50 protein-coding genes and 1 pseudogene are annotated in these 56,090 nt (G+C 69.8%); 9 read left to right on the forward strand and 42 right to left on the reverse strand.

Going from position 1 to position 56,090, the window contains the following annotated elements; genetic code table 11:
• Positions 1–121 precede the first annotated feature (121 nt).
• Positions 122–1,018 (forward strand): carbon-nitrogen hydrolase family protein, encoded by an 897-nt coding sequence (locus ABCS02_RS31705; protein ID WP_345839707.1) that lies wholly within the window; start codon positions 122–124, stop codon positions 1,016–1,018.
• Positions 1,015–2,385 (forward strand): APC family permease, encoded by a 1,371-nt coding sequence (locus ABCS02_RS31710; protein WP_345839708.1) that lies wholly within the window; start codon positions 1,015–1,017, stop codon positions 2,383–2,385. The genes ABCS02_RS31705 and ABCS02_RS31710 overlap by 4 nt, the downstream gene beginning before the upstream one ends.
• Before the next feature lie 53 nt (positions 2,386–2,438).
• Here ABCS02_RS31710 and ABCS02_RS31715 read toward each other — a convergent pair whose 3' ends face one another.
• The 6 genes from ABCS02_RS31715 to ABCS02_RS31740 are packed head-to-tail and all read right to left on the reverse strand — an operon-like array spanning position 2,439 to position 8,970.
• Positions 2,439–3,824: an aldehyde dehydrogenase family protein gene (locus ABCS02_RS31715; RefSeq protein WP_345839709.1), complete on the reverse strand. Its 1,386-nt coding sequence runs from the start codon at positions 3,822–3,824 to the stop codon at positions 2,439–2,441.
• Positions 3,821–4,669 (reverse strand): fumarylacetoacetate hydrolase family protein, encoded by an 849-nt coding sequence (locus ABCS02_RS31720; protein ID WP_345839710.1) that lies wholly within the window; start codon positions 4,667–4,669, stop codon positions 3,821–3,823. Before ABCS02_RS31720 ends, ABCS02_RS31715 begins: the two co-directional genes overlap by 4 nt.
• Before the next feature lie 9 nt (positions 4,670–4,678).
• Entirely contained in the window at positions 4,679–5,866 is a 1,188-nt protein-coding gene (locus tag ABCS02_RS31725; RefSeq protein ID WP_345839711.1) for a mandelate racemase/muconate lactonizing enzyme family protein, read from the reverse strand.
• 10 nt (positions 5,867–5,876) lie between these two features.
• Entirely contained in the window at positions 5,877–6,710 is an 834-nt protein-coding gene (locus ABCS02_RS31730) for a carbohydrate ABC transporter permease (RefSeq protein WP_345839712.1), read from the reverse strand.
• The gene (locus tag ABCS02_RS31735; RefSeq protein WP_345839713.1) at positions 6,710–7,702 is read right to left on the reverse strand and encodes a sugar ABC transporter permease; all 993 of its coding nucleotides are present in this window, start codon (positions 7,700–7,702) and stop codon (positions 6,710–6,712) included. Before ABCS02_RS31735 ends, ABCS02_RS31730 begins: the two co-directional genes overlap by 1 nt.
• A complete protein-coding gene (locus ABCS02_RS31740; RefSeq protein WP_345839714.1) occupies positions 7,699–8,970 on the reverse strand; it encodes a sugar ABC transporter substrate-binding protein in 1,272 nt (423 codons plus the stop codon). Before ABCS02_RS31740 ends, ABCS02_RS31735 begins: the two co-directional genes overlap by 4 nt.
• Positions 8,971–9,097: 127 nt before the next feature.
• On the opposite strand from ABCS02_RS31740, the gene ABCS02_RS31745 reads away from it, so the two are divergent.
• On the forward strand, positions 9,098–9,826 hold the full coding sequence (locus tag ABCS02_RS31745; protein ID WP_345839715.1) for an FCD domain-containing protein: 729 nt from the start codon (positions 9,098–9,100) through the stop codon (positions 9,824–9,826).
• A gap of 16 nt (positions 9,827–9,842) precedes the next feature.
• Here ABCS02_RS31745 and ABCS02_RS31750 read toward each other — a convergent pair whose 3' ends face one another.
• Genes ABCS02_RS31750 through ABCS02_RS31780 form a run of 7 tightly spaced genes read right to left on the reverse strand, consistent with a single transcriptional unit; the run spans position 9,843 to position 17,098 of the window.
• Positions 9,843–10,955, reverse strand: coding sequence for a 5-methyltetrahydropteroyltriglutamate--homocysteine S-methyltransferase (locus ABCS02_RS31750; protein ID WP_345839716.1), 1,113 nt, complete (start codon positions 10,953–10,955; stop codon positions 9,843–9,845).
• 9 nt (positions 10,956–10,964) lie between these two features.
• Complete coding sequence (locus tag ABCS02_RS31755) at positions 10,965–12,110, reverse strand: alpha/beta fold hydrolase (RefSeq protein WP_345839757.1); 1,146 nt, start codon at positions 12,108–12,110, stop codon at positions 10,965–10,967.
• Positions 12,111–12,129: 19 nt separating this feature from the next.
• Positions 12,130–12,918, reverse strand: coding sequence for an SDR family NAD(P)-dependent oxidoreductase (locus ABCS02_RS31760; RefSeq protein ID WP_345839717.1), 789 nt, complete (start codon positions 12,916–12,918; stop codon positions 12,130–12,132).
• On the reverse strand, positions 12,915–13,898 hold the full coding sequence (locus tag ABCS02_RS31765) for a fumarylacetoacetate hydrolase family protein (protein ID WP_345839718.1): 984 nt from the start codon (positions 13,896–13,898) through the stop codon (positions 12,915–12,917). Before ABCS02_RS31765 ends, ABCS02_RS31760 begins: the two co-directional genes overlap by 4 nt.
• Positions 13,895–15,028, reverse strand: coding sequence for an FAD-dependent monooxygenase (locus tag ABCS02_RS31770; RefSeq protein WP_345839719.1), 1,134 nt, complete (start codon positions 15,026–15,028; stop codon positions 13,895–13,897). Before ABCS02_RS31770 ends, ABCS02_RS31765 begins: the two co-directional genes overlap by 4 nt.
• A gap of 49 nt (positions 15,029–15,077) precedes the next feature.
• Positions 15,078–16,076, reverse strand: coding sequence for a cyclase family protein (locus ABCS02_RS31775; RefSeq protein WP_345839720.1), 999 nt, complete (start codon positions 16,074–16,076; stop codon positions 15,078–15,080).
• 2 nt (positions 16,077–16,078) lie between these two features.
• Positions 16,079–17,098, reverse strand: coding sequence for a VOC family protein (locus ABCS02_RS31780; RefSeq protein WP_345839721.1), 1,020 nt, complete (start codon positions 17,096–17,098; stop codon positions 16,079–16,081).
• 226 nt (positions 17,099–17,324) lie between these two features.
• Here ABCS02_RS31780 and ABCS02_RS31785 point away from each other — a divergent pair, with 226 nt between their 5' ends.
• Together ABCS02_RS31785 and ABCS02_RS31790 are read left to right on the forward strand one after the other, a co-directional pair.
• Positions 17,325–18,593, forward strand: coding sequence for an ROK family protein (locus ABCS02_RS31785; RefSeq protein ID WP_345839722.1), 1,269 nt, complete (start codon positions 17,325–17,327; stop codon positions 18,591–18,593).
• A 137-nt stretch (positions 18,594–18,730) separates the two neighbouring features.
• The gene (locus ABCS02_RS31790) at positions 18,731–19,078 is read left to right on the forward strand and encodes an Abi family protein (protein ID WP_345839723.1); all 348 of its coding nucleotides are present in this window, start codon (positions 18,731–18,733) and stop codon (positions 19,076–19,078) included.
• An 81-nt stretch (positions 19,079–19,159) separates the two neighbouring features.
• Here ABCS02_RS31790 and ABCS02_RS31795 read toward each other — a convergent pair whose 3' ends face one another.
• The 9 genes from ABCS02_RS31795 to ABCS02_RS31835 are packed head-to-tail and all read right to left on the reverse strand — an operon-like array spanning position 19,160 to position 27,819.
• Positions 19,160–20,029: a ThuA domain-containing protein gene (locus ABCS02_RS31795; protein WP_345839724.1), complete on the reverse strand. Its 870-nt coding sequence runs from the start codon at positions 20,027–20,029 to the stop codon at positions 19,160–19,162.
• Complete coding sequence (locus ABCS02_RS31800) at positions 20,029–21,036, reverse strand: sugar phosphate isomerase/epimerase family protein (protein ID WP_345839725.1); 1,008 nt, start codon at positions 21,034–21,036, stop codon at positions 20,029–20,031. Before ABCS02_RS31800 ends, ABCS02_RS31795 begins: the two co-directional genes overlap by 1 nt.
• A gap of 12 nt (positions 21,037–21,048) precedes the next feature.
• Positions 21,049–22,230 (reverse strand): Gfo/Idh/MocA family oxidoreductase, encoded by a 1,182-nt coding sequence (locus ABCS02_RS31805; protein ID WP_345839726.1) that lies wholly within the window; start codon positions 22,228–22,230, stop codon positions 21,049–21,051.
• On the reverse strand, positions 22,227–22,643 hold the full coding sequence (locus ABCS02_RS31810; protein ID WP_345839727.1) for a DUF6379 domain-containing protein: 417 nt from the start codon (positions 22,641–22,643) through the stop codon (positions 22,227–22,229). The genes ABCS02_RS31805 and ABCS02_RS31810 overlap by 4 nt, the downstream gene beginning before the upstream one ends.
• A gap of 10 nt (positions 22,644–22,653) precedes the next feature.
• Positions 22,654–23,436: a nuclear transport factor 2 family protein gene (locus ABCS02_RS31815; RefSeq protein WP_345839728.1), complete on the reverse strand. Its 783-nt coding sequence runs from the start codon at positions 23,434–23,436 to the stop codon at positions 22,654–22,656.
• Complete coding sequence (locus ABCS02_RS31820) at positions 23,429–24,475, reverse strand: TIM barrel protein (protein ID WP_345839729.1); 1,047 nt, start codon at positions 24,473–24,475, stop codon at positions 23,429–23,431. Before ABCS02_RS31820 ends, ABCS02_RS31815 begins: the two co-directional genes overlap by 8 nt.
• 52 nt (positions 24,476–24,527) lie before the next feature.
• The gene (locus ABCS02_RS31825; protein WP_345839730.1) at positions 24,528–25,820 is read right to left on the reverse strand and encodes an extracellular solute-binding protein; all 1,293 of its coding nucleotides are present in this window, start codon (positions 25,818–25,820) and stop codon (positions 24,528–24,530) included.
• 2 nt (positions 25,821–25,822) lie between these two features.
• A complete protein-coding gene (locus ABCS02_RS31830) occupies positions 25,823–26,833 on the reverse strand; it encodes a sugar phosphate isomerase/epimerase (protein ID WP_345839731.1) in 1,011 nt (336 codons plus the stop codon).
• A complete protein-coding gene (locus tag ABCS02_RS31835; protein ID WP_345839732.1) occupies positions 26,830–27,819 on the reverse strand; it encodes a TIM barrel protein in 990 nt (329 codons plus the stop codon). The genes ABCS02_RS31830 and ABCS02_RS31835 overlap by 4 nt, the downstream gene beginning before the upstream one ends.
• Before the next feature lie 113 nt (positions 27,820–27,932).
• Here ABCS02_RS31835 and ABCS02_RS31840 point away from each other — a divergent pair, with 113 nt between their 5' ends.
• Positions 27,933–28,520 carry a TetR/AcrR family transcriptional regulator gene (locus ABCS02_RS31840; protein WP_345839733.1) on the forward strand — a complete coding sequence of 196 codons (588 nt, stop codon included), beginning with the start codon at positions 27,933–27,935 and terminating at the stop codon, positions 28,518–28,520.
• On the opposite strand, the gene ABCS02_RS31845 is transcribed toward ABCS02_RS31840, so the two are convergent.
• The 10 genes from ABCS02_RS31845 to ABCS02_RS31890 form a co-directional block, all read right to left on the reverse strand.
• On the reverse strand, positions 28,513–29,622 hold the full coding sequence (locus ABCS02_RS31845; RefSeq protein ID WP_345839734.1) for a sugar phosphate isomerase/epimerase: 1,110 nt from the start codon (positions 29,620–29,622) through the stop codon (positions 28,513–28,515). The two genes, ABCS02_RS31840 and ABCS02_RS31845, sit on opposite strands and share 8 nt — an antisense overlap.
• Entirely contained in the window at positions 29,619–30,017 is a 399-nt protein-coding gene (locus tag ABCS02_RS31850; RefSeq protein WP_345839735.1) for a DUF6379 domain-containing protein, read from the reverse strand. The genes ABCS02_RS31845 and ABCS02_RS31850 overlap by 4 nt, the downstream gene beginning before the upstream one ends.
• A 30-nt stretch (positions 30,018–30,047) precedes the next feature.
• On the reverse strand, positions 30,048–31,637 hold the full coding sequence (locus ABCS02_RS31855) for a GMC oxidoreductase (protein ID WP_345839736.1): 1,590 nt from the start codon (positions 31,635–31,637) through the stop codon (positions 30,048–30,050).
• Positions 31,634–32,428 carry a TIM barrel protein gene (locus ABCS02_RS31860; RefSeq protein WP_345839737.1) on the reverse strand — a complete coding sequence of 265 codons (795 nt, stop codon included), beginning with the start codon at positions 32,426–32,428 and terminating at the stop codon, positions 31,634–31,636. The genes ABCS02_RS31855 and ABCS02_RS31860 overlap by 4 nt, the downstream gene beginning before the upstream one ends.
• Before the next feature lie 12 nt (positions 32,429–32,440).
• A complete protein-coding gene (locus tag ABCS02_RS31865) occupies positions 32,441–32,812 on the reverse strand; it encodes a nuclear transport factor 2 family protein (RefSeq protein ID WP_345839738.1) in 372 nt (123 codons plus the stop codon).
• Positions 32,809–35,436 (reverse strand): hypothetical protein, encoded by a 2,628-nt coding sequence (locus ABCS02_RS31870; RefSeq protein ID WP_345839739.1) that lies wholly within the window; start codon positions 35,434–35,436, stop codon positions 32,809–32,811. The genes ABCS02_RS31865 and ABCS02_RS31870 overlap by 4 nt, the downstream gene beginning before the upstream one ends.
• Complete coding sequence (locus tag ABCS02_RS31875) at positions 35,433–36,947, reverse strand: family 43 glycosylhydrolase (protein ID WP_345839740.1); 1,515 nt, start codon at positions 36,945–36,947, stop codon at positions 35,433–35,435. Before ABCS02_RS31875 ends, ABCS02_RS31870 begins: the two co-directional genes overlap by 4 nt.
• A 4-nt stretch (positions 36,948–36,951) precedes the next feature.
• Positions 36,952–37,794 carry a carbohydrate ABC transporter permease gene (locus ABCS02_RS31880; RefSeq protein WP_345839741.1) on the reverse strand — a complete coding sequence of 281 codons (843 nt, stop codon included), beginning with the start codon at positions 37,792–37,794 and terminating at the stop codon, positions 36,952–36,954.
• Between the two features lie 3 nt (positions 37,795–37,797).
• Positions 37,798–38,754 carry a sugar ABC transporter permease gene (locus ABCS02_RS31885; protein WP_345839742.1) on the reverse strand — a complete coding sequence of 319 codons (957 nt, stop codon included), beginning with the start codon at positions 38,752–38,754 and terminating at the stop codon, positions 37,798–37,800.
• Positions 38,755–38,820: 66 nt separating this feature from the next.
• Positions 38,821–40,113 (reverse strand): extracellular solute-binding protein, encoded by a 1,293-nt coding sequence (locus ABCS02_RS31890; protein ID WP_345839743.1) that lies wholly within the window; start codon positions 40,111–40,113, stop codon positions 38,821–38,823.
• 229 nt (positions 40,114–40,342) lie between these two features.
• Here ABCS02_RS31890 and ABCS02_RS31895 point away from each other — a divergent pair, with 229 nt between their 5' ends.
• Complete coding sequence (locus ABCS02_RS31895) at positions 40,343–41,278, forward strand: LysR family transcriptional regulator (RefSeq protein WP_345839744.1); 936 nt, start codon at positions 40,343–40,345, stop codon at positions 41,276–41,278.
• 46 nt (positions 41,279–41,324) lie between these two features.
• Here the strand turns inward: ABCS02_RS31895 and ABCS02_RS31900 are convergent, their stop codons facing one another.
• From ABCS02_RS31900 to chvE, 10 genes are all read right to left on the reverse strand, one after another.
• The gene (locus ABCS02_RS31900) at positions 41,325–42,254 is read right to left on the reverse strand and encodes an alpha/beta hydrolase fold domain-containing protein (protein WP_345839745.1); all 930 of its coding nucleotides are present in this window, start codon (positions 42,252–42,254) and stop codon (positions 41,325–41,327) included.
• An 11-nt stretch (positions 42,255–42,265) separates the two neighbouring features.
• Positions 42,266–43,747, reverse strand: a complete 1,482-nt coding sequence (locus tag ABCS02_RS31905) for a DUF6379 domain-containing protein (protein ID WP_345839746.1) — start codon at positions 43,745–43,747, stop codon at positions 42,266–42,268.
• 3 nt (positions 43,748–43,750) lie between these two features.
• Positions 43,751–44,701, reverse strand: a complete 951-nt coding sequence (locus ABCS02_RS31910; RefSeq protein ID WP_345839747.1) for a TIM barrel protein — start codon at positions 44,699–44,701, stop codon at positions 43,751–43,753.
• Complete coding sequence (locus ABCS02_RS31915; protein WP_345839748.1) at positions 44,698–45,099, reverse strand: DUF6379 domain-containing protein; 402 nt, start codon at positions 45,097–45,099, stop codon at positions 44,698–44,700. The genes ABCS02_RS31910 and ABCS02_RS31915 overlap by 4 nt, the downstream gene beginning before the upstream one ends.
• Before the next feature lie 24 nt (positions 45,100–45,123).
• Complete coding sequence (locus tag ABCS02_RS31920) at positions 45,124–46,716, reverse strand: GMC oxidoreductase (protein WP_345839749.1); 1,593 nt, start codon at positions 46,714–46,716, stop codon at positions 45,124–45,126.
• Positions 46,717–46,752: 36 nt separating this feature from the next.
• Positions 46,753–48,249 (reverse strand): MDR family MFS transporter, encoded by a 1,497-nt coding sequence (locus tag ABCS02_RS31925; protein ID WP_345839750.1) that lies wholly within the window; start codon positions 48,247–48,249, stop codon positions 46,753–46,755.
• A 185-nt stretch (positions 48,250–48,434) separates the two neighbouring features.
• Positions 48,435–49,136 carry a hypothetical protein gene (locus ABCS02_RS31930; protein WP_345839751.1) on the reverse strand — a complete coding sequence of 234 codons (702 nt, stop codon included), beginning with the start codon at positions 49,134–49,136 and terminating at the stop codon, positions 48,435–48,437.
• 350 nt (positions 49,137–49,486) lie between these two features.
• A complete protein-coding gene (mmsB, locus tag ABCS02_RS31935; protein ID WP_345839752.1) occupies positions 49,487–50,662 on the reverse strand; it encodes a multiple monosaccharide ABC transporter permease in 1,176 nt (391 codons plus the stop codon).
• The gene (gene mmsA / locus ABCS02_RS31940; RefSeq protein ID WP_345839753.1) at positions 50,659–52,203 is read right to left on the reverse strand and encodes a multiple monosaccharide ABC transporter ATP-binding protein; all 1,545 of its coding nucleotides are present in this window, start codon (positions 52,201–52,203) and stop codon (positions 50,659–50,661) included. The genes mmsB and mmsA overlap by 4 nt, the downstream gene beginning before the upstream one ends.
• 77 nt (positions 52,204–52,280) lie before the next feature.
• Entirely contained in the window at positions 52,281–53,357 is a 1,077-nt protein-coding gene (gene chvE, locus ABCS02_RS31945; RefSeq protein WP_345839758.1) for a multiple monosaccharide ABC transporter substrate-binding protein, read from the reverse strand.
• 368 nt (positions 53,358–53,725) lie between these two features.
• Between chvE and ABCS02_RS31950 the strand changes: the two genes are divergently transcribed.
• Positions 53,726–54,751 (forward strand): LacI family DNA-binding transcriptional regulator, encoded by a 1,026-nt coding sequence (locus ABCS02_RS31950; RefSeq protein WP_345839754.1) that lies wholly within the window; start codon positions 53,726–53,728, stop codon positions 54,749–54,751.
• Positions 54,752–54,855: 104 nt separating this feature from the next.
• Positions 54,856–56,042 (forward strand): annotated as a pseudogene (locus ABCS02_RS31955) (IS481 family transposase).
• The last annotated feature ends 48 nt before the right edge of the window (positions 56,043–56,090 follow it).

A 56,090-nucleotide genomic window follows, 5' to 3' on the forward strand; every position in this document is an offset into this window, starting at 1 on the left:
TAGTGGCACACCGGCCCGAAAGCGGAGTCCGCGCGAGACCTTGACAGTCGCGAGTTAATTACATAAATTTCGTTTAATTTATTCGTCGCCCCCTCCGAGGGGCCTTCGCGGAATCCGGTTGATGATGACCCGACCCCTGTCCCTGGCCCTGGTGCAAGCACCAGCGGCCCCGCACCACGACGTCGGCGCGTTCGCCGAGGGGCTCGGGCGCCTCACGCGCTCCCTCCCCGGCACGCACCTCTTCGCCTACCCCGAGCTGCACCTCGCCGACGCCGGGGCCGAGGACACGTCCGACGCGGCCGAGCGCATCGAGGCGCTCGCGCAGCCGCTCGACGGCCCCCTCGACCGGCAGCTCGCCGAGGTCGCCGGCGACCTCGGCGTCTGGCTGATCCCCGGCAGCTTCTACGAGCGCGGGCAGGACGGACGGGTGTACAACACCGCGACCGCCTACTCCCCCGAGGGCCGCCGCGTCGCGTCGTACCGTAAGGTGTTCCCCTGGCGCCCGTACGAGACGGTCGCCGCCGGATCCGACTTCGTCGTGTTCGAGATGACCGGCCACGGCCGTGTCGGGCTGTCCATCTGCTACGACGCGTGGTTCCCCGAGAGCAGCCGCCAGCTCGCCTGGATGGGGGCGGAGCTCATCGTCAACGTCGTCCGGACCCCCACCGCCGACCGCGCCCAGGAGGTGACCATCGCCAAGGCGAACGCCATCGTGAACCAGGTCTTCGTGGCCAGCGTCAACGCGGCCTCCCCGGACGGGCTCGGCCGCAGCCTCCTGGTCGACCCGCAGGGCCGTGCACGGGTGGAGTCGTCGAGCTCCGAGTCCGTAGTGCTCACCGACACGATCGACCTGGACGAGGTCGGACTGGTCCGTCAGTACGGCACGGCGGGGGTCACCCGGCCGTGGCGGCAGTTCGACGGGGACGACGCCACCATCGAGCTCCCCCTCTACGACGGCCGCATGTCGGCGTCGCGCTGGGCCCCGCGCTCCGCGATGCTCGAGGAGGTCGGCGCATGAGCGCGACACCGCTCCTGAAGCCCAAGCTCTCGCTGTCCTCCATCGTCCTGTTCGGGGTGGCCTACATGTCGCCCGCGATCGTGATGCTGACGTTCGGCGTCATCGCCGGCGCCAGCAACGGCACCTCGCCGACGTCGTACATCATCGCCGCCGCCGCGATGTCGCTCACCGCTCTGAGCTACGGGAGGATGGCGCGGCTGTACCCGGCGTCGGGCTCCGCGTACACCTACGCGCGCAGGACCATCGGAGCGAACGTGGGCTTCCTGGTCGGCTGGGCGATCCTGCTCGACTACTTCTTCCTGCCGATGGTGGCGTGGCTGATCCAGTCGGTGTACCTCAACGCGCAGTTCCCCGGCGTGCCGGTGTGGGTCTGGCTGATCATCAACATCGTGGTCACGACGATCGTCAACGGCCTCGGCATCGTGCTGGCCGACCGCGTCAACAAGACGCTGATGACGCTGACCGGCCTCGGCATCGCGGCCTTCATCGTGCTCTGCGTCGGCCACCTGACCACGACCCACGTCGCGTCGGTCACCGCGCCGCTGTGGAACTCCACCAGCACGGTCGCGGCGGTCTCGGCGGGCGCGGCCATCGCGGCGTACTCGTTCCTCGGGTTCGACGCGATCAGCACGCTGAGCGAGGAGACGGTGAACCCGGAGCGCAACATCCCGCGCGGCATCTTCCTCGCCGTGGTGATCGGCGGCCTGATCTTCGTCGTCGTCTCGTACGTCATGCAGCTCGTGCACCCGGGCGGCACATTCAAGGACCCGTCGACGGCCTCCTACGCGATGTCCGTCCTCGTCGGCGGCAAGGTCTTCGCCGACATCGTGAACCTGGTCATCATCGTGGGCGGTTTCGCGTCCGCCATGGCGATCCAGGCCAGCACGAGCCGGCTGATGTACGTGATGGGCCGCGACGGCGTGCTGCCCCGGCGGTTCTTCGGGCGCCTCGACGTCCGGTTCAACACACCGCTGCTGAACCTGATCCTGATCGGCGTCGTGGCGATGTTCGGACTCGGGCTCTCCCTCGACACGGCGACGTCGTTCATCAACTTCGGCGCGTTCCTGACCTTCACGATGGTCAACGTCTGCGTGATCGTCCACTTCGTCCGGCAGCGCCGGAAGCGCGAACGCCCGTCGATCACGACGTTCCTCGTCCTGCCGGCCCTGGGCGCCGTGGTCGACCTCTATCTGCTCACGCAGCTCGGACCGATCGCCCTGTATCTCGGGATCGGCTGGCTGGTCATCGGCGTGGTCTACCTCGCGGTGCTCACCCGCGGCTTCCGTCGCCGTCCGCCGGAGATGCGCGCGGACGACGCGGACGACACCGACGTCGCCGACCGGCGGGAGCCTGTGCCGGAGAGCTGAGCGGGCCGCTCCGCTCCGTGCGCCTCTGAGCGGCGCACGGAGCGGAGGGTGCGTCACGCGGGGCCGGCGCTGGGCGGGACCATTTCCGGCGGGAAGCCCTGGAAGGTGACGGGCCGGCGGAAGCGGTCGATCGCGGCGGCGCCGACGGAGGTCGTCCCGGCCGCCGTGCTGGCAGGGTACGGGCCGCCGTGCGTCATCGCGGGAGAGACGGCGACGCCGGTGGGCCAGCCGTTCCAGACCAGCCGGCCGCTCTGCCGGGTCGCGGCGGCGATGAGCGCATCCAGGCCTTCGTCCGCGCTGGACTCTGCGTGCACGGACGAGGTGAGGGTTCCGCCGATCGCCCGCGCGACGCCGGGGAGGCGACGCACGTCGTCGTAACCGACGACGAGCGCGCTCGGACCGAAGCGCTCCTCGCCGAGCGAGTCCACGTCGCGCTCGAAGGTCTCCAGGTCGGTGCCATACAGGCTTGGGGTCACACCGGCGGACCGGGCGGTCCCCGCCAGCACCGTCCTGACCCCGGGATGCTGATCGAAGCGTGCGGCCAGCCCCTGGTAGCCGCTGAGGATCCGCTCGTTCAGCATCGGCGCGGCGTCGCTGTCGGCGAGCGCGTCCGCGACCGCGGAGGCGAACGCCTCGCCGTCGGGGACGAACACGATGCCCGGCTTGGTGCAGAACTGGCCGGCGCCGAGCGTGAACGACCCGGCGAACCCGGCGGCGATCTCCGGCAGGCGGGCCTCGGCGGCCTCCCGGGTGACGTAGACCGGGTTCACTGAGCCCAGCTCGCCGTAGAACGGGATCGGGTCCGGCCGCGCTGTCGCACGCGCGAAGAGCGCGCGGCCACCGGCGAGCGAGCCGGTGAAGCCCACCGCAGCGATGGCGGGGTGCTGCACGAGCGCTGGGCCGGAGTCGAACCCCTCCACCAGGCTGAAGACCCCGGCCGGCAGACCGGCCGCGTGCACCGCCTCCGCGATGTGGGCCGCCGTCCTCCGGGAGAGCTCGGGGTGCCCGGGATGCGCCTTGACCACCACCGGGCAGCCGGCGGCCAGCGCGGAGGCGGTGTCGCCGCCCGCCACGCTGAACGCGAACGGGAAGTTGCTGGCCGCGAAGACAGCGACCGGACCGAGCGGCACCACGTACCGACGCAGCTCGGGAAACCCGGAAGGCCGGTCCACGACCACTCCGGACGCGGCCGAGATCAGCTCGGCGAACGCTCGCAGTTGACCGGTGGTTCGCAGCACCTCGCCTGCGAGACGGCTCGCGCCGAGGTGCGTCTCCTCGTCGGCAAGCGCGACGAGGCCATCGCGGTCATCGTCGAGACGGTCCGCGATGTCGTTCAGCAGCGCGGCGCGCACCTCGACCGACGCGTCCGCGTACCCGGCTGCCGCGTCGGCGGCGGCGAGGCACGCCGCGTCCACCCCGTCCAGAGTCGCCGCGCTCACCGGGCCTCCAGGAAGTCCCACGACGCGCGCCCCTGCGCCACCGGGTTCGTCACCGACGAGACGTCCTGCACCTCGACCGTCACCCGGTCGCCGACCCGCAGCGTGAAGTCGTCCGCGGGAACGATCCCCGTGCCGGTGGAGAGCCACGCGCCGTCCGGGAAGTTCTCCGCTCGGAACAGATACTCGACCAGCTCGGGGAGTGGCCGGGCGAGCGACGCCGTCGAGGTCGCGTCGTCCACGATCGTGCGGCCGTCGCGTTCGATCCGGAGGCGGATACCGAGGTCGCTCGCGTCGACCTCCCACGCCGGGCGGATCGCCGGGCCGATGGCGCACGCGCCGGCGAACACCTTGGCCTGCGGCAGGTAGAGCGGGTTCTCGCCCTCCAGCGATCGCGAGCTGACGTCGTCGCAGACGCCGTAGCCGACGATCTCGCCGTGCCGGTTGGCGATGACCGCGAGCTCCGGTTCCGGCACGTCCCACGAGGAGTCCTCGCGGATCGCGATCGGCTCGCCGTCGGTGACCACGCGCCATGCGGCCGACTTGAAGAACAGCTCCGGGCGCTCCGCGACGTAGACCCGGTCGTAGATGTCGGGGTCGCTCGACTCGTCCATGCGGGCGGAGCGCGAGCGCAGGTAGGTCACGCCGCTCGCCCACACCTCCGTCCGCCCGTCGATCGGGGCAGCGGGGATGCCTGGCGCGGTCGGGGCGAGCTCGCCCTCCAGGAGCGTGCGGAGCTCGGCCGACCGCAGCCGGAGCAGTTCGGCCAGCGAGGCGACGGGGACGAGCCCGGGGCCATCCTCGCGGTGGGCGATGACACGGCCGTCGGCGGAACGGTACAGGTGCACGGTGGTCTCCTAGCTGACGGGGACGAGGGGTTTGGTGAAGTACGAGCGCGCGTCGTCGGGACGGATGTCCGCCACGGCGTCGTCGAACAGGCGCATGGGGTGCGAGCGGTAGGGATGCTCGGCGATGGCCTCCAGGTCGAGTTCGATGCCCAGCCCGATCCCCTCGGGGATGAGGATGTCGCCGTCCTCGGTCAGCTGCAGCGCCTCGTTCGAGATGTCGCCGCGCCACGGCACGTCGACGGCCATGATCTCCAGGTACCGGAAGTTCGGCAGCGCCGCCCCCAGCTGCAGGGTCGCCGCCGTGCTGAGCGGCCCCGACGGGTTGTGCGGCGCGAACGGCACGTAGCGCGCGGCCGCCAGTGTCGAGAGGAAGACCAGCTCGGACAGGCCGCCGGCGTGGGTGACGTCCGGCTGGATGTAGTCGACGGCTCCGCGTTCGAGCACCGGCAGGAACGCGTTGCGGCCGAACCAGCGCTCCCCCGCCGCGATCGGGATCGGCGACTTCGAGCGGATCTCCACGAGCGCGTCGACGCTGTCCGGCGGGCTCGGCTCCTCGAAGAACACCGGCTGGTACTGCTCGAGCTCGCGGGCGATCCGGATCGCGTTCGGCACGTCGAAGCGGCCGTGACCCTCGATGAACAGCTCGATGTCGTCGCCGACGGCGTCGCGGACGGCTGCCACAGGCTCCAGCATCCGGCGCAGGTCCCGCGCCCCGACCGTGAGGTCGGCGGCCTCGAACGGGTCCCACTTCAGGCCGCGGAAGCCCTGGGCGACCGTCGCGAGCGCCGCCTCGGCGAAGTCCTCCGGAGTGCGCGCCCCGGAGAACCAGCCGTTCGCGTACGCACGCACCCGGTCGCGCGTCTGGCCGCCGAGCAACCGGTGAACGGGGACGCCGAGCGCACGGGCGGAGACGTCCCACATCGCGGTCTCCAGAGCGCTGAGCGCGGTCATCGAGACCGGGCCGCCGCGCCAGTACGAGTCGCGGTTGAGCCGGTAGATCGTCTCCGCGATCCGGGTGGGGTCTGCGCCGAGAACGCGCTCCTCAAGCAACCGGACCGCGCCGACGACAGCGTGCTCCTGGCCTTCGAGCGTCGCCTCGGCCACACCGGTGAGCCCCTCGTCGGTGCCCAGCAGGACGAAGACGAGATTGGTGCGGTAGAAGTCGACCACGACGGTGTCGAGACTGGTGATCTTCATATCGGTGGTGCTATCCCTTCACGGCGCCGGCGGTCATACCGCTGACGACGTAGCGTTGTGCGAACAGGTAGAAGGCGACGGCCGGCAGCGTGAACAGCAGCGCGACCGCCATGATGCTCTGGATGGAGGTGTCCTGCTCGCCGATGAAGCCGGCGACGCCGACCGACGCCGGCTGCAGGCCCTTGTCGAAGACGAACGTCACGGCGAAGACGTACTCGTTCCAGGCGCTGAAGAACGCGATCACCGCCGACGCCGCCACTGCGGGTGCGATGAGCGGCAGGATGACGCGGCTGAGCACCGTGAACGGGCGGCCGCCGTCCACGCGGACGGCCTCGTCGAGCTCGCGCGGCACCCCGTCGATCGCACCCTTCAGGATGAGGGCGACGACGGGCAGCGCGAACGCGGTGTCGGCGAGGATCAGGCCGTGCAGCGAGTTGAGCAGCTCGAACCGGCGGAAGATCGAGAACAGCGGGACCACAAGAAGCGCCTCCGGCAGCATTTGCGTGAAGAGCAGCGCCACCGCGATGACGACCTTCCCGCGGAAGCCGAACCGCGAGAGCGCGTAGCCGAGCGGGATGCCCAGGCCAACGGCCAGGACCGTGGTGCCCGCGGCGACGATCAGGCTGTTGAGCAACCAGCCGAGCACCTGACCGTCCGCCAGCACGTCCGCGAAGACCCCGATCCGGCCGAAGTCGGGCAGCAGGCTCGTCCCGCCGCTGTACAGAGCGGAGTCCGGTGTGAGCGCGGTGACGAACATCCAGTAGACCGGGAAGATCGCCAGGCCGAGGACGACCAACACCGCGATCATGCGGGCGGTCACCCCGAAGCGTCGTGCGGTGCGCATCATGCCTCCCGTGCCGCGCCGCGCGCGACGAGTCTGCTGCCGACGATGACGATGACCGAGATGACGATGCCCACCATCCCGATCGCCGCGGCCACGCCGAGCTGTTTGGATTCGAACGCCTGCGAGTAGAGGTCGATCACCAGCGTCCGTGTCGAGCCGAGCGGGCCGCCGCGCGTCATCAGCCAGATCAGCTCGAACCGCCGCAGCGACCAGATCGTCATCAGCACGGCGACGAGGCCGACCGTCGGCTTGAGCACCTGCCAGGTGACGACCCGGAACACCGTCCAGCGTCCCGCGCCGTCCATCGACGCCGCCTCGACCAGTTCCTGCGGCACCGACTGCAGAGCGGAGAGCAGCACGACCGCCACGAACGGGACGAGTTGCCAGATCGTCGTGAGGAGGATCGCGGCGAGCGCGAGCCGCGGGTTGTCCAGCGCACCGCTGGCGCCGGGGTCGATGCCAACGGCGCGCAGCAGCCGGGTCAGGATGCCGAACTGGGGGTTGAACATCCAGGTCGCGATCAGGGCGACGGCAATGCCGGGCGCGGCCCACGGGATCGTGACCAGCGAACGGGCGACGCCCCGGCCGGGGAACCGTCCGTTCAGCAGCAGCGCCACGACCAGGCCGAGTCCGACGGACCCCACCACGCAGCAGACGACGTAGACCGCGGTCGTCAGCAGCGTCTGCTGGAACTCCGGGTCGGCGAACACGCGCTGATAGTTCGCCAGGCCCACCCAGACGCTCACCGCAGGGTTGAGGAGGGTCGTCCTCGTGAAGCTCAGGTACACCTCCTGAACCAGCGGGACCAGCTGGAAGACGACGATGTATAGCACGGCGGGCGCCAGGAAGACGTACGGCGTCCACGGGCTGCCGACGACGCGGCGCCGCCGGCGGGCGGACAGCGGCTGCGCCGGCGCCCGCCGGACCTGTCCCGGGGGCTGTGCGGGGTGCGGGGGCCGCGCCTCGCGGCGCGACCCCGTCGTGGTGCTCACCGCCCGACCAGCTCCGCTGCCTGCTTCTGAGCGGTCTGCATCGCCGACTTCATGTCCTTCTCCCCCTTCAGGGCGGAGAGGACCTGCGTGACGACGATGTGACGGATGTCCGGAGTCTGCGCCCCGAAGCCGAGGACGATCTGCGGGACGCCCGAATCGGTCAGGTCGTCGAGGACAGGCAGGAAGGGGTACTTCTGCAGGCTGGCCTCGCTGCGCTTGGTCTCCGTCGCGACGCTGCTGGCCCCGAGCACCTCCTGCAGCTTCACCTGCTGGGCGGGCTTGAGCAGCCAGTGGATGAAGTCGAGGGCGGCGTCCTTGTGCTTGCTGTTCGCGTTGATCACGATCGGCGCGAGGAGCGCTCCCTGCTTCTTCACCGGGAAGGGGATGCGGGCGACCGAGAACTTCAGCTGCGGGTTCGCCGCGGTGGTCGCCGTGGCGTAGCCGCCGTTGTTGAGCTCCATGCCGACCTTGCCGTTGGCGAACATCTTGCGGAAGGTCGCCGCGTCGGCGCCCTTCGGGATCACGTTCGCGTCGTACAGCTTCTGGTACGCCTCGAGGCCCTTGATGACGTTCGGCGAGTCGATGGTCAGCTTCTTGCCGTCCGACCAGTTGCCGCCGAAGCCGAGCACGTAGTTGAAGATGTCCTGCCAGACGCCGGCCTCCTCCGCCTGGGTCTGGCGGAAGGCGAGACCGTACGTGTCGCCCGCGGTGAGGCTCTTGGCGGTCTGCATGAACTCGTCGAACGTCGTCGGCGGGGTCGGGATCAGGGCGGTGTTGTAGAACATGCCGTAGTTCGCGTCTTCGAACACGACGCCGTAACGGTGGCCGTCGACCGTCAAGTACTTGTCGGGGCCCGGCATGAGGTCCAGCGCCTTGGCGTCGATCTTGTCGTCGAGCGGCTCCAGCAGGCTCGACCCGGCCGCCGCCTCGAACTCCGGCATGTCGAACCGGACGAGGTCGGGCCCTTCGCCGCCGCCCATCTGCGTCAGGACCGTCTGGCCGAAGGTCGGGTACGGGACGGACGCGGGCTTGACGGTGACGATCTTCTGACTGGCGTTGTACTCGTCGATCAGCTTCTGGAGGCCCGGACCGCGGCCCGGGTCGCCGAGCGTCGATGCCGCGAACGTGATCGTCGCGGGCTTCGGCGTGTTCGCCCCGGCGGTGCTGCTGGGGCTGGAGGACGAGCATCCCGCGAGGGCGATGGCGCCCACCGCGAGCGTTGCGACCAAGCCCAGCACTCTGCTGCGGCGAGGGGGACGTGACTGCATGGCCTACTCCTTCGTAAACGGTGCGGATGTCCGGATGGCTGATCCGAATTAATAGGAATAATAGTAACAATACGTCTAAACGCAAAAAGAGCCGGGCGCGCGCGTCCCGGACGGATAGGGTCCACTCATGGCAGATCTACACGCGGCCCTCGTGGACGCCCTCGGGCTCCGCATCGTCCGAGGCGACTATCCGCCGGGAAGCCGCATCGACGTCGACGCACTGGAGCCGGAGTTCCGGGTCAGCAAGACGGCGATCCGCGAGGCGCTGCGCGTCATCCGCGAGAAGGGGCTGATCGACTCCTGGCCCAAGCGCGGCACCATCGTCACCAGCCGGGATCACTGGAAGCTGCTCGACGGCGACGTCATCCTGTGGCGGCGCGAGGCACGGCGGGACGACGACCGCCTGCTCGCCGAGCTCTCGCAACTGCGCGATGTGATCGAGCCCGCGGCCGCCCGGCTCGCTGCCGAGTTCCGCGATGACGCCGACATCGAGGCGCTCCGGACGGCGTTCGCTGCGTTCGAGTCGGCCGGGCGCAACGCATCGCGCCTGGCGGAGGCCGACCGGGACTTCCACCTGACACTGCTGCAGGCCACCCACAACGAGCTGATGGTGCGTCTCGACGTCGTCGTCATCCACGCCTTGGACGCCCGCAACCGCATCCAGCACCATCCCGGCGCGGACTGGCTCGACCCGGTCCCCGACCACAAAGCCGTGCTCGACGCGGTGGCCGCCGGTGACCCCGTCGCCGCCGAACGCGCCATGAAGCACGCGATCCGGGAGTCCGACCTCGACCTCCGCGGCGGCGAGCCCCCGTTCGACGCCCCCGAGCCGGTCGAGTCCCCGGCGGCCGACTAAGTCAGCGGAGGCGCGCTCAGCCCCACACGTCGGCGGCGATGTCCACGACCTCGCGCACCTTCGCCCACTGCTCCTCCCGACTCAGCAGGTTGCCCTCCTCGGTCGAGGCGAAGCCGCACTGCGGGCTGAGGGCGAGCTGGTCGAGGGGCGCGAATTCGGCCGCCTGGTCGATCCGTCGCTTGATCACGTCCGGGTCCTCCAGCGCGCCGGTCTTCGACGTGATCAGGCCGAGCACGACCCGCTTGTCGCCCTCCGGCAGGAACCGGAGCGGTTCGAACCCGCCGGCGCGCTCGCTGTCGTATTCGAGGAAGTACCCGTCGAACCGCGTGTTGCCGAGCAGTTGCTCCGCGACCGGCTCGTAGCCGCCCGACGAGATCCACGTCGACCGGAAGTTGCCGCGGCAGACGTGCGTGGTGACCGTGAGGTCATCGGGTTTGCCGTCGAGGATGCGGTTCAGCATCGCCGAGTACCGTTCGGCGATGCCGCTCGTCTCGATGCCGCGCTCGCGCGCTTTGGCGAGCTCCGCCTCCGAGCACAGGTACGCCCAGGCGGTGTCGTCGAACTGCAGGTACCGCGCTCCGGCGTCGTAGAAGGCACGGAGGGCGTCGCGATAGGCGGCGACGATGTCGTCGACGAGGTCGTCTCGTCCGCCGTACGCCGACGCGGAGATGTGGCCGGGCTCCAGCCGGAAGTCGAGCACGGTGGGAGCCGGGATCGTGAACTTGGGCACCGCGCCGGTCGTGCCCTCGACCAGCGCCTTCAGCGACCGGAAGTGCTCCAGGAACGGATGATCGTCGCCGAACCCGATCCTCCCCGTCACTTCGAGACCGCGAGGCTTGGTCTGCACTCCCTGGAACTGGATGCCGTGATCGAGCTCGACGACCTCCACGCCGTCGAGCAGCCCGAAGAAGTCGAAGTGCCACCAGGCACGACGGAACTCGCCGTCCGTCGCGACCTGCAGACCCGCCTCCGCCTCACTGAGCACGAGCTCCCGGATCGCCGCGTCCTCGACGGCGCGCAGAGCGTCCCGGTCGATCGCGCCCGACGCGAACTCGTCACGGGCTGCGGCGAGCGCGGGCGGACGGAGGAAGCTGCCGACGACGTCGGCGCGGAACGGCGGAGTGGGCATTTCTCGAGGCTAGCGGATCGTCTCGGCGATCCAGTCGGCGATGATGCCCGCCACGTAGGGCATGTTGTCGATGGAGATGTGCTCGGTGCCGCCCTCCGGGTCGTCGAAGATGCGGAGTTCGCGGCGCGGGCTGTTCACCGCCTGGTCGTAGGTCTCGTGGGCGTAGCGCACCGGGATCTGGCGGTCGCCCGCACCGTGCGTGATCAGCAGCGGCACCGTGATCTTCTCGGCCACGCCGTTGAGGTGCATGCCTTCGGTCTTCGCGATGAAGTCGTCCATCCCGTCCGCGCCCCAGACCCAGAAGACGTGGTCCCAGTAGTGCGGCACCGGGTTCTCGCCCTCCCGGTTGCGGCGCGCCTCCTGCACGGCGGCCCAGTCGTGGTTCGCGCCCCACGCGACGGCCAGCTTCAGGCGCTTCTCGAACGCGGCGGCGCGCGGGGCGTAGTAGCCGCCGAGCGACCAGCCGACGATGCCGATCCGTTCGGGGTCGGCGTCGAGTTCGGCGGCGTGCTGCTCCAGCCAGTCGACGATCGCCGCCGCCCACACCTCGGTGTCGTGGCGGGCGGTCAGGCCGCGCAGGCGCAGGGCCTCGCCGGATCCGGGGGTGTCGATCATCAGGGTGGAGATGCCGCGCTCGGCCAGCATGGCCGGGAAGCCGGAGTAGTACATCATCTCCTTGGTCGAGTCGAGGCCGTTCCACTGGATGATCACGGGGTGCGGGCCCTCGCCCGGCGCGCGGTAGAAGTAACCAGGCAGCGACGACCCCTCATACGGGACCTCCACGCGGGTCAGCGGGATGCCGCTGAGTTCCACGTGCTTGAGCATCAGGTCGATCGACTTCTGGTACGCGGCGTTGCGGCCCTCCCAGCGGGGCGACTGGAGCCGCTCGGCCTGGGACGTGTAGAGCGACGCCCGGTAGTACGTCTCGCCCGCGCCGATCCGGCGGCCGGCCTCCTCGTCGGCGCGCGCCTTGGCGACCAGCCGGTCGGCGACGGCCTCCCACGCCGCGTACAGCTCGGCCGTCCCGGCGTCGTCGCCGTTCTGGGAGGCGAGCAGCACCGGCTTGCACGCCCGGTCGACCTCGTCGATGTAGCCGCCGTTGTTGAGGGTCGCGACGACGGCGAGGCTCCAGACGTAGTTGGTCGGGAAGTACATGAACACGGGAGGGCTCCTTCTACTGCGCGCCGGCCGCGATGCGGTCGGCGAGGTGTTTGGCTCCGGCGGAGGACGCGAAGCCTCCGTCGACGGGGAGGTCGGCGCCGGAGATGTAGCCGGACGCGTCCGAGATCAGGAAGGCGGCGAGCCCGGCGACGTCGGCGGCCTCGCCCAGCCTTTCGAGGGGTGTCAGTTCGAGCTGCGCGTCCCGCATCGCCGCAGGGGCGTTGGCGGTCATGTCGGTCTCGATGAAGCCGGGGTGGATGGTGTTCACCCGGATGCCGCGCGGCCCGTACTCGGTCGCGGCGACGCGCGACAGCCCGCGCAGGCCCCACTTGGAGGCCGTGTACGCGGCGGTGTAGTGACCGGTGAGTCCCGCGACCGAGCCGACGTTCACGATCGAGGAGCCCGCTCCCATGAGCGGCGAGAGTGCGCGCATGCCGAGCATCGGCGCGGTCAGGTTCACGGCGATGACGCGGTCCCAGTCGGCACGCTCGGTCTGGTGGATGCCGGCTCGGTGCGTGATGCCCGCGTTGTTGATGAGGCCGCGGAGCGGGGTCGCGCCCAGTGTCCTGGCGAGGTCGGTCGCGAGGCGTGCCCACGCCGCCTCGTCGGTGACGTCGAGGTGGCGGAAGGCGATGGCGTCGCCCAGCGGGCCATCCGGGTCGACGACGTCGGTCGCGACGACGTGCGCGCCGAGCTCGGCGAGCAGCCGCGCCTCCGCGGCGCCCTGCCCGCGGGCGGCGCCGGTGACGACGACCGTCGCCCCGTCGAGGCCGGCGAGGAGGTCCCGGACGCTGGAGGTCACTGCGCGACACGCTCCTGTCGGCTCCGCGCGCGCGAACGCACCCGCGCCGCCGGCAGCTCGGGCACGGCGACGGCCGCGCCGACCGGGCCGACCAGCTCCCCGATGCCCTCGACCACCATGCGCACGGTGTCGCCGTCGGTCAGCGGAGGCGGCGTGAGCTCGCCGCGCCGCCCCCAGAGCTCGGCCAGGCAGCCGCCGTTGCCGGTCGTCCCGGAGCCGAGGACGTCGCCCGGCACCACCCGCGAGTTGCGGGAGGCGTAGGCGATCAGCTCCGGGAACGGCCAGCCCATGTTCGACACGAGGTCGTGGCCGATCCGCGCGTCGTTCACGAGCACCTCGGCGCGGACGGCGAGGAAGCCGTCGTCGTCGAGGTACGGCGCGAGCTCGTCGGCGGTCACGATCCACGGACCGAGGCTCGTGCCGAAGTCCTTGCCCTTGGCGGGGCCGAGGCGCACCTTCATCTCGCGCGACTGGAGGTCGCGGGCCGACCAGTCGTTCATGATCGTGTAGCCGAAGATGACGCCGGCCGCGTCGTCCGCAGTGAGGTTCGCGCCGCCGGGGCCGCCGACGACCGCCGCGACCTCCAGCTCGAAGTCCAGGCGGGCACTGACCGGAGGCCGCAGCACCTCATCCGGCCCGAGCACCGTGTGCGGGTTGGTGAAGTAGAACGTCGGCGCCTGGTACCACTCGGGCACGACCTCGCTCTTGCCGTCCACCGAGGCGCTCACGCCCTCGACGTGCTCCTCGAAGGCCACGAAGTCGCGGATCGAGGCGGGCACGAGCGGGGCGAGCAGCCGGACGTCGGCGAGGGCGGCGCCGTCGGCCTCCTGCACGGCCGCGAAGTGCGCGTGCGCCTCGCCTAGCCCGCGCGCGAGCACGTCGGACACGGTGAGGCCATCGGGGAACGGGACGACCCGATCCCCGATCACGAACCCGTCGGAGGTGTCGGCGCCGTCGCGTGTCCAGCGGGCGATCCTCATGCGGGCTCCGCCATCCGGTGCGCGATGCCGAAGATGAGCCCGGGGGCGTCGGCCTCCCGGTCGTGGTCGATCTGCCACTGGCCGAGCTGCACGGAGGCCTCCACGACGGCCTGCGCGCGCGGGAGGCGGCGGGCGTGGAAGGCGTCCCAGAGCGCGTCGTCGACGGTGTCGGCGGCGAGCAGCAGCTCGGTGAGCACCAGCGCGTCCTCCAGCGCCTGCGCCGCCCCCTGCGCGATCGTGGGAGGGCAGGAGTGGGCCGCGTCGCCGATCACGACCGAGCTGCCGCGGTTCCACGGCGCCGGCACGATGTGCTGGGTGAACCAGGTGTAGTTGACGTGCGCGCCGGCCTGGAGGTCGGCCCGGATGTCGTTCCACGGTCCGCCGTAGGCCGCGGACTCCTCCAGCATGATCGCGACGGACTCCTCGTCGCTGAGCCCGGTGCGGTCCTGCGCGGGCTCCACCAGGTAGGCGTACATCGTGTCCTCGCCGGTCGGCGTATAGCCCGCGATGTAGACCGGGCCGCCGTAGTACAGCTCGCTGTGCTCGACGGCGGCCGGACGCGAGACGAACGACCGCCAGATGCCCATGCCGGTCGGCTCGGGCTTGGTGTCGATGCCGATCAGCTCGCGGACGGCCGAGTTCAGGCCGTCGGCGCCGACCAGGAGGTCGTACGTGCCCGAGGGCGAGCCGTCGACCTCCACGGCCACGCCATCCTCGGTCTCGGTCACGCCCGTGACCTTCGCTCCGAACCGGACGTCCGCCCCCGCCGCCTGGGCGTGGGCGAGCAGGATGCGTGCCAGGTCAGGACGGTACATCCCGCCGGTCGCGGGGAAGTCCGGACCGCCGGTCTTCACCTCGGGCAGCTCGGCGATCGCAGGGGCGTCCGGCCCCGGCGCCCGCAGCGTCAGCCCCTCGAAGAAGTACCCCTCGCGCTGCACGTCGTCCCAGACACCGAGGGCCGCGAACGCGCGCAGTGCGTTGCCCTGCAGCGTGATGCCCGAGCCGAGCGCGCTCAGCTCCGGCTTGGACTCGAAGACGTCGACGGCGACGCCCGCCTTGGCGAGCTGGATGGCGGTGGCCAGACCCGCGACACCGCTTCCGGCGATCGCGACCTTCGTGACGGCGGTCATACAAGAACCTCTCTGTTCTTCTGCGTGCGCTGCTGTTCCGGCGAGACGGCTACAGCAGTGCGATGGGGTTGATCGGCGACCCGACGGCCGCCGTGATGGGCAGCGGCGGGGCCGAGAGGAGGAAATCGTATCTCCCGAGCCGCGCGCACTCGGACGCCAGCTCCTCCAGGTCCCACATCTCGCCGATGGTGAGGCCGAGGTTCGGGATGACGACCTGGTGCAGCGGCTGGAACGCGGGGACGTCGAACTCGTTCGGGCGGACCTCGAAGCCCCAGGTGTCCGTCGCAATGGCGGCGATCCCGGTGTCGTGCAGCCAGCCGGCGGTCGTCAGCGAGAGACCGGGGGCCGGGCCTCCCGCGTACTCGCCCCAGCCGTCGCGGCGCACGCGCGCGAGTTGTCCGGTGCGCACCAGGACGATGTCACCGGTGCGCACCGCGCTCGTGGGGCCTTGCACCTCGGCGCACGAGCGGAGGTCGGCCGCGGTGATCGCGTAGCCGTCCTCCAGCTCCCCGGTCGTCGGCCGGAGGTGCCGCCCGAGGTCGAGCAGCACCCCCCGCGAGACGATCGCGGAGGCCGCGTGCTCGATGCCCGTGACCAGGTCGCCGTCGCTCGTGACGACGTCCCCGGCCCGGCGCCCGTTCCAGGCGTAGCCGTGGTCGAAGATGTGCCCGAGGCCGTCCCACTGCGTCGAGCACTGCAGCGGCATCGCGATCACGTCGTCCGCGCCGCCGAGCCCGTGCGGGAACCCCTGGGTGCCGCGCTCGGCGTCCGTCCCGGTGTCCAGCATCGTGTGCACCGGGTTGGTGCGCCGGCGCCAGCCCTTCTGCGGGCCGTTCATGTCGAACGACTGCGCCAGGGAGATGGCCGTGCCCTCGCGGACGAGGGCGGCGGCGTCCGCCCGCGTGGCCGCGTCGATGAGGTTGAGCGTGCCGAGCACGTCGTCCTCACCCCAGCGGCCCCAGTTGCGGTAGGCCTCCGCCCGCGCCGCGATCTCGGCCTCCGGGTCGGTGCGATCCAGGTCGGCCGGGTCCTCGCTCGGTGCGGCCATCGTCAGCCGCGACCCTGCACGGCGTACGGGTTGAGCAGGGCTTCCTTGATCTCGTCGGGCACGCCCTCCTCGGTGGCGCTCGGGCCGTCGGCGGCCGGGAAGGACTCGGTCATCGACATCGGCATGGCGCCGTTGCGGTAGAAGTTGCTGGAGCCCAGCGACGGCTTCCAGGTGTTCGGCTGCCAGTCGGGCACGTAGTTGCGGTAGCCGCCGGTGTTGAGCTCGATGCGCAGCGTGGACGGCTCCCGGTAGTAGAGGAAGGTCTGCTCGCCGATGCCGTGGATGGAGGGGCCGTACTCGATCGGCACGCCGTTCTCCATCAGGGTGTCGGCCGCGATGAGCAGCTCCTCGTAGGTGTCGACCCAGAACGCGTAGTGGTTGACGCGGCCGGCGCGGGTCGAGCCGTCGAGCACGACGCCGAGATCGTGCGACTTCTCGTTGGTGGTGAGCACCGAGAAGATCGAGATGGGCGCCTCGTCCAGCACGGTGCGGGCCATGATGCGGAAGCCGAGCACGTCGTTGTACCACTGCGCGAAGCCGTCGACGTCGCTGGTCGCGATCGTGACGTGGTCGAGCTGGCGCGGGGCGCCGGCGACCTTGCTGCGCTTCTCGGGGCGGTCCGGGTAGATGGACGCGACGTGGCCGGGAGCCCGGTGGCGGGTGACGTCCCAGTGCAGGGTCATCGAGTGACCCCACGGGCCGGTGAAGCGGTAGGCGCGGCCGATCGCGTGCACGTCGTCCAGCCACTCGCCCTCGATGCCGGCGGCCTCCACGCGCTTGGCGGCCTCCTCCAGGGCCTCGGCGCTGGAGGTGCGCCAGGCCATCGTGCCGAGCGTCGGCTCGGGGCCGGGCGAGACGACGACCGAGTAGGCGTAGTAGTCGCCCCAGCAGCGGAGGTACACGGAGCCGTCGACGCGGTCGACCACGGTCAGGCCGACCTGTTCCTCGTAGAACTTGACGGACGTCTCGACATCCGGGGACGTGATCTCCACATACGACAGGTGGGAGAGAAGCTTGATCATCCTTGATCCTTTCCAGACGGGCGGAATGTGAGTGCCCGGTCTCTACTTTCGGTGCCGCGCCGCTATCGGGGAACCGCGGATCGGCTATGCCGGGGATCAATGAGACTGATTTCCTAGGTCGGCGACGATCTTTCTTTGGTCGCACTACGGCGCAAGATCGGGAATTCGACGCGCAAGTACGGGCTGGTTCTACCTCCTTTTGGGTGAGGTTGTGTCAGAATCAAGCATGGCTAGGGATTCCGCACTCCGATTCGGCGCGCAGACCGACGAGGTCATGAGCCTGCTGCGCGTGGTGAACCTCGTCCGCACCGGGGAGGCCGACACCCGCCCCGAGATCGGCCGGCTGACGGGACTCGGCCGTGGCGTCGTCGCCCAGCGCGTGGACGCGGCGATCGAGATGGGCTTCCTGGAGGACGGCGAGTACGGCCCCTCGTCGGGCGGCCGCGCGCCCCGGACGCTCCGCTTCCGCTCGGACCAGGGCCGGATCGTGGTCTGCGCGCTCGGCGCCCTCCACATCCGCGTCGGGCTGGCCTCCCTCGACGGTGAGGTCGTCGCCGAGGCGCACCGGCCGTGGGACATCAGCCGCGGCCCGGCCGAGACGATCGACACGGCGCTCGCGATGATCGACGCGCTGCTGGCGGAGCAGGATGAGCGTCCGGTCTGGGCGGTCGCCGTCGGCGTGCCCGGCCCCGTCGACTTCGAGACGGGCTCCCCCGTCGCGCCGCCCATCATGCCCGGCTGGAACGGCTTCGACGTGCGCCGCCGCTTCGAGCAGCGCTTCGAGGCGCCGGTCTGGGTCGACAACGACGTCAACCTCCTGGCCCTGACCGAGCGCAGCCACCGCCGCGACGACAATGTGGACCTCATCTATTGCAAGGTCGGCAGCGGCATCGGCGCCGGCCTCGTCTCGCACGGCCGCATCCACCGCGGTGCGAACGGGGCGGCGGGCGACATCGGCCACGTGCGCGTGCGCGACTCGACCGAGGTCTGCCGCTGCGGCAAGGTCGGCTGCCTGGAGGCGGAGGCGTCCGGCTGGGCGATCATGCGCGACGCCGAGCGCGCGCTCGAGGAGGGCGCGGGCGGCATCCTCGCCGGCCTGGTCTCGCGCGGGCTGCCGATCACGCCCGAGGCGGTCTCGATCGCCGCGATGGACGGCGACGCGCTGGCGATCTCACTGGTGCAGCGCTCGGCCCGGCTGATCGGCGAGTCGATCGCGGCGCTCGTCAACATGTTCAACCCGGGTGTGATCGTCGTCGGCGGCGCGGTGTCGGCGGCGGGCGAGATCTTCCTGGCGGAGGTGCGGCAGCGGGTCTACGAGCTGTCGCTGCCGCTGGCGACGCGCGACCTGTCGATCGTGCGGTCGATCGGGGATGAGAAGGAGCCGCTGCGGGGTGGCGCGGAGCTGGCGCTGGAGGAGCTGTTCGAGGTGACGTTCCCGCGGTGGTTCGCGGATGGGCGGCCGACGATTGATGGGGTGAAGGGGGTGGCGGCCTGACGGCGTGTCACCGATGGGGAGGTCTCGACCATTCTGTCTGCACGGCGTGATATGCTTCCTTCATCATGATCAGCCCGTTGCCGAAAGGCGCGGGCTGATTTTCTTTTGGGGGGACTGTTGGCCGAGTACACAAAGCCGTGGCTGTCCTTGAACGAGCAGGTCGACCGGCTGGTGGAACACGGACTCGTGGTCGAGGACACGAGGAGGTCATCGACGATGGACAGCCGAGCCCGAGTAGACATGCGCAGTGGCTCGATCGAGTGAACGCGCGCAGAGCGCGTAGCGACGAACTCTTCGTGGAGCATTTTCGCGACAAGTACGACGGCCGGATGCCGGTCTGGGCGCTCACCGAGCTCCTCGAGCTCGGCCACCTGTCCGTGCTCTACCGCGGCATGAACCAGCTCGATGCCGAGGAGATCGCAGCTGCGTTCGGGGTCCCGACCAAGACACGCGCGCACCTCGCGCTCGCCCGCGCCTCGCTCTGAAACCACTTGAGGGGCACGTTGTTGTCGCTTACGCGCGCGAAAAGTGACAACGACGTGCCCCTCGGCGGAGGGAGACCGCGCTCAGCCCTCGTGGTTGTAGTAGGGCCACGGGAGGAAGCGGCGCTCGCCCCTGCGGTCTGGGCCGTTCAGCGTGACGTCCCCGGTCGCGGCCCACTCGACGCCACGCGGGAACATCCGGATGAACTCGATGCGGCGGAACGTGTCGATGTCGTGGCCGATCGTGATCGTGAACGAGCGGCCGGCGCCGTACTCGTTGATCCAGGCGATCGGCTGGTCGGTGTTCATGCCGGGGAGCGCGGCGATGCCCTCGTCCGGGATGGCCACCGGGTAGTGCGACATCGGCCAGACCGGCGCCCTCTCGTAGGACTCCAGGTCGTCGTAGGTCGTGAGCAGCACCTGCGCGCCGTCGAGGAGCTCCACACCGGTGAGGATGTCGTCGCCGGTGACGGTCCAGCGTGCGCTGATGCCGTCGGTGATCGCGTGCCGCGGCTCGACGGTGTCGAGCTGGGCCTCGCCCCACGGCCGGGGGCGGAGGCCGCCGGCCACGGTGAGGCGCGAGCCGCGGAGGACGTTGTACTCGTCCGGGTAGCCCCAGTCGTCCTCCTGCGCGGCGGACCCGTGGAACCAGACGATCCCCTTGCCGTCATCGCGGACGAACCGAAGCAGCGCCGCATCCGTCTCCGCGCCGAAGCCGACCGCCTTCTCGTGGTAGCCGTCGCGGCCCTCGAAGACGACGATCACGACGTCGTACTTGTCGATGATCTCGGCGCCGAGCCCGCGCGGGTCCTCCACGACCCGGACGCGGAAGCGGCCGGCATCCTCCAGCAGCTGGGTGAGCCAGACGTTGTGCTGGCGGAAGCTGCGGTGCTCGTTGTCGTGCTCGCGGGTCATGTGGCCCGAGAGGATGAGGGCGTTCAGAACCTCGGCCATCAGTCGGCTTTCGTGGAGAAGGCCGCGTCGAAGGCGGCGGCGGGCGGGGTGATCGCGTTGAGTCCGCGAACGAACTCGATCGCCTCCGGCGCGCCCTGGAGGCGGTCCATGCCGGCGTCCTCCCACTCGACGGAGGTCGGGCCGGTGTAGCCGACGAAGTTGAGGGCGCGGAAGATCGGCTCCCACGGCACCTCGCCGTGCGCGGTCGACACGAACGTCCAGCCGCGGCGGGGGTTCGCCCAGGGCAGGTGGGAGCCGAGGACGCCGTTGCGGCCGTCCAGGTTGGTGATCGACTCCTTCACGTGCACGTGGAAGATGTGGTCGGCGAAGTCGAGCACGAACGCCACCGGGTCGAGCTGCTGCCACATGAAGTGCGACGGGTCGAAGTTGATGCCGAAGCTCTCGCGGTGGCCGATCGCCTCCAGAGTCACCTTGGCGGTCCAGTAGTCGTAGGCGATCTCGGAGGGGTGCACCTCCAGCGCGAACCGGACGCCGACCTCCTCGAACACGTCGAGGATCGGGTGGAAGCGGTCGGCGAAGTCCCGGTAGCCGGCGGCGATCCACTCGTCGGAGGCCGGCGGGAACATCGCGACGGCCTTCCAGATCGAGGAGCCGGTGAAGCCGGTCACGGTCTTCACGCCGAGCGCCGCGGCCATCCGGGCGGTCAGCTTCAGCTCCTCGGCGGCGCGCTGCCGCACGCCCTCCGGGTCGCCGTCGCCCCACACCCGGTCGTTCAGGATGTCGCGGTGGCGTTCGTCGATCGGGTCGTCGCAGACGGCCTGGCCGGCGAGGTGGTTGGAGATGGTCCAGACCTTCAGGCCGTTGCGCTCGAGGATGTCTTTCCGGGACTGCACGTAGTCGGCGTCGTCCCAGCGGGCGACGTCGAGGTGGTCGCCCCAGCAGGCGATCTCGAGGCCGTCGTAGCCCCACTCGCCGGCGAGCCGCGCCACCTCCTCGAAGGGCAGGTCGGCCCACTGGCCGGTGAACAGGGTGATCGGGCGGGTCACAGTCATTCCTCTCTATACGCGGGCGGGAGCCGCGGCCTCCACCGCGACCCACGCCGAATCCTGGGCCGAGCTCTCCTCCACCGCCGCGAGCACCCGCTGCACCGCCAGGCCGTCGGCGAAGGTCGGGTCGAGCGCGGTGCCGTGCGCGATGGCGGTCACGAAGTCCACGACCTGGTGGGAGAAGCCGTGCTCGTAGCCGAGCATGTGCCCGGGCGGCCACCACGCCGAGACGTAGGGATGCTCGGGCTCGGTCACGAGGATCGTGGTGAAGCCCTGCAGCTCGGCCGGCGCGTTCCGGTCGTAGTAGCGCAGCTCGTTCAGACGCTCGAGGTCGAACGCCAGCGCGCCCTCCGTGCCGGACACCTCGATGGTGAGGGCGTTCTTGCGTCCGGTCGCGAAGCGCGTGGCCTCGAAGGACACGAGCGCGCCGTTGCCGAGCCGGCCGGTGAAGATCGCGACGTCGTCCACCGTCACCTCGCCGAGCTCGCCCGTGGAGCTGCCGGTGAACCCCGACCGCTCGCCGAGCACCGGCCGCTGCGAGACGATCGTCTCGACCGTGCCGGAGACCCGCGTGACCAGGCTGCCGGTCACGAACTGGGTCATGTCGACGATGTGCGCGCCGATGTCGCCCAGCGCGCCCGAGCCGGCGTGCTCCTTCTGGAGGCGCCAGCCGAGCGGGACGGAGGGGTCGACCAGCCAGTCCTGGCGGTACGCGGCGCGGACCTGCCGCACCTCGCCGATGGTCCCGCGCGCGATGAGGTCCTGCAGCAGCGACACCGCGGGCACGCGCCGGTAGGTGAACCCGACCATCGCATGGACGCCGTGCTCGGCCGCGCGCTCGGCGGCGGCGGCCATCGCCTCGGCCTCCGCCACACTGTTCGCGAGCGGCTTCTCGCACAGCACGTGCTTGCCGGCCTCCAGCGCGGCGATCGCGATCTCGGCGTGCGAGTCGCCCGGCGTCACGATGTCGACCAGGTCGATGTCGTCGCGAGCGATCACCTCGCGCCAGTCGGTCGCGTGCGATGCCCAGCCCCACTTGGCTCCGGCGCGGGCGACCGCCTGCTCGTTCCGGCCGACGATCACGGCCATTTCCACGGCCTCCGGGAGGTCGAAGACGCGCGGCGCCTGCCGCCAGCCGACCGAGTGCGCGGCACCCATGAAGCCGTAGCCGATCATGGCCACCCGCAACGTCATGCGAGCACCAGCTCGCGCTCGACCGGGACCCGGTTGGTGACGTAGCGGCCCGGGCCGCCGTCGACGCCCGGCATGATCTGCATGTAGAGCAGGCGCATCGTGAGGACGACCTCCACGGTGAGCTTCTCCCCCGCCTCCGGTGCGTGGCCCAGCGGGATCACGACGTCAGGGCGGTCGGCGACGAACCACAGCGTCTCGGACTGCTCCGGCAGTTCCTCGATGCGGTAGCTGCGGCCGTTCAGCTCGAAGCGGAGGTCGTCGCGCGGGATCTCCACGCCGTTGACGGAGGCCGCGACGTCGTCGACGGCGGAGAGCCAGAGGCTGCGGTACCAGGGCAGCTGGACCGAGACCGCGATGCCGTCGGCGGTGCGGCGGACGTCCTTCTCGGAGAACAGCGAGTTGTGAGTTGCCATGATGGATCCCTTACTTGAACGTGTCGGTGAACGTGCCGTGCGGCGCGGGAGGCTCCGGCTCCAGCTGCTGCACGGTCGACGGGCTGTACGGGTGGTTCTCGCTCGGCACCGGCTCGTCCGCCGGCGGCATGAAGACGGGCTTGCCGTCGTCGCCGAAGTACATCAGGTCGAGGTCGAACGCACCCTGGTTCTTCTCGCCGAAGCTGACCCAGTTCTCCTCGAAGGGCGCGCGGGCGAGCTCGTAGCAGCGGAACTTCCAGAACTTCCACTCGCCGTCCTGGCGGAGGAAGTCGATGGCGTACTTGCACCAGACCCAGTGCGCCCAGACCTTCTTGCCCTGCACCAGGTCGGGCGAGTACATGTCGGGGAAGGCCTTGGCGACTTCCGGATCGGTCAGGCCGGACTCGGTGCCGGCCATGAGCCAGACGCCCTTGGCGGTCTTCCCGTCGGCGGCGACCTCGATGACCGGCGTGGTCGTCGCGTGCAGGATCAGTTTGCCCTCCGGCGACGGGCGGCCGCGGTGGTAGCGGGTGACGCTCTCCCAGGTCGTGTACTGCCCGGCGTTCGTGTAGCGGGCGCGGATGCCCTCCGTGCCCTCCTTCACCCAGAGCGGGATGATCCGCTCGTCCTGGAACGCGTTGTGCAGGTACATGTAGGTGCTGAACAGGTTCTCGATCTCGCCCCGGTCGGCGGCGCGACGGGCGAGCGCCTGTGCGGCGGCGACCTCCTCGCGCAGGCGTGCGAGCTCGGCGGTCAGGTCGGCGATGGTGGGCTCGACGGCGGTGTCAGACATGGAGGGACTCCTTCTCGGCGACGGCGTCTTCGATGGTGCGCCGCATGAGCGCGTGCTGCTTCTTCACGAGGTCGATCGGGTCGGCCTCGCCCAGGTCCTGGAAGGCGTGACCCTCCCACTCGCTGGACAGGTAGCCCCGGTAGCCGCCCTCCACGAACTGGCGCACGATGCGCGGGATGTCCATCGCCGGCTCCTGGCCGTCGGCGTCGATGTCGTAGAACTTGGCGTGCACGTGGAAGATCTGCGGCATGATGTCGAGCCACTCCTCCGGCGGCACCAGCCCGTGCATGTTGAACGCGAGCCGGGTGAACGGGCCGAAGCCCACCGGGTCGACGCCCTCGCCGGTGAGGTAGTCCTCGAACTTCTGGTTGCGGACGTGCATCGGCGTCGGCTCGTGCCAGATCTCGTCCATCACGCCGAAGTGCTTCGGGTCCATCCCCATCTTCTCCAGCTGCGCCAGCAGCGTGGGCGACAGGCTGTGCATGGTGGACGAGAAGTCGGCCGTGAAGCCGAGGCGGTCGCTGCCGAGCTCCTCGTAGAGCTCCCGGATGCCGATCACCTTGGGGTCGTTCGGACCCTGCGGCGCGTGGATCTCGTAGCCGAGGCACTGGTCGTACTTCTCGGCGAGCGGGAGGAGGCTGCGCAGCAGCTCGCGCCCGGCCGAACGGATGACGACGCGCTTGAAGCCGAGCGTGTGCGCGGTCTTCAGCTGGCGGGCGAGGAAGTCGTGCTCCTCGTCCGGCGTCATGTCCCGGTCCTTGCGGCGGCCCATGTCGAGGTTGGTGCCGACCGCGCTCGGCTCCAGACCGTACTTCTCCAGCGAGTCGAACCAGAGCTTCACGAACTCCGCGTCGACGTCCGGGTAGGTGCGCAGCAGCTGGGCGATGTTGAACTCGACGCCCGGGCCGATGCCGTTCTCGGCGACCGCCGCGATCAGCGTCTCCGGCGTGTAGATGCCGGCGGCGAACTCGCTCGTCATCGAATACAGGGTGGTGCCGAGCTCGATGCCCGTGCCGGCGATGCCGGTGTCGTTCACCATGATGGTGGTTCCTTTCGTGGTTTTCGTTCGATGTCGTTCGGCGTGACCGGGATCAACGCCAGTCGGCGTCCATCTGCTGGAGCACCTGCTTGACCGTCAGCTGGCCGGTCAGGATGCCCTGCACGCCGTTGCCGAGGTCGTTGTAGACCTTGACGTTGGTCCAGTCGGTCGACGGGAGGCCGCGCACGGTCTTCGAGTCGATGAGGTCGGTGACCGGCTCGAACTGCGGGAGGAGCTTCGTGGAGGCGTCCGCGGTGACCGGGATGGTGCCGACCGCCTGCGAGTAGGCCTCCTGGCCGTCCTTGGAGACGATGTACTTCAGGAACTCCGTCGCGAGCTGCGGGCTCTTGGTCTTGGCGCTCGCGGAGACGCTCTGGTCGGCGCTGACGGAGAGGTACGTCTTGGTGCCGCTTTGCGCTGCGATCGGCAGGATGACCAGCTTCACGTGGCCGCCGGCGGCGTCCATGATCTCCTTCGCCGCGTTGCTCGGAGCGAAAAAGCCGAGGATCTTGCCCGAGGACGCGCCGTTGGTCAGGGCGTCGAAGCCTGCGCTGGCCGCGCCGTCCTGGAAGCAGCCGGCGTCGAACATCTTCTTGACCGACTCCAGAGCGGTCGTCCAGCCCTTGGTGCCGGCGAAGGTCACCTTGTTCTGGGCGCGCTTCGTGTTCCAGTCCTTGTCCGGGCCGTAGACGGTCGAGGTGGCCAGGCCCAGGGCGAGGAACGCGTTGTTCGCGGTCGCGCCCCCGGCCAGGCCGTAGATCGTCTTGCCGGCCGCGCGGGCCTTCCCGCACTGGGCGATGATCCCGTCCAGGCTGGTGGAGGCGGTGATGTCGACGCCGATCGACTTCGCCAGTTCGTCGTTGTAGATGACGCCGTTCGCGTTGCTGCCGAGCGGGACGCCGTACGCCTTGCCGTTGTAGACCCACAGCTCCTTCTGCGACGAGGGCAGCGCCGAGAGGATCGCGCTGTCCGTCAGCGGCAGCAGCTGGCCGGCCTTGGCGAACGGGATGATCGAGTACGACTGTCCGGTGCCGCCCTCCGACTGGAAGGTGTCGGGAGCGTTGCCGCCCTGCACGCGGGTGCCGATCGTGCTCGGGTAGCTCTGCGCCGGGAGGTTCTGCGGGGTGACCGTCACGCCCTTGTGTGTCTTGGCGAACGCCGTGGCGAGGCCGGAGTAGGCGGCCTTGTCCTGGTCGTTCGTCGCGCCGAACGCGAACGTGATGGTCTTCGGCTCGGCGCCTCCCGCGGAGCCGCTGCCGGAGCAGCCGGCGAGGACGAGCGCCCCGGCGGCGAGCGCGGCCGCGAGCGGGAGGGCCCGTTTCCACGGTGCTGTGCGAGTGGTCATGGTCATGCCTTTCCGACGGCGCTGCCGGAGAGTTCTCCCGCGGCGGAGGTGAGTGGTGCGAGGACCTTCTGGACGTACCAGCCGCTCACCATCGCGCTCTCGGCGGGGTGAGGGCTCTGGTCGGACTCGACGACGATCCAACCGGTGTAGCCGTGGCGCGCGAGAGACCGCGCGAACGACTCGAAGTCGACGAGGCCGCCCTCGTCGGTCGGCTCGAAGAACCAGCGCTCGACGCGGCGCGCGCCGCCTTCGGTGCGGACGAACTGCTCGGCGTGCGGGGTGAGGGCCTCGGCCTCGTCCACGACCTCGCGGGCGTCCTTGAGCTGGATGTGCCGGACACGGTCCGCGTGGCGCTCGAACACCCCGACGGGATCGAGGCCCGCGACGGCGAACTCGGCCGTGTCGAGCGCGAGGCCGACCAGCTCCGGGTCGGTCGCGTCGAGCAGCCGGGCGAGACCGTCGCCGAGGCGCAGCGCCGACAGGAAGTCGAAGTGCAGGGCGAGAGAGACGCCCGCGGCCGCGACGGCGGCGCCGACCGTGTTCCAGCAGGCCGCGAGGGCGGCGATCCGGTCGTCGTCCAGGGCGCCGGTCTGCCAGGCCGACCCGCACGGGCGGACGACCAGCACCTCCCCGCCCAGCGCAGCCAGCGCCTCCGCGAACCAGACTGCGGTCGCGGTGATCCGCGGCACGGCCTCGGGGTCGAGCGGGTCGTGGCCGCGGCCCATCTCCACGTCGAACCCGATGAACGGGTCGTAGACGTAGCTGGAGACGCCGTCGAGCGCACACTCGGTCAGCACCTGGCGGAGGCCGTCGAGCGACCCGTACAGGTTCGCGATCTGCTCCGGCGAGCCCAGCGGCTCCCACGGACCGAAGCTCTCGGCGGTCAGCTCGACGCCGGAGAACCCGCTGATCGAGATGGTCTTGAACGCCCGCTCGTGATCGCGCTTGCGCACGAACGCGTCGATGTTGGTGTCCCACTGGTTGAGGGCGTAGCCCCACCGGATGCCTGTCATGCCCGCTCCTCCTGGTAGATGCGGTCGAGCACGTTCTTGGCGTACCAGCGCGCGATCGCGGTGCTCTCCGAGTAGTCGCCGCCGATCTTGTCGGCCTTGTCGTGCTCCACGCTGATCCAGCCGGTGTAGCCGTGGTCGCGGACCGAGCGCATCATCGACTCGAAGTCGACCAGGCCCTCCGCGGTGCCCATCTCGTAGAACCACTTCTCGGTCGTGACGGCCGAGAGCTCGGCGTCGGGCCAGAGCCGGTAGTCCTCGTTGACGTCCTTGGTGCGGGTGTCCTTGAAGTGGAAGCCGCTCACGCGCTCGTGGTGGGCCTCGTAGACGGCCACCGGATCGACGTCCGCGATGCAGTGCTGCGCGGTGTCCACGAAGAACTTCACGTAGCGCGGGTCGGCGTAGCCGTAGAACGTGTCGATCTGCGCGCGGGTGCGGATGCCGCCGTAGAACTCGTGGTGGCAGGTCAGGTTCACGCCGTACTGCTGCGTGAGCTCGCCGACCCTGCCCCAGAGCTCGGCCGCGTGCTTCAGTCCGTCGTCGGTGACGCCCTGCTCGTCGAAGAAGCGGCTGCCCGGCATCACGATGATGTTGTCGAGCTGGATGCCCGACCAGCGGTCGAGCGTGACCTTGAAGTCTTCGAGGATGGTCTCGTGCGTGGCCGGCACCTCCGGCGCGTAGCGCTCCGGGTCGTAGTACACGCCGTGGAAGGTGTTGACGATCCGTTCGAGGCCCTGCTCCTGCACGAACTCCTGGTAGTTCGCCACCGAGCCGTACTGCTCCAGGATCTGCCAGAACCGGAAGTCGAAGGTGTCGATGGCGTCGAACCCGACCGCGGCGACCTGGCGGAGGAAGCGGGTCATGGTCTTGCGGGAGTGCCACTGGTCGTAGGGACCCCGGGGGCCGTCGGCCCGCCAGTGGTCCATGTAGCTCCACTTGATCGGTCTCGTGCCGGCGGTGTCGCCGGCGACCGTTGCTTCGGTGGTCACGCTGTGCCTTTCATCGTCGAGGGCGTGCGAGCGGGCTTGACCCGTCTGTCGGGGACCGTAACATGAATACCTACCTCTTCGTAAGTTTTTATTTTCATGATTGGCTACGGGTTATGAGCGGCAGGGAAGACGGGTACGCGTCGGGGCGCGCACGCAAGGAACTGATCCTGGAGCAGGCCATCGCGGCCTTCGGGACATCCGGGTTCGACAACGCGACGCTGACCGACATCGCGACGGCGTGCGGGGTCTCGCGGCAGGGCCTCCTGCACCACTTCCCGAGCAAGGAGGACCTCCTCACGGCGGTCCTGGCGCGACGGGACGAGCTCGACGGCACGAGCTTCGCGGCCGCGATCGCGACCAACAGCACCCCGGTGGAGGCCCTCGCCGAGACGATGGCCGACAACGCCCGCGAGCCGGCCGTGATGCGGCTGTACACGGTCCTGTCGGCCGAGGCCACCAATCCCGAGCACGCCGCCCACGACTACTTCGCCGACCTCTACGTCCGGCTGCGCGCGCAGTTGACCGAGGCGATCGGGGCGGCCCAGGAGGCCGGGGCGCTCCCCGCGGAGTGGCCGGCCGATACCGCCGCCACCATGCTGTTGGCGCTCAAGGACGGCCTCGCGCTCCAGGCCCTGCTGTCGCCCGAGCTGGTGGACCCAGCGCGGACGATGCGCGAGGTGAATGCGATGCTGCTCAACTGATCGCCCCCTCCCGGCTCGGCAGCCACTGCGCGAGCTGGAGCCGCGCCTCTCCGGCGTCGGTGACCATGCGGCCGCCCGCGTTCTGCGCCGCCGAGCGCTGCACGGCCTGCTCGTCGCGGATGATCTCGAACGGCGACTGCCAGTGGTTCCAGTGCCAGCCCTCGTACTCGCTGGAGATCGCGCCGTTGTAGCCGTTCTCGACCAGCAGGGCGATGAGGTCCCGGACCGGGACGGACGGCTCCTCGTGGTTCTCGTCGATGCCGAAGAACTTGCCGTGCACGTGCTTGATCCACGGCATGATCTCCAGCCAGTCGTCCACGCGCGCGGGCCCGAACAGGCCGGTGCCGTTGATGGCGAAGTCGATGCCGAGGTCGGGCCGGCCGTTCTGGGCGGCGAGGCCGATGAACCGGCCGAACCGCTGACCGTGGTCGGCCTGGTCGGCGGGAGGCCCCGCCTCGTAGAACTCGTTCCAGAGGTCCACGACCTGACCCAGCAGCTCCTCCGTGGCGCCGCGGCGCCGGTAGGCCTCCAGCAGCGACGGCGCGAAGCCGACCGTGGTGGCGCCCCAGTCGGCGGTGAAGCCCAGGAACGGCGAGCCGACCTCCTCGTAGCGGTCGCGCAGCGCGAGGATGCGCGGGTGCGAGGCGTACTGGTCGGCGTGCACCTCCAGCGCGAGCGTCACGCCGTACTGCTCGGCGATCGGCGCGAGCGCGGCCATCGAGTCCGGCGTGATCGAGATCTGCACGCGCGCGATCGGGAAGCCGAGCTTCGCGGCGGCCTCGATCTGACGGCGCATGTACTCGATGAGCTCGTCCTGGTTCAGCAGCCGGTCGCGGTGGATGCCGATGTCCGCGTTGATCGCCAGGGAGGTCTGCACCAGCCCGACCTCCGCGACCAGGTCGCGGAACCAGCCGGCGAAGGCGTCCTCGATGACCGGGAAGCCGCGGAAGCTGGAGAAGCCGATGATCTCCAGCCCGGGGCCGTACCCGTCGGCGGCGACCTTGCGGATCAGCCCCTCCAGGTCGTACTCCCGGCCGTGGAACGCCCGGGTGAAGCTGTAGAGCGTCACGCCCTGGATCGGGGAGCCGAGGTTGGTGCTCATGCCGTCACCGCCTTCATGGTCTTGGTGTCGTGCTCCTCGATGTGGAGCACCTCGTCGTCGCCGATGATGATGTACGGGATGTAGACGGTGAGGTCGACGGACACCTCGTGCTCCCGGCCGTCGTCCGGGACGGGGATGTCGCCCGACAGGACCGCCGAGTCGAGCGGGAACCACCATTCTTCGGTGTCGTCCGCCATGTCCGCGAAGGTGCGCTCGCGGCCGTTGAGCTCCCAGCGGAGGGTCTCGGCCGGCGCGGCCACGTCGTCGACGGACAGCGTGGCGCCGGCGATGCAGGACGCTGGGAGCGCGCGATACCAGGGGATCCGCACATCGACCGCGGCACGCGTGCCGGTGGTCGTGAGCGTGCCCTGCTCGATGATGCGATCGGGGATCACGAGTCCTCCTTGACTACTTTTTCCTTGGTTCTACACACTAATGTCGTTTTCAGACCTAAGCAAGAGCGCCGGATCGGCGAGCTCCCGCGCGATCCGCCGTGCGCCCCTCACCGCGAGCGCGACGGAGGTCAGCGTCGGATTGCACGCGGTGGCCGTCGGGATGACGCCGTTGCCCGCGACGAACAGCCCGGGCGCCGCCCAGACCTCGCTGTCGGGGCCGCACACGCTGCGGCCGTCGTCGGTCTCCCCCATCCGCACACTGCCCTGGTAGTGCAGCGACGCGCCGAGCGGCATCGTGAACGGGCGGTCGCCGATCGGGTCGCCGACCGCCTTCGCGAGCTCCACGATCTCCGCCTGCGCCCGCTCGATCACGGCGTGGTCGCGGTCGGTGAGCCGGTAGTGGACGCGCATGGCGGGCATCCCGTACCAATCGCGCTCCTCGTCGCTGAACGCCACGCAGTCGTCCCACTGCAGGTCCTTCGCGCAGAACAGCCCGAGCCCGACGATCGAGCCCGGCACCACCGGGTCGTCGTCGGCGAGCGGGATCGGCGAGGCATCGAGCTGCATGACCTGGCCGTGGAACGGCAGCTCGTCGGTGAACGGCACCCAGCTGACGCCGCTGTGCTCGCTGATCGGGCCGTCGATGACCTCGTCGGAGCCGATTCCGCCCGACCCGGCCGCCGCGTTCTCGGCGGCCACCTGTGCGGCGTCGCGAATGCGCGTGGCGTAGACCACCTGCGTCTGGTCGTTGAGCATGCGGCCGAGCGCGGCGGGCCGGATGCCGCTGGCCCACAGCACCTGCGGCGTGCGCAGCCCGTCGGCGGCGACCACCACGAAGCGCGCGGCCACGGTGTGGAGGTCGCCCGCGCGGCGGTCGCGCACCTCCACGCCCGCCGCGCGGCCGTCCTCCACCAGCACGCGGGTGACGAGGGATTCGTCGTACAGCGTGAACTGCGGGTTGCCGCGGGTCACGTCGCCGAACACGACGTCGGAGCCTGACCAGACCAGCCGGCCGTCGTCGCTGCGGTGCACCGCGAGCGGCATCCGCTGCACGCGCTGTGCGGCAGGGCGGCCGTCATCGACAGCAGCCGCGAGGCGTTCCCGGACCACGGCGGTGAACGGAGCGCCGTCGAACGCGTCGGTCGTCACGCCGAGCAGCCGGTCGGCCTCGTCCAGCAGCTCGTCCAGGTCGGGCAGGAATCCGATGCGCTCGCTGTCTCCCGGCCGCGGGCACGCGGCGGTCCAGTGCGCGCCCATCCCGCCGACGTTGCTGGAGAAGGCGACGACGGGCAGGCCGTCCTCGCCCGGCTCCTGGAAGCCCTCATCGAGGAGGTAGGTCCCCGGCCGGGCGCGGCGCTGGCCGGCGGTCACCGAGCCGGGCCCGTTGACGGTCTCGGCGCCGGCGCCGGGGCCTTCCGAGCGCTCCTGGGCGTCGGTCCGGGCGGCGGCGTCCTGGATGTTCTTGACGTGCGCGCCCGGCGGGTTCGAGACGGTCGGCCCGACCTCGAACAGTGCGACGGTCGCGCCAGGCGCCTCCTCGCTCAGGATGCGCGCGTACGCGGCGCCGGTCGGGCCGCTGCCGACGATGACGACGTCGACCGCGTCGGGATAGCGGCTCATGCGCTCACCGCCAGCTCGCGGATGAGGGCGACGGAGGCCGCCGACTCCTGCGTCGGGTAGTACTCCAGCCCGATCGGGCCGTCGTAGCCGGAGGCGCGAAGGATGCCGAGGCGCTCGGCCCAGTCGAGCTCGCCCGAGCCCGGCTCGCCGCGGCCGGGGGCGTCGGCGAGCTGCACGTAGGCGATCAGGTCGCCGGCGTTCTGGAGCTCGCCCGCCATGTCCTCGCCCTCGACCGCCGAGTGGTAGATGTCGTAGAGCACACCGAAGAAGGGCGAGTCGACACCGCGCGCGACGTAGACGGCCTCCGCCGTGCGGTCGAGCAGCGAGCCGGGGTGGTCGACGCGCACGTTGACCGGCTCCAGCGCGAGGGTGATGCCCGAGCCGTCGATCTGCGCGATCGCCTTCTGGTAGATCTCGATCAGCTTGTCGAGCTGGACCTGGCGCTTCCAGCCGCCGAAGCCCGTGCCGCTGCCGACGACGATGCGCGGGCAGCCGAGGTCCTGCGCGATCACGATGCCCTCGTCCAGCTTGCGGTAGAACTCCGAGTGGTCCCACGGCGGGATCATGAACTGCGTGCGCGGCTCCGAGAGCTGCGCGGTGAGCGTCGTGCCGGTCTCCTCCAGCGCGGCCTTGAGCGCGGGGAGGTCCTTCGGGGTCGCCGGGGCGTCGACGCCGGTCGGTCCCCACATCTCGACGGCGGTGAAGCCCGCGGCCGCGGCGGCGCGCACGCGGTCGTGGTAGTCGCCTGCCTCGGTGAAGAGCAGTTCGATGTTGGGTGCGAGCTGGTACATGGGTTCTCCTGTTCAGAACATCGGATGGTCGTGGGCGGCATGCACGGGGACGGGTTGCAGCACGTCCCAGTGCTCGACGATCCGGCCGCTCTCGAATCGGTAGATATCCGCGACCGCGGCGTCGGGGGCGCCGGGCCGGGAGGCTTTGACGTGCACCATCGCGAGGTCGCCGTCGACGAGGATGCGCTGGATCGCGAAGCGCGCCTCCGGGCTGCCGTCGAACTTCGGCGTCAGGGCCTCGACCGCAGCGGCCGGGCCGTCCGGGATGCCCGGGTTGTGCTGGCGGTAGTCGTCGGCGACGAGGAAGGCGAAGGCGTCGGCGACCCGCTTCTGTGTGTAGAAGAGGTCGCAGAAGCGCTCGAAGGCCGCGCGGTCGCCGCTCATGCTGTGTCCTTCCGGGTCAGCGGGACCAGCGTCACCGGTCCGAGCAGGCCGCTCGGCTCCTGCTGCGCGAACGCGGAGAAGAAGTCGGGCTGCGCCTTGGCCAGGGTGTTGGTGACGTCGATCTCGATGGTGTTGCTGCCGGAGACAACGCCTTCCGGCACCGGGAACACGTACGGCGGCGCGATGCGGGTGCCGAGATCGACGCCGTTGAGTCGCACGGTCGCGAGCTCGAACACCTCGCCGAGGTCGAGCGCGTGCTCGCCGCCGGCCGCATCCGCGTCGAACGAGGCCGTGTAGCGGGCCGTGCCGCTGAACCGCGGCAGCAGGTCGGGGTCGCTGAGCGGGCGGAGGGTGTCGAGCTCGCCCCACGCGGAGAAGCCTGTCTCCCCGGCCGCGACGGTGGCCACCGACCAGGTCGGAGCGAGTTCGATCGCGTCCGCGTGCACGGCCGCCGGACGCACCGGCAGACCCTCCCACGTCGCCGGCGAGCCGACGATCAGCACCAGCGCCTCACCCGGACCGAGGTCCAGGCCGACGGAGGTCGCCCAGCCGTCGCCCGCGGCCGGAACCGCCGTCAGCGTGCCCGCGGTGGCGTCGAAGGCCACCACCTCGCCCGCGCGCGGGAGGGTCGCCGTCGTCCGCACGGACTCCCGGACCGACTCGTTGACGAGCATGACCACGTCCGCGTCCCCGAGGTCGCGCCGCAGCACGCGCAGCGACGCGGCCGGCCGGCCGAGACGAACGGCCCGCTCGGTCATCCCCGAGACGGAGTCGACCAGGCGCTTCTGCGACACCTGCCGGAAGTGCCGCCTGAGCACGTCCGCGTCGACGCCGTGCCCCGCGACCTCCGGCACCGAGCCGACGAAGACAACGGGCACGCCCGCGTCGTCGAGTCGCAGCAGCTCGCGCGCCACCTGCTCGGGCAGGAACGCACTGCCGGGGACGATGAGCGCGTCGTACGTCTCGCCGCCGAGCGCCAGCCGCGAATCGTCCACGCCCGCGCCCGGGAGCGCGTCCGCCGGCACGATGTCGGCGTCGAGCTGGGCCTCCGTCAGCAGCCGCAGCGGCCGCTCGCACGGCATCGCGTCGCCGAGCCACTCCGCCTCCGCGTGGTAGAGCACCGCGAACGGCGCCACGTGCGACCCGCCCTGGAGGAGGTGGCTCAGCCGGTTCGTGTACGCGCTCAGCAGGTGCTGATGCGGATACTGCGGGTTGTTGCCGTGCGCGTAGAAGTGCGGAGGGCAGTCCAGGTCGGGGAAGGGCGCGGGCGAGAACGCGTGCGGGACCACGTGCGTGACGCCGCGCACCAGGAGGTGGTTGGTCAGCCAGGTGAACAGCCGCAGCCCGGCATACCAGCCGTAGGCGCCGATCGTCTCGCACATCGCTCTGCCCTGCTTGAGCGGATCGAGGTGCGCCGCCGACGACGCCAGCTTGGCGAGCCCGAAGTGGAAGAACTCGCCGTCCGCGGCGCCGCTCATATTGCCGAACGGGCCGCGCGAGAATCCCGGGACCACCTGACCGCCGATGATGTCGATGCCGGCCATGTCCTGCCCCGCCATCGCGCGGAAGTAGTGCCCGGCGCCCGGCCCGAGCCGCGCGTGCGACCCGTTGTCCTCGATGACGTGCCCGATGTGCTCCACGCCGTGCGCACGGCACCAGTCGCCGAGCCGCCGGCCGAAGTTCTCGGAGTAGAGCCGCGACACCGTGTCCATGTAGGCGTAGCGGACCTCCCGCTCGCGGCCGCCCGCCGGCCACCACAGCAGCGGAAGGAGCAGGGCCGCGTCCTGTCCGAGCGTCTCGGACAGCAGCGCGGCGACCTGGTCGTTCCAGGACAGCGGCACCGCCTTGCCGAGCCGCGAGTCGAAGTCGAAGGTGTCCGGGTCGTTGTAGAGCCCGGGCTCGTCGCTGAAGAACCCCCCGATGGTGCGGCCGAACTCGTCCGCGTACCGCTCGTGGATGCGCTCGTAGACGCTGTCGATGAGCAGCTGGGTGGAGTCCGCGTTGAGGTAGTCGATGTGCTGCGCGTGCGGCTCGCTGCCGACGCTCCCGGCGATCGAGAGGAAGAAGATCCGCCACCAGCCGTCCGGGATGTCCCAGTGCAGGACGCCGTCCGCGAGGCGGTCGGTCAGGTCGACGGGGTCGCCGATCAGCTCGTCCGAGTCCTCGGCGCGCGGGTAGGCGAGCACGCGGATCAGCTGCCCGGGCTCCTGGGCGGCCTCCGGACCCCAGAACTTCCGCCGCTCGACGATGAAGGAGGCTCCGCGCGCGGGACCCACGGCGTCGGTGTGCCGCTCGGTGAGGAAGTGCCGGCGCAGCTCCGCGGGCGCGGCCTCCACCGCTCCCCCGGCGTGCCCGGTCGGGAAGGTGTCGTCGTCGAAGAACCAGACCGTCATGCCGCGGCGGCGGGCGATCTCCAGCACCGCGTCGACGTCGCGCCACCAGCCGTCGCCGAGGAACTCGGGATGCGGCCGGGCTTCGAGGATGACGGCGCCGATCCCGGCGTCGCCGATGCGCTCCATCTCCTCGCGCACGACCTCGACCGGTCCGCCCTTCTGCCAGAACAGCGGCATGATCGCGTTCGGGACGGCGCCGGTCACGGCGTCGCGGAGGCGTTCGAGGGTCATGCTGCCTCCTCCAGGCGGAGAGCCCGGTAGCGGAACCGACGGAACACGACCTCGCCGTCACCGGCCGCGAACAGCGCAGGACGCAGGCTCTTCAGATCGTTCATGGTCGCCGAGTGCGCTCCGGAGGTGTCGTAGCGCACGCCGTGCCGCACCCAGTCCCCGCCGGGGCGCCGGTGCCAGCCGGTCACGATGTGGCGGTCGTTCCGCAGCCGCAGCCCGATGGTCGCTCCGGACTCGGCCGGCTCGCGCCAGTGCGTGCGGATGCCGCCGGCGTAGCTGGCCATGCCGGAGCCGTCCCAGCCCATGCCGAAGAACATCCGGTCGTTGAAGTAGAGGAGCAGGCCGCCGGTGGCCCCGCCGCGCACCTCGGCCTCCACCTCGACCTCGTAGGCGTCGTCCATCGACCAGGTGGTCAGGGGCGAGGAGTCGGCGGGAGAGGTGCCCTTCGCCGCGAGCGCCAGGCCGTCGCCGAACCGCGCGCGGTCGCGCTCATCCGGCCCCGGGTTGTCGAAGACCCAGCGCTCGCCCCAGGCCGGGGCGGCGAAGTCGTCGGAGGGAGCGGGCACGGCGACCGGGCCGGAGGCCGCGACCGGCGTGCGGAGTGGCGCGCCGACATCCTGCGCGGACGCGACCGGCCAGCCGTCGTCCGTCCACTCGATCGGCTCCAGCAGCGCTTGCCGCCCCAGCGTGCGGAATCCGTTCGCGTAGCCGTGCGACACCATCCACCACGACCCGTCCGGGGCGTCGAGGATCGTCGCGTGCCCGCGCGACCACCAGGCCTCGCCGGCGGAGCGGGTGCGCGCGATCGGGTTGCCCGGCGCGTTCTCCCACGGCCCGTGCACCGACCGCGAGCGGGCGACGATGACCATGTGCCCGGTCGCCGGGCCTCCCGTGCCGCCGACCGCGCTGACGAGGTAGAACCACTCGCCGCGGCGGAACAGCTTCGGCCCCTCCAGCGCGTACGCCTCGGTGATCCACTCGTCGGGGTAACGCCAGCCGTCGTACGCCTGCTCCAGCTCGGTCACGGCGTGGAGGCCGTCCGGGCTGAGCCGGCAGCGGCGGATGCCGTTGACGAAGAGGTAGCGCTCTCCGTCCTCCCCCACCACATGGCCCGGGTCGATGGCTCCCGAGACGCCCGTGAACACCGGTTCGCTCCAGGGCCCCTCCGGGCTGTCCGCCTGGATGACCCAGATCTGCGGCTCGGCGACCTCCTCCGACCACGCGCTCGGGATGAACGGGATGTAGAGGAAGAACCGGCCGTCGTGCTCGATGAAGTCGGGCGCGAAGACCGTGCTCAGCGGCCGCTCCAGCGCGCAGGTCACGAACGTCCAGTTGACCAGGTCCGGCGAGCGCCAGATCGTCAGCCCCGGCGACGCGTCGAACGACGAGTACGTCAGGTAGAACTGGTCGCCGACCCGCAGCACGGCGGGGTCGGGCCGGTCGCCGGGCAGGACGGGGTTGCGGTAGGTCCCATCCCCGAGATCGGGGGCGGACCGTGGTGCGTCGGACATCCGGTCAGCCCTTGAGCCCGCCGGCGTAGCCCTGGATGAACTTCTTCTGCGCGAAGGCGTAGAACGCCAGGATCGGGATCATCGACACGATGACGACCGCGAAGATCAGGTTCCACTGCGACACCAGCGAGCCGACGTAGCTGTACATGACGACCGGGAGGGTCTGCCACGACGTGCCGTTCAGGAAGATCAGCGACGTGAAGAAGTCGTTCCAGACGATCAGCCCCGCGAGGATCGCGACGGTGCCGGTCGCCGGCGACATCAGCGGGAAGACGACCTTCGAGAACACCTGGTAGCGGTTCGCGCCGTCGATGACGGCGGCCTCCTCGTACTCCGGCGTCAGGTTGCGGAAGAAGTTGGCGTACAGGAACACCGACAACGGCAGCAGCATCCCCGTGTAGATGATGATCATGCCCCACGGGTTGCCGACCAGGCCGACCGTGCGCGCCCCGATGTAGAGCGGCAGCGTCCCGAGCTGGGTCGGCAGGATGATGGCGACGAGGAACAGGTAGAACGACCGCCGGCTCCACTTGCTCGTCGACCGGGCGATGCCGTACGCGGCGACCGAGCCGAGGGCGACGAGGAGCAGGATGCTGCCGGTCGTGATGATGACGCTGGAGAGCAGGCCGGCCCAGATGTTGCCCGACGACGCGGAGGCGGGCGACAGCAGCTGGATGAAGTTGTCGAAGGTCGGGCTGGTCGGCGGCGCGACCGCGGCCGAGCTCAGGATGTCGGGCAGCGTCTTGAACGACCCGACCAGCAGGATCCAGAACGGCAGCAGCATGATCGCCACCGCGATCAGCACGATGATCTCGATCGCGAGGGTCTTCTTGGTGTAGCGGAACATGGCTCACGCCTCCTTGAGCGAGCGATCGCGCGTCGCGTACTGCTGCGCGATGGAGAAGACCAGGATCAGCAGGCTCAGGATGAGCGCCAGCGCGGCGCCGAACCCGAACTGCTGGTAGGTGAACGCCGTCTGGTAGACCTCCAGCGCCAGGGTCTGGGTGGCGCCCGCCGGCCCGCCGCCCGTCAGCGCGACCACCTGGTCGAACACCCGGAGGCCCTGGATGAGCGTCAGCGTCGTCGCGATCGCGACCGAGGGCTGGATCATCGGCAGCACCACGTAGCGGAACCGGCGGAAGGTGCTGGCGCCGTCGAGCGCGGCCGCCTCCTCCATCTCGATCGGCACGGTCGCGAGCCCGGCCAGGTAGATGACCATCACGAAGCCGATGTTCTGCCAGACCATCACGATCAGCACGCACCAGATGGCGAGCGTGGGGCTGGCGAGCCAGTTCTGCTTGGGGAGGCCGACGGCGACCATCGCCTGGTTGAGCGGGCCGTTGTAGTCGAAGATGAACTTCCAGATGTACGACACCGCGATCGGGCTGACGACCACCGGCATGAAGACCAGCGTGCGCAGCACGTAGCGGGACTTGAGCGAGCGGTTGAGCGCCAGGGCGAACAGCAGCCCGAGGATGTTGGTGAAGACCAGGAAGCCGAACGCCAGGAACAGCGTGTTCCACAGCGACCCGATCAGCTCGGGGGTCTGGAAGATCTTGACGAAGTTCGCGAGGCCGACGAAGTCGAACGGGCCGAGTCCCGACCAGTTGGTGAAAGCGAAGAACCCGCCGGCGACGGTGGTCGCGTAGATCACGATCAACATGAGCACCAGCGCGGGGAGCGCCCACCACCAGCTGCCGAGCTTCACCCGGTAGGGCTTCACCCGCTGCGTGCGGCGCGGCGCCGCCACCGGAGTCTGGGTCTGCGTCTTCGTGGTCATCGTCCGTACCTCTGACTGCGTCGTCATCGATCGTTCCTTTCACCCGGGTTCGGGCGGCCGGCCCTCACAGGATCGGCCGCCCGGGTCACCGGATCAACCCCAGTCGGTGTCCATCTGCTGGAGCACCTGCTTGACGGTCATCTGACCGGTCAGGATGCCCTGCACGCCGTTGCCGAGGTCCGTGTAGATCTTGGCGTTCGGCCACTCGGTCGGCGCGTAGCCGCGGGTGTCGTTCTTGGCGATCTCGTCCTTGATGCCGGCGTACTGCGGAAGCAGCGTGGTGTTCGCGTTGACGTTCACGGGGATGGAGCCGACCGCCTTGGAGTACGCGTCCTGGCCCTTGTCCGAGATGATGTACTTCAGGAAGTCCGTCGCCAGCTTCGGGCTCTTGGTCTTGGCACTCGCGGTGACGCCCTGGTCGGAGCTCAGCGACAGGTAGGTCTTGGTGCCCTGCGGGGCGCCGACCGGGAGTGCGACGAGCTTGACGTGGCCGCCGGCGGCCTGCATGATCTCCTGCGCCGCGCCGCTCGGGGCGAAGAAGCCGAGGATCTTGCCGGAGGACGCGCCGTTGGTGAGGGCGTCGAAGCCGGCGCTGGTCGCACCGTCCTGGAAGCAGCCCGCGTCGTACATCTTCTTGATCGACTCGAGGGCCGTGGTCCAGCCCTTGGTGCCGGCGAACGTGACCTTGTTCTTCGCGCGGTCGGCGTTCCAGTTCTTGTTCGGGCCGTAGACCGTGGAGGTCGCGAGCGCGACGGCGAGGATGCCGTTGTTCTGATAGGTCGAACCGGCCAGGCCGTAGATCGTCTTGCCGGCCGCCCGGGCCTTGCTGCACTGGGCGATGATGTCGTCGAGGCTGGTCGTCGCGTCGATCTTGACGCCGATCGACTGGGCCAGCTCGTCGTTGTAGATGACGCCGTTCAGCTGCGTGCCGGTCGGGACGCCGTAGATCTTGCCGTTGTACGTGTAGAGGCTCTTGGCGGAGTCGGGGAGCTTCGCCGAGATGGCGGCGTCATCCAGCGGGAGCACGAGGCCGGACTTGGCCCACGGCAGGATCGAGTTGGACTGGCCGGTGCCCCCCTCCGCGGTGAACGTGTCCGGCGCGTTCCCGCCCTGCACGCGGGTGGCGATGGTGGTGGGGTAGCTCTGGACCGGGAGGTTCTGGGGCGTGACGGTGACGCCCTTGTTCTCGGCTTCGAACGCCGAGGCCAGGCCGTCGTAGGCCGCCTTGTCCTGGTCGTTCGTCGCGCCATAAGCGAAGGTGATCGTCTGGGGCTCTTTGCCGGAGGAGCCGCCGCTGGAGGAGCAGCCGGCGAGGAGGAGCCCGGCGGTGACCGGGATGGCGAGCCAGGCAAGCCGGGCTGAGCGGCTCCTGCGTGTGTGCTTCATCGGATTGACCTCTTCTGAGACTTCGTTGTCGGTGAGGCGGCGGCTGTGTCGCCGTCCCTTGGGGGCAGTTTCGAGTGTCTCAGCGGTAAGGAAGATAAACAACGGTACTTCTGCTTATCCCAGACATAAGCTGGGTCGATACGCGATCGAGACCGTGGCCGCGCCCCCGGCGGCAGACCGCGTCGTTATAGTGAAATGCCCGGCCTGCGTAGGAAAGGATCACACCGTCGTGACCGACTCCCCACTGATGTCGCGGCTCGATCTGAACCTGCTGATCGCCCTCGACGCCCTCCTCACCGAGCGCAGCGTGACCCGGGCGGCGGAGCGCCTCCGGCTGAGCCAGCCCGCCCTGAGCGCTTCGCTGTCGCGGCTGCGCATCCACTTCGGCGACCCGATCCTCGCCCGCCGCGGCAACACCTACGAGCTGACGCCGCTGGCCCTGCGGCTGGCCGACCACACCACGATCGCGCTGGAGGCCGCGCGCCGGGTGTTCGAGAGCCAGGCGACCTGGGACCCGGCCGAGTCGGTCCGCGAGTTCGCGATCTTCGGCTCCGACTACGGCTTCACCACGATCGGCCGCGTGGTCTCCGAGCTGGCCGCCGCACAGGCGCCCGGGGTGCACTTCCGGTTCATGCTGCACAACCCGACGGTGGTCGAGGACGCGACCAACCGGCTCCGCTCGGTGGACGGCATGGTCATCCCGCACGGCTTCCTCACCGAGCTGCCGTTCGTGGACCTCTGGCAGGACGACTGGGTCGCCATCGTCGCCGAGGACAACGACGAGGTCGGCGACGCGCTCTCGCGCACGGAGATGTCGAGGCTGCCCTGGGTGATGAACTACCAGTCCCGCTCGGCCTTCACCTCGGCGGAGCGGCAGGTGCAGCAGCTCGGCATCGAACCCAACGTGGAGGTCGTGGTCGAAAGCTTCCTCGCCATCCCGCACTTCATCGCCGGCACCCGGCGCGTCGGCATCATCCACCGCGCGCTCCTGCCGCTCGCGCAGCGCGCGGGCGCCATCCGCTCGGTCGGCCTCCCGTTCGCGCCGACGCCGATCGTGAACGCGCTGTGGTGGCACCCCGTGCACACGCACGACCCCGAGCACACCTGGATGCGCTCTCTGTTCGAAGAGGCCGGCCGGATCGTCGCGGCTGGCGAGCACACCTAGCAACCCTCATCGCCGAGGGGCACGTAAACGCCCCTAAAACGCACTTTTAGGGGCGTTTACGCGCCCTTCGATCACTGATCCAGGCCACGATCGCGGTGAGGGTGCGTGTTGCGGCGGGGTGGGAGGGCTCGTTTATGTGGGCGTGGTCGGCGTCCGGCTCCAGGTGGAGGGTGCTGTCGCGGCCCGCGGCCATGAGCCGGCGTGCGAAGGCCTCACCGGAGGGGCGCAAGCCGTCCTGCTCGCAGACGACCACGAGGGTGGGCGGGAAGCCGCCGACCGAGCCGAGGCCCGGGAACGCGTGCGGGTCGTGCAACGCCTCCCGAGACCCAGCGAAGTTCAGCGAGAGCTGCGCGAACGGCGACTCCGGGTCCGGCGCCTCGCCGGGACGGGCGCCGTCCGGGTCGAGCGCCGGGTAGACCAGCACGAGACCCGCGGGCAGCGCCTCCCCCGCGTCCCGCAGCCGCGCCACGGCGCCCGCGGTGAGGTTGCCTCCCGCGCTCGCACCGCCGAGCAGCAGGGCGCCCGGCTCGACGCCGAGCAGCTCCGCGCTGTTCGCCCGGGCGTACCGCCACGCGGCGATCACGTCGTCGGACGGCGCGGGATAGTGCACGTCGCCGAGGCACTTCACGTAGTCGACGGCGAGCACCGGGATGCCCTGCGCGGCGAGCTCCAGCGCGACCCAGTTCGACTCCGGCATGTCGAGATGCCCACCGATGAACGCACCGCCGTGAACCCACACCAGCGCGGCTCCCGCGTGCGCCACGGTGTCGTCCCGGTACAGACGTGTCGGCTGCCGGCCGCTGGGCGCGTTCACGACCAGCTCGCGGGCACGCACGTGCGCGAGCCGCGGGAATCGCCGTCGCAGCGACGCGGTGTCGATGTCCGGGCGCGGGTCGGCCGGCTCCCCGTGCTCGCGCAGCCGTGCGATCGCCTCCGACAGCGGCAGCGTGCGGAGGTCGGGTTCGGTGTCCGTCATTCGGGCGCCCCCTACCGGCCCGCGGTCTGCAGCGACCGCATGCTCGCCCGGATGAGGTCGTGCTGGCGGCGCACGAGGAGGAGCGGGTCGACCTCGCCCAGCTCGGCGAAGGCGTGCCCCTCCCACTCGCTCGACCAGTACCCGCGGTAGCCGCCCTCCACGAACACCCGTACCAGTTCCGGGTAGTCGATCGCGGGCTCCTGGCCGTTCTCGTCGATGTCGTAGAACTTGGCGTGCACGTGCAGGATCTGCGGCATGATGTCCGCCCACTCGCGTGGGTCGACGTGCCCGTGCATGTTGAACGCGAGATGGGCGAACGAGCCGAGGCGTCCCGGGTCGAAGCCGCGGCTGTTCAGGTAGCCGATGAACTCCTGCTGGCGGTCCCGCATCGACGCGTCCGTCGCCCAGATCTCCTGCAGCCGCAGCACCTCCTCGTCGCCGAGCCCCGCACGCCGCACGGCCCGCAGGAGCGTCGGCGACATGCTGTGCATGGTCGAGGAGAAGTCGGCGACGAAGCCGAGCAGCGGCGAGTCGAGCTCGGCGTAGACGTCCCGCACCTTCAGGATCTCGGGCGAGTTCGGCCCCATCGGCGCGTGGATCTCGTACGCGAGCTTCAAGTCGAGGTCCTCGGCGACGGGCAGCAGGCGACGCAGCAGCTCGGGCTTGGCCGACTGGATGCGCACGAGCGGGAAGCCGAGCCGCTTCGCGCCCTGGAAGAGCAGCTCGCTGAACTCGAACTCCTCGTCGGGCGTCATGTCGCGGTCGCGGCGCCTGCCCATGTCGAGGTTCGCGCCGAACGAGCTGGCGTCGAATCCGTGCCGGTCGAACGCCTCCCGCCAGGTCGCCACGAACTCGTCGGAGACGACCGGGTACGTCGGCAGCACCTGGGAGGCGACGATCTCGATGCCCGGGCCGATCCCCAGCTCGGCCACGCGGTCGAGGAGGCCGTCGAAGTCGAACCAGCCCGCCCGGAACTCGGCACTGGCCGAGTAGAGCGTCAGACCGAGCTTGAACGGGTCGGCCTCGGTCGCCTCCGGCGCCAGCGGCACATCGGTGACGAGCGCGGGCGGCGCGGCGTCGTGGTCGGTCGCCGTGAGCGTCAGACGCTGGTGCACGACGTTCGGCACGTAGAGCCCCGGGCCGCCGTCCTCCCCCGGCTTGATCTGCATGTACGGCAGCCGCAGCTCCCCGTGCAGCTCGACCTCGTGCGTCTCGCCCGGCTCGACGGGCTCGTCCCGCCGCACGATGAGCAGCGGGTGCGACTGCAGGTACCAGAGCACGTCGCTCTGCTGCGGGAGGTCGGCGATGCGGTAGCGCACACCGTCGAGCTCGAACGCGAGGTCCTCCTCCGGCACCGCCGCGCCGTCGAGCGTCAGCCGGATCGTCGTGACCGACGACAGCCAGAGGCTGCGGTACCAGGGGATGGTGAGGGCGAGGGCAGCGCCCTCCGGGTGGACGCGCAGGCTCGCGGCGTCGATGAGTCCGTTGGGCATGGGTCAGTTCCTGTCTGCGAGCGCGGTGACAGCGGCACTGTCGGCGGCCGCGCGCTCCGCGGCGATGGTGCGGATGAGCGCGTGCTGGCGGCGCAGCTGGTCGGGCGCGCGGTAGGGCTCGTGGTGGCCCTCGTACTCGCTCGACAGCCAGCCGGTGTAGCCGGAGTCCACGACCACGTCGATGATCTCCCGCCAGGGGATGTAGTGGTCGACCAGCTCGTCGTCCACCTCGTAGAACTTGGCCTGGAAGTACACGGTGTGCTCCATGACGTCGGCCAGGTCGGAGACCGGCACGAACGGCACCACCGGCGGCCGGGCGGAGCCGTCGCCCATGCGGAAGGAGGCGCTGCCTCCGCGCCGCGGGTACGGCGACAGCTCGAAGACGCCCGTGTCGATGAGCAGGCCGAAGTGGTCGGAGCCGGTGCGCTCCTTGAACTCCAGGTACTCCTCCACGACGGACGACTTGATGATCGTCGGCCAGTGGATCTCCGGGCAGACCACGATGTCGAGGTCGGCGGCGAGCTGGAGGTTGCGCTCCACGGCCTCCTGCCAGATCGGGTCGACCCGGAGGTCCTCCGAGATGACGCCGATCTTGGGCCGCACGAACGAGAAGCCGAGCCGGGCGGCCAGCCGGAGGTCGAGCTCCAGCTGCGCGGCGCCCTCCGCTGCGGTCATGCCACGGCCCGGGAAGCGGCGCGTGTCGATCCACGACCCGTACAGGGTCGGGGTCAGGCCCAGCCGCTCGTTGCGGGCGTACCAGGCGTCGATCCACGCTGTCGACGGGTTCGGGTAGTCCTCGATGTGGCCCTCGCCGAGGATCTCGAGGCCTGTGGCGCCGAGGTCGGCGACGTCGGCGATGCAGTCCTCGACGGTCATGGTGACCCCGATATCGTCCGTGTAGCTGTAGAGCGAGACGCCGAGGCCGAAGGGGAGGTCGTCGGTGGTGGTGGTCACTTGACGATCACCGCCTTCCGCGACGCGGTCCAGATCGAGGGCTGGAGCTCCTCCGGGATGTACGACATCCGCAGCCGCAGCTCCAGGGTGACGTCGTGGATGCCCCGGGCGAGACCGCCGTCACGCGGGACGGTCAGCGTGGCGGCGTGGCCGAGCGGCCAGCGGGCGTCGGCCGCCTCCTGAAGCTCGGCGAAGGAGAAGTCCCCCGCGGGCAGCGTCCAGCGGATGCCGTCGCCGTCGAACCGCTCGCCGTCGACGGTCACCGTCGGCTTCTCGATGAGGTTCGCCCAGAGCCCGCGGTAGTACGGGCTGCGGACGCGCAGCTGGAACCCGGTGCGCGCGCCCTCCGGCCCGACGTTGCGGAACCCCGCCGTCTGAATGAGTTGTTCTTCGAGCATCCGTCCTCCTGTTTCGGTGCTTCGTCAGTTCCGTGCTTCGGCGACGGCCGGCGCGGTCAGTCGCGCCGCAGCCGCCCGCGCGCCGCGGACGGCGATCGCGACGCTCATCAGCGTGGGGTTCATCGTCGTCGCCGTCGGGATCAGCGCGTTGCCGCCGACGACGAGGTTCTCGAACCCCCACACGCGCGAGTACGGATCGGCGACCGAGGTTCCGTCGTCCTCCGCGCCGAGCCGCATCGTGCCCTGGTAGTGGAGGCTGGAGCCGTTCGGCAGCAGCCGCGGCTCGGCCACGAACGTCCCGAGGGCGTTTCCGGCCCGGCGCAGGCGCTCGGTGGCCTCCGCGATCTCGGCCTGCTCGCCGTCGGTCAGCTCGTACGTGATCGTCGGGGTCGGGAAGCCGCGGTAGTCGGGCTCGCCGTCGTCGAACGTGACCGCGTCCTCGAAGCGCGGCCGCTTGCGCATCCCGTAGCCCATGTTGACGTAGCCCCAGCGGTTGCCCGCGGCCGGGTGGGCGGGGTCGAGCTGGAACGGCGGGTTCTCCGCGTACATCACCTGCAGTGAGAACGGATGGTCCGGCTCCGAGAAGGGGATGCGGTTGACGGCGGCGACCGGGTCGGCCGGGTTCGTGGCGCGGCGGGCGAGCTCGCGGTCGAGCTCCTCCTCCGTCGCGAACCGCCTCATGCTGTCGGCGTCGAGTGCGACCGTCGAGATCACGACCGGGTGCTCGGTCAGGTAGTGGCCGAGGGCGCGGGGGCGGATGCCGGAGGCCCACAGCAGCTGGGGAGAGCGGAACGCGTCGGCCGCGACGACGACGAGGTCGGCCTCCACCGAATACACCTCGTGGCTGCGCAGGTCTTCGACCGTGACCCCGGTGACCCGCACGTCGGTGTGGTCGACGCTGCGGACAAGGGAGAGGTCGCGCAGCTCGAACCGCTCGGCGAGCGCGTTCGCGGGGTCGAGCAGCGGCCCGAGCACCACGTCCGCGCCCGCCCAGCGCATCGTGCCGTCGGGCTGCGGGTCGCCGGAGACCGGGAGGGTGCCGGGGCCGTAGCCCTCCGGCAGCTCGCTCGCGAACTCCTCGGCGAGCAGCGACCGGATGGCCGTGCCGATCTCCGAGTCGGCGAAGGCCGCGGTCTGCACGTGCAGCAGCCGGGACGCCTCCGCGATCAGCTCGTCCCACTCGGCGTCGGCGATGAACGGGATGCGCTCGCTGAACGACGGGCTCGGCGTCGCGCAGGTCCAGTGCGCGCCCATCCCGCCCACGTTGGTGGAGGCCGCGGCCGCCGGGAAGCTCGGCGCGTGCGCGGAGCCCGCGCCGCCGAAGTCGAGCAGGTGCGTGCCTCCCCTGGCGGTGAACATGCCCTCCACGACGACCGACCCCGGGATGCCCAGCGACTCGCGGAACGCGCCCGCCTGCGGGCCCTGCGACCGCTCCCGCGCCCGCTCCTTCTCCTGCGGGTCGGGGATGTTGCGCACGTTCTCGCCGGCGACCGCGGTCAACTGGGGGCCGGCCTCGAACATCACGACGCGCGCGTCGGGCGCGGCCTCGAGGAGCAGCCGGGCGTACGCGGATCCGATGGGCCCGCTGCCGACGACGGCGATGGTCTGGGTGGTCATGCTGCTCTCCTCCGGGTGTTGCCGGTCGTGGTCGCCTCAGGCGGCGGGGATGGTCTCGGTCGGGGCCGCGCGGAGCGGGCCGGGTTCGTCGGACAGCCGGCTGTTCGGCAGCAGGATGGACGCGACCACCCCGACGAGGTAGGTCGCGGCGAGCGCCACGAAGATCGGGACGAAGACGCTCTGGTAGACCAGCGCCACCTGCTGCTGCTCCGCGACGCTCTGCGCGCGGACGATCGCCGGGGTGAGCGTCGCCGGGTCGAGCCCGGCCGGGAGCAGGGCCACGACGCTCGCGCCGATGATCCCGCCGACCAGCGCCGTCGCCACGGTCGCGCCGACCTGGCGCACCAGGTTGACGCTCGCGGTGATCGTGCCGGTCTCCGCGCGCGGCACCGCGCTCTGCACGACCGCGACGATCAGGCTCATGAACGCGCCGGTGCCGAGTCCGACCACGGCCATCGCGACCACGGGCGCCCACAGCGGCGCGCCCGCCGGCAGCAGGGCCATCGCCCCGAGGCCCGCGGCGCCGAGCGCGGTGCCGATGAGCGGGTACAGCCGGTAGTGGCCCGTGCGGCTCACCAGCCAGCCCGTCGCCAGGTTGCTGACCAGCATCCCGAACACCGTGGCGATCGGCACGAGGCCGGAGACCGTGGCGGAGGTGCGGTACGCCATCTGGAAGTACGTGGGCAGGTAGGACGTGATCGAGAACAGCCCGACCCCCACGATCGCCGAGATCACGGTGCCCGCGGCCACGGTGCGGTCGCGGAAGTGGCCGAGCGGGACGAGCGGCTCCGCGACCCGGGACTCCACGACGAAGAAGACCACCAGCGCGGCGAGCGCGACGGCGAACGCGACGACGGCCGCGACCGTCTGCGAGCGGTCGCCCACCCAGGTCGCGGCGAGCACGAGCGCGACCAGCCCGACGGTGAGCGCGACCGCGCCGCCGACGTCGAACCTCCCGGACCGGCCGGGCTCGATGTGCGGGACGGCGACGACCGCGAGGGCGAGGGCGAGGATCCCGACCGGGGCGTTGATCCAGAACACCCACGGCCATCCCCAGTAGTCGGTGATGACGCCACCGAGCACCGGCCCGACGAGGATCGCGACCGGGAAGGCCGCCCCGATGATCGCCAGGTACTTGGGCCGCTGCCGCGGCGTCGTGACCTCGGCGATGATCGTCTGCGACATCAGCTGGAGGCCGGCCGAGCTCATCCCCTGGATCACGCGGGCGACGATCAGCCAGACGAACCCGCCGGCGAAGCCGCAGGCGACCGAGGTGAGGACGAACACGGCGACCGAGGCGAGGAACACCGCCCGCGGCCCGATCCGGTCGCCCAGCTTGCCGAGCACCGGCAGAAGGACCGTGCTGGCGAGCGTGTAGCCCACGACGATCCAGGCCATCTGCTCCAGCGCGCCGAGCTGCCCGGCGACGGTCGCGATCGCGGTGCTGACCACGGTGTTGTCGAGCGCCCCGAGGAAGGACACGGCGAGAAGGGAGCTGACGAGGAGGCGGAGCCTCAAAGGCGAGAGCGGCATACGCGAGACCCGAACGATCGGGTGATCGACGCGACGGTTTGTGCCCTCCCCGCAACGTCACGGTGAGGAACGGGCCAGGGCCCCGACGTCATGGTTAGTCTATGACACTCTTTGGTTGTTTTTCAACCTAAGTCATGGATCGAAGGAGAGGTCGCTCCACAACGACCCCTCCTTCGCGAGCGCTGTCAGTTCTGGAAGACTGCCTCGTCGTAGCCGAACCCGGGGCTGATGTCGAGAACGAGCTTGCTCGGGTCTGCGACGGAGAAAGCTGTCACGAACGTGATCGACTGCCCGGCGGGGACCGCCGTCGTCGGCGCCAGACCGACCTTGTTCCCGATGTCGGTGATGCTGCTTGCCTCGGTGCCGTTCGAGGACACGGTGGGGTAGAGCAGGGGGTCGTAGTTCTTCGTCGTGCCGTTCTTCAGCGTGATGGTGAACTGGATGTTCGCAGCCTGGTCAGCGCCGGCGGCGGAATCCGAGGGTGTGTATGGGGTCGGCGCTGAGACGGTGATCGCCAGACCGTCCTTGTACGTGACTGTGTCCCCGAACGAGTAGTTCGTGCTGGCTGCCGGAGCCGCCGAAGCCGCGTCGGAGGCGGCGGCAGAGGCCGGCGCGGACGGCGCCGAACTCGTCACGGGCTTCGAGATCGAGTCGTTCACGGCCGTGACGAATGCTGCCGCGTAGACGACGATCATGATGATCGAGAGCACTCCTGCGACGAATGAGATGGCGCTTCCGGAAATGGCGAGCGGCTTGCTCGCACGTTTCTGGAAGATGGCGACGACACCGAGCACGAGTCCGACGAGAGCGACGAAGGCGCCGACTGTGTTGATGGCTGGGATGAATGCCAGGACGAACGCCACGATGCCGAGAACCAGCGAGGTCACTGCGAGGCCATTCGTGCGACCGCTCGGAGCGGGAGAAAGGGAAGTCGAATAGGGCCCCGGCGCGGTCAGGGGGTCATGCGCGGCGTCGGCGGACTGTGGGGCGTTGGACGCGGACTGTGGGGCTTCGGGCGTGGACTGTGTCGGATCACTCATAATTCCCAATGCTGGCCAAAGACTGAGGAAACCGTGATCCCCAATAGTGGTGATATGTGCACACCCGCAACTAGGTCCACGTGGACGCCCACCGAATGGTTGCCCGGCTCTGATTAGGACGGTCGCTATCGCGGGGCTGACCACCGCGTGAGCGTGGCGGGGGAAGCGGACCTTCGCATCCCTCGCCACGCGGGCTCTCACGAACCGACCGACCTCCGCTTGTTGAACACGTCGAAGGCGACGGCCGCGAGCAGCACGAGGCCCTTGATGAGCTGCTGGTAGTCGCTGTCCACACCGAGGATCGACATGCCGTTGTTGAGCACACCGATGATGAGGCCGCCGATGATCGCGCCGGGGACCGTTCCGATGCCTCCGGTGACGGCCGCGCCGCCGATGAAGACCGCGGAGATGGCGTCCAGTTCGAAGCCGTTTCCGGCGCTCGGGCTGGCCAGGTTGAGGCCCGCGGTGAAGACCAGGCCGGCGATGGCCGAGATGACGCCCATGTTGATGAACAGCAGGAAGGTCACCCGCTTCGTCTTCACACCCGAGAGTGCGGCTGCGGCCAGGTTGCCGCCGATCGCGTAGATGTGCCGGCCGAAGACCGAGCGGTTCATCACCGCCGTGTAGCCGACGACGAGCACGCCGAGGATGATGAGCACGATCGGCGTCCCGTTGTAGCTGGCGAGCAGCAGCGTCACGGTGAGCACCAGCGCGACCAGGAACAGCAGCTTCAGGATGAACCACCACAGCGGCTCGTCCTCCAGGTCGTACTTGCGGCGCACCAGCCGCTGGCGCACCGAGGTGGCGACGATCGCGGCGGCGGCGAGCAGCCCGAGGATGAGGGTGAGCGGCTCGTACCCGGAGGTCCCGAACGCCGGGAGGAATCCGGAGCCGATCGAGCGGAACTCCTTCGGGAAGAACGAGATCTGCTGGTTGCCCAGCGCGATCTGGGCGGCGCCGCGGAAGACGAGCATGCCCGCGAGGGTGACGATGAAGGCGGGGATGCCGAAGTAGGCGACCCAGTATCCCTGCCACGCGCCGACCAGGGCGCCGAGGACGAGGCAGAACACCACGGCGAGCGGCCACGGCAGGTGCCATTGCGAGATCATCACTCCGGCCATCGCGCCGATGAAGGCGACGACACTGCCGACCGAGAGGTCGATGTGCCCGGCGATGATGATCATCACCATGCCGACGGCCAGGATCAGGATGTAGCTGTTCTGGACGATGAGGTTCGTGACGTTGATCGGCGCGAGCGTGATGCCGGCGGTCGTGATCTGGAAGAACAGCACGATCACAATCAGCGCGATGAAGAGGCCGATCTGTCGGAGCTGGCCCGTCAGGTAGCTGACGGCGTTCGTGAGCGGTTTCATTCTGTGGTCTTCTCGCGTTCCTGGGTCATGAATTGCATAAGGTATTCGGCGGTTGCCTTCTCGCGCGGGACGTCGGCGGTGATCCGGCCCTCGCTCAGGGTGTAGATGCGGTCGCAGATGCCGAGCAGCTCGGGCAGCTCGGAGGAGATGACGATGATCCCCTTCCCGGCGTCGGCGAGGCGGTCGATGATCGTGTAGATCTCGTACTTCGCGCCCACATCGATGCCGCGGGTGGGCTCATCGAGGATCAGCACGTCCGGGTCGGCGTACATCCACTTGGAGAGCACGACCTTCTGCTGGTTGCCGCCGGACAGCTTGCCGGTGAGCGTCGAGACGTTCGGGGTCTTGATGTTCATCGTCTTGCGGTAGCCCTCCGCGACGATCCGCTCCTTGTGCTCGTTGACGAACTTGAGCCAGTCGACGAGCTTGTCCAGCGCCGCGATCGAGATGTTGCGCTGGATGTCGTCGATCAGGTTCAGCCCGTAGTGCTTGCGGTCCTCCGTCGAGTAGGCGATGCCGTGCTCGATCGCCTTGGACACCGTGTTCACCGAGATCGGCTCGCCGCGCTTGTAGACCTGACCGCTGATGTCGACGCCGTAACTGCGGCCGAAGACGCTCATCGCCAGCTCCGTGCGACCGGCGCCCATGAGCCCGGCGATGCCGACGATCTCCCCCGCGCGCACGTTGAGGTTCGCGCCGTCGACCACCTTGCGGCTGCGGTCGAGCGGGTGATGGACCGTCCAGTCCTCGATGCGGAGGAGCTCCTCGCCGATGTGCGGCACGTGGTCGGGGAACCGGCTGGCGACGTCGCGGCCCACCATCCCCTTGATGATGCGGTCCTCGCTGGCGCCGTCGCCGCGCATCTCCAGCGTCTCGATGGTGCGCCCGTCGCGGATGATCGTGACGCGGTCGGCGATCGCTTTGATCTCGTTGAGCTTGTGGCTGATGATGATCGACGTGATCCCGTGGCTCTGGAGCTGACGGATCAGGTCGAGCAGGTGAGCGGAGTCGTCGTCGTTCAGAGCGGCCGTCGGCTCGTCGAGGATCAGGATCTTCACCTCCTTGGAGAGCGCCTTCGCGATCTCCACGAGCTGCTGCTTGCCGACCCCGATGTCTTTGATCTTGGTGATCGGGTTGTCGTGCAGCCCCACCCGGGCGAGCAGCTTCCCGGCCTCGAGGTTGGTCTCGTTCCAGTCGATCCAGCCGCCGCGCTCACGCTCGTTGCCGAGGTAGATGTTCTCGGCGATGGACAGGTACGGCGAGAGTGCGAGCTCCTGGTGGATGATCACGATGCCGGCGGCCTCGGAGTCGTTGATCGACTTGAACTCCACCGGCTCGCCGTTCAGGACGATCTCGCCCTCGAAGCTGCCGTGCGGGTACACCCCGGACAGCACCTTCATCAACGTGGACTTGCCTGCGCCGTTCTCGCCGCAGATGGCGTGGACCGAGCCCTCCTCGATGGAGATCGAGACATCCTGCAGGGCCTTGACCCCGGGGAACGTCTTCGAGATGTTGCGCATCTCGAGAATCGTGTTGGACATTGTCTCCCTTGCTTCGTCGCAGGGCGGGGCGGTCACGTCGAACGGCGTGACCGCCCCGCCTCAGCGGCCGGATCGGACTACTGGAGGTCGGAGGCCTTGTAGTAGCCGCTGTCGACGAGCACCTTCTGGTAGTTGTCCTTGGTCACGACCACGGGCTGGAAGAGGTAGCTCGGCACGACCTTGGTCTTGTTGTCGTAGCTCTTCGTGTCGTTGACCTCGGGCTTCTTGCCGGTGAGGATGTCGTTGGCCATCTTGGCCGCCTCGTTGGCGAGCTGACGGGTGTCCTTGTAGACGGTCGAGTACTGGGTGCCGGCGATGATCTGCTTGACGCTGGCGACCTCGGCGTCCTGACCGGTGATGATCGGGAGCTTCTTGCCGCTGGAGCCGTAGCCCGCGCCCTCCAGCGCGCTCAGGATGCCGTCGGACAGCCCGTCGTAGGGGGACAGGACGCCCTGCACCGCGGCGCCGCCGGAGTACGACTTGGCGATCAGGTCCTGCATGCGGGCCTTCGCCGTCGCCGGGTCCCAGCGCAGGATGGCGACCTGGTTGAAGTTGGTCTGGCCGCTCTTGACGACGAGGGTGCCGTCGGAGATGTACGGCTTGAGGGTGTCCATCGCGCCGTTGAAGAAGAAGGTCGCGTTGTTGTCGTCCGGGCTCCCGGCGAACAGCTCGACGTTGAACGGGCCCTTGGCGCCGGTCTTCTTGCCGTCCGCGTCAAGGACGCCCAGGCCGGTCAGCAGGGAGTTCGCCTGGTAGACGCCGACCTTGTAGTTGTCGAACGAGACGTAGTAGTCGACGTTCTTGTCGCCGGTCAGGAGGCGGTCGTACGAGATGACCTTGATGCCGGCCTTGGCCGCGGCGTCGAGCTGGTCGGTGAGCGAGCCGCCGTCGATGGAGGCGATGATGAGCACCTTGGCGCCCTTGGTGATCATCGTGTTGATCTGCTGCACCTGGGTGGGGATGTCGTTGTTGGCGTACTCCAGATCGACCTTGTAGCCGTTCTTCTCCAGGTCGGACTTGACGGCGTTGCCATCGGCGATCCACCGCTCGGACACCTTGGTCGGCATCGCGACGCCGACGAGGGCCCCCTTGTTGTCGGTGGTGCCGGCTGCGCCCCCGTTGCCGGGCCGGCCTCCGGAGCAGGCGGCGAGCATGACGGCGACACCGAGGGCGACCGCCCCGAGCGCGATTCTGTTCAACTTCACTGTGATTCCCTTCGAGGGTGAGGCGGTCTGCACGCGGGATGCGTGCGGGTACCAGGGCTGGGAGCCGTGCCACGGCCGGGCGTCTGCGCGAGGCGGAAGTCCGAGCTGCTGCTTCGCATCCCGCTTCCTCCTTCAGCGACGTCCTCGTCGTCCGCTAGGCTGCTGTCCGATATATGTGACCGGTCCCAGAACGGGTATGACGTTATGCCTCATCCAGCCTTCGCGTCAAGCAACGCGCCGAAAATGGCCCGCAGCCCTAAAATCGGCAGAGCAGGACGATCCGCCGCGGAACGGCACTGCCCGAGCGCGGAGCGAGCATGACGGACAAGGTCGACAGCGGGGCGGGCAAGCCCCTCTCGATACGCGATGTGGCACGCATCGCGGGCGTCTCGCGGCAGACCGTCTCCCGGGTGCTGAACGGCGAGCGGTACATCAAGCCGTCGACCGAGGAGCATGTCAAGAAGGTCATCGAGGAGCTCGCCTGGCGGCCCAACAGCGCGGCCCGCGCCCTCGCGACGTCACGCTCGAAGGCGATCGGCCTCCTGGTCTCCGCCCGCTCGCACTACGGCCCCTTCAGCGCGGCGGCCGCCGTCGACGAGGCGGCACGCGCCCGCGGCTACGCGATCGTCTCCGCGACGCTGGCGCACGAGGACGAGGCCAGCCTGACGGACGCCCTCGACGCGTTCCTCGCTCAGGGCGTCGACGGGGTGGTCCTGATCGCCCCCCAGCAGCGGGCCCACGAGGCCCTGCGGAAGGTGCCCATCCGGGTGCCGTTCATCAGCTTGCAGTGGCCGGACACACCCGGGGACCGCGCCGTCGCGTTCGACCAGCGCGAGGGTGCGCGGCTCGCGGTGCGGCACCTCATCGAGCTCGGGCACACCCGGATCGTGCACATCGCCGGCCCTCAGGACTGGAACGAGGCGGAGGAACGCATGCGCGGCTACCTCGAGGAGATGTCTCTGCACGACCTCCCGACCGCCCCGCCCGCCCTGGGCGACTGGACAGCCGACACCGGCTACGACCTGGGCATGAAGCTGCTCGGCACGAAAGAGTTCACCGCGGTCTTCGCCTCGAACGACCAGATGGCCCTCGGGCTCATGCACGCCGCCGCGGACCTGGCGCTGGCGGTCCCCCGCGATCTGAGCATCGTCGGCTTCGACGACATCCCGGAGGCGAAGCACTTCGCTCCCCCACTGACGACAGTGCGCCAGGACTTCGCCCAACTGGGCGTCAGCGCGATCGAGCGACTGATCTCCGACATCGAGGGAGGCGTCGAGGCGCCGTCGACGCAATCCACCGCGCCGGAACTGATCGTCCGCGCGAGCACGGCGACGCCGAGCTGATTCTTCGGCTCGTCACATGGCGGAGGGCGTGGTGTCTGGGTTCACGACATAGGCGACAGTTGATAGGTGACACATGAGTCGCGTCATAGGCGACAGTCGCTCTCGTGTCGAAGAACCGGGTCGCCGTTTTGAAGGTCGTTTCCAAGCAGCTCACCGTCTCACCGTCGCCGCGGCGTCGGCTGAGTATGGGATGAGCCGCCAGCATCTACATCGACTCCTTGCCCGTTATCGCCAGGGCGGCTTGGACGCGGTCGAGCCGCGCTCTCGGGCACCACATACCAGCCCGCAGCAGACCGCCCCCGAAGTCAGGGAGCGGGTCGTGCAGCTGCGGCAAGAGCTGATCGGGAACGGGTTGGATGCCGGCCCGGCCACCATCGCATGGCACCTCGAGCACGAGGGCCTACCCGCACCATCCACCTCGACCATCCGGCGCATCCTCCACGAGGCCGGGCTCGTGGTGCCCGAGCCGCGCAAACGACCACGCTCCTCCTATATCCGCTTCCAAGCCGCGCAACCAAACGAGACCTGGCAGTCCGACTTCACCCACTGGCGCCTGGCCGACGGCACCGATATCGAGATCCTGAACTGGCTGGACGACCACTCCCGCTACCTGCTGGCCTGCACCGCCCACCGCCCGGTCACCGGAGACGATGTCGTCGCCATCTTCTTGAACACAACCGAGAACTACGGCGTCCCGGCCTCCACCCTGACCGACAACGGACGCGTTTATACCGCCCGCTTCGGCGGCGGCCGCAACGCCTTCGAATACCTGCTCCCGCTCCTGGGCGTCACCCAGAAGAACGGCTCACCAGGCCACCCGCAAACCCAGGGCAAGATCGAACGCTTCCACCAAACGCAGAAACGGTGGCTCGCAGCCCGCCCCGCCGCCCACGACCTCGCCGAGATGCAAGCCCAGCTCGAAACCTTTCGCGACCACTACAACGAGCAACGCCCCCACCGCGCCCTGAACCGATCAACACCCGGGCAGGCCTACCGGGCAACCCCGAAGGCCCTCCCCGCTGAACCCCGCACCCCTGGCCACTACCGGATCCGCTACGACCACGTCGACCAGCACGGCAAAATCAGCCTCCGCCGCGCCGGCCGCATGCACCACCTCGGCATCGGCGCCGACCACCGCGGCACCCGCGTCCTCGCCCTCGCCGACGACGCCACCATCACCGTCATCGCCCTACACACCGGCGAGGTGCTCTCCACCCACACCATCGACCCCACCCGCAGCTACTGGCGCAACCAACAGAAGGAGCCCGGCCGATGGCCGGGCTCTCTCTGAGTAACCAATGTCGCGACTCATCTGGAACACATGTCCCGACTCATCACA

It is taken from the genome of Microbacterium sp. X-17 (genome assembly GCF_039615055.1).

Bases quoted from the DNA above. Each gene is read 5' to 3' on its own strand.
- ABCS02_RS31705 (WP_345839707.1), top strand. From the start codon at position 122: ATGATGACCCGACCCCTGTCCCTGGCCCTGGTGCAAGCACCAGCGGCC.
- ABCS02_RS31710 (WP_345839708.1), top strand. From the start codon at position 1,015: ATGAGCGCGACACCGCTCCTGAAGCCCAAGCTCTCGCTGTCCTCCATC.
- ABCS02_RS31725 (WP_345839711.1), bottom strand. From the start codon at position 5,866: ATGAAGATCACCAGTCTCGACACCGTCGTGGTCGACTTCTACCGCACC.
- ABCS02_RS31730 (WP_345839712.1), bottom strand. From the start codon at position 6,710: ATGCGCACCGCACGACGCTTCGGGGTGACCGCCCGCATGATCGCGGTG.
- ABCS02_RS31740 (WP_345839714.1), bottom strand. From the start codon at position 8,970: ATGCAGTCACGTCCCCCTCGCCGCAGCAGAGTGCTGGGCTTGGTCGCA.
- ABCS02_RS31745 (WP_345839715.1), top strand. From the start codon at position 9,098: ATGGCAGATCTACACGCGGCCCTCGTGGACGCCCTCGGGCTCCGCATC.
- ABCS02_RS31750 (WP_345839716.1), bottom strand. From the start codon at position 10,955: ATGCCCACTCCGCCGTTCCGCGCCGACGTCGTCGGCAGCTTCCTCCGT.
- ABCS02_RS31755 (WP_345839757.1), bottom strand. From the start codon at position 12,110: ATGTACTTCCCGACCAACTACGTCTGGAGCCTCGCCGTCGTCGCGACC.
- ABCS02_RS31765 (WP_345839718.1), bottom strand. From the start codon at position 13,898: ATGAGGATCGCCCGCTGGACACGCGACGGCGCCGACACCTCCGACGGG.
- ABCS02_RS31770 (WP_345839719.1), bottom strand. From the start codon at position 15,028: ATGACCGCCGTCACGAAGGTCGCGATCGCCGGAAGCGGTGTCGCGGGT.
- ABCS02_RS31775 (WP_345839720.1), bottom strand. From the start codon at position 16,076: ATGGCCGCACCGAGCGAGGACCCGGCCGACCTGGATCGCACCGACCCG.
- ABCS02_RS31780 (WP_345839721.1), bottom strand. From the start codon at position 17,098: ATGATCAAGCTTCTCTCCCACCTGTCGTATGTGGAGATCACGTCCCCG.
- ABCS02_RS31785 (WP_345839722.1), top strand. From the start codon at position 17,325: ATGGCTAGGGATTCCGCACTCCGATTCGGCGCGCAGACCGACGAGGTC.
- ABCS02_RS31795 (WP_345839724.1), bottom strand. From the start codon at position 20,029: ATGGCCGAGGTTCTGAACGCCCTCATCCTCTCGGGCCACATGACCCGC.
- ABCS02_RS31805 (WP_345839726.1), bottom strand. From the start codon at position 22,230: ATGACGTTGCGGGTGGCCATGATCGGCTACGGCTTCATGGGTGCCGCG.
- ABCS02_RS31810 (WP_345839727.1), bottom strand. From the start codon at position 22,643: ATGGCAACTCACAACTCGCTGTTCTCCGAGAAGGACGTCCGCCGCACC.
- ABCS02_RS31815 (WP_345839728.1), bottom strand. From the start codon at position 23,436: ATGTCTGACACCGCCGTCGAGCCCACCATCGCCGACCTGACCGCCGAG.
- ABCS02_RS31820 (WP_345839729.1), bottom strand. From the start codon at position 24,475: ATGGTGAACGACACCGGCATCGCCGGCACGGGCATCGAGCTCGGCACC.
- ABCS02_RS31825 (WP_345839730.1), bottom strand. From the start codon at position 25,820: ATGACCACTCGCACAGCACCGTGGAAACGGGCCCTCCCGCTCGCGGCC.
- ABCS02_RS31830 (WP_345839731.1), bottom strand. From the start codon at position 26,833: ATGACAGGCATCCGGTGGGGCTACGCCCTCAACCAGTGGGACACCAAC.
- ABCS02_RS31840 (WP_345839733.1), top strand. From the start codon at position 27,933: ATGAGCGGCAGGGAAGACGGGTACGCGTCGGGGCGCGCACGCAAGGAA.
- ABCS02_RS31845 (WP_345839734.1), bottom strand. From the start codon at position 29,622: ATGAGCACCAACCTCGGCTCCCCGATCCAGGGCGTGACGCTCTACAGC.
- ABCS02_RS31855 (WP_345839736.1), bottom strand. From the start codon at position 31,637: ATGAGCCGCTATCCCGACGCGGTCGACGTCGTCATCGTCGGCAGCGGC.
- ABCS02_RS31860 (WP_345839737.1), bottom strand. From the start codon at position 32,428: ATGTACCAGCTCGCACCCAACATCGAACTGCTCTTCACCGAGGCAGGC.
- ABCS02_RS31865 (WP_345839738.1), bottom strand. From the start codon at position 32,812: ATGAGCGGCGACCGCGCGGCCTTCGAGCGCTTCTGCGACCTCTTCTAC.
- ABCS02_RS31870 (WP_345839739.1), bottom strand. From the start codon at position 35,436: ATGACCCTCGAACGCCTCCGCGACGCCGTGACCGGCGCCGTCCCGAAC.
- ABCS02_RS31875 (WP_345839740.1), bottom strand. From the start codon at position 36,947: ATGTCCGACGCACCACGGTCCGCCCCCGATCTCGGGGATGGGACCTAC.
- ABCS02_RS31880 (WP_345839741.1), bottom strand. From the start codon at position 37,794: ATGTTCCGCTACACCAAGAAGACCCTCGCGATCGAGATCATCGTGCTG.
- ABCS02_RS31885 (WP_345839742.1), bottom strand. From the start codon at position 38,754: ATGACGACGCAGTCAGAGGTACGGACGATGACCACGAAGACGCAGACC.
- ABCS02_RS31890 (WP_345839743.1), bottom strand. From the start codon at position 40,113: ATGAAGCACACACGCAGGAGCCGCTCAGCCCGGCTTGCCTGGCTCGCC.
- ABCS02_RS31900 (WP_345839745.1), bottom strand. From the start codon at position 42,254: ATGACGGACACCGAACCCGACCTCCGCACGCTGCCGCTGTCGGAGGCG.
- ABCS02_RS31905 (WP_345839746.1), bottom strand. From the start codon at position 43,747: ATGCCCAACGGACTCATCGACGCCGCGAGCCTGCGCGTCCACCCGGAG.
- ABCS02_RS31915 (WP_345839748.1), bottom strand. From the start codon at position 45,099: ATGCTCGAAGAACAACTCATTCAGACGGCGGGGTTCCGCAACGTCGGG.
- ABCS02_RS31920 (WP_345839749.1), bottom strand. From the start codon at position 46,716: ATGACCACCCAGACCATCGCCGTCGTCGGCAGCGGGCCCATCGGATCC.
- ABCS02_RS31925 (WP_345839750.1), bottom strand. From the start codon at position 48,249: ATGCCGCTCTCGCCTTTGAGGCTCCGCCTCCTCGTCAGCTCCCTTCTC.
- mmsB (WP_345839752.1), bottom strand. From the start codon at position 50,662: ATGAAACCGCTCACGAACGCCGTCAGCTACCTGACGGGCCAGCTCCGA.
- mmsA (WP_345839753.1), bottom strand. From the start codon at position 52,203: ATGTCCAACACGATTCTCGAGATGCGCAACATCTCGAAGACGTTCCCC.
- chvE (WP_345839758.1), bottom strand. From the start codon at position 53,357: ATGCTCGCCGCCTGCTCCGGAGGCCGGCCCGGCAACGGGGGCGCAGCC.
- ABCS02_RS31950 (WP_345839754.1), top strand. From the start codon at position 53,726: ATGACGGACAAGGTCGACAGCGGGGCGGGCAAGCCCCTCTCGATACGC.